56 protein-coding genes and 1 tRNA gene (1 of these 57 cut by a window edge) are annotated in these 55564 nt (G+C 66.1%); 25 read left to right on the top strand and 32 right to left on the bottom strand.

Annotation, left to right across the window (positions count from 1 at the left end; translation table 11 throughout):
* From ACED67_RS14645 to gabT, 5 genes are all read right to left on the bottom strand, one after another.
* On the bottom strand, positions 1-128 hold a 128-nt coding region (locus ACED67_RS14645), incomplete at its 3' end, for a 3-hydroxyacyl-CoA dehydrogenase NAD-binding domain-containing protein (RefSeq protein WP_395542686.1).
* Complete coding sequence (locus ACED67_RS14650) at positions 125-1042, bottom strand: phosphate acyltransferase (RefSeq protein WP_395542456.1); 918 nt, start codon at positions 1040-1042, stop codon at positions 125-127. The genes ACED67_RS14645 and ACED67_RS14650, both read right to left, overlap by 4 nt.
* A complete protein-coding gene (gene buk / locus ACED67_RS14655) occupies positions 1036-2145 on the bottom strand; it encodes a butyrate kinase (RefSeq protein WP_395542457.1) in 1110 nt (369 codons plus the stop codon). The genes ACED67_RS14650 and buk overlap by 7 nt, the downstream gene beginning before the upstream one ends.
* Before the next feature lie 3 nt (positions 2146-2148).
* Positions 2149-3588: an aldehyde dehydrogenase family protein gene (locus ACED67_RS14660; protein WP_395542458.1), complete on the bottom strand. Its 1440-nt coding sequence runs from the start codon at positions 3586-3588 to the stop codon at positions 2149-2151.
* A gap of 79 nt (positions 3589-3667) precedes the next feature.
* A complete protein-coding gene (gene gabT, locus ACED67_RS14665; protein ID WP_395542459.1) occupies positions 3668-4963 on the bottom strand; it encodes a 4-aminobutyrate--2-oxoglutarate transaminase in 1296 nt (431 codons plus the stop codon).
* Between the two features lie 148 nt (positions 4964-5111).
* On the opposite strand from gabT, the gene ACED67_RS14670 reads away from it, so the two are divergent.
* Positions 5112-5690 carry a cupin domain-containing protein gene (locus ACED67_RS14670; protein ID WP_395542687.1) on the top strand — a complete coding sequence of 193 codons (579 nt, stop codon included), beginning with the start codon at positions 5112-5114 and terminating at the stop codon, positions 5688-5690.
* A gap of 37 nt (positions 5691-5727) precedes the next feature.
* Here the strand turns inward: ACED67_RS14670 and ACED67_RS14675 are convergent, their stop codons facing one another.
* The 7 genes from ACED67_RS14675 to capB all read right to left on the bottom strand — a co-directional run bounded on the left by ACED67_RS14675 (position 5728) and on the right by capB (position 14314).
* Positions 5728-6906 carry an ABC transporter substrate-binding protein gene (locus ACED67_RS14675; RefSeq protein ID WP_395542460.1) on the bottom strand — a complete coding sequence of 393 codons (1179 nt, stop codon included), beginning with the start codon at positions 6904-6906 and terminating at the stop codon, positions 5728-5730.
* Between the two features lie 32 nt (positions 6907-6938).
* Positions 6939-7991: a branched-chain amino acid ABC transporter permease gene (locus ACED67_RS14680; RefSeq protein ID WP_395542461.1), complete on the bottom strand. Its 1053-nt coding sequence runs from the start codon at positions 7989-7991 to the stop codon at positions 6939-6941.
* Positions 7992-7994: 3 nt separating this feature from the next.
* Positions 7995-8903 (bottom strand): branched-chain amino acid ABC transporter permease, encoded by a 909-nt coding sequence (locus tag ACED67_RS14685; RefSeq protein ID WP_395542462.1) that lies wholly within the window; start codon positions 8901-8903, stop codon positions 7995-7997.
* Complete coding sequence (locus ACED67_RS14690; protein WP_395542463.1) at positions 8900-9619, bottom strand: ABC transporter ATP-binding protein; 720 nt, start codon at positions 9617-9619, stop codon at positions 8900-8902. Before ACED67_RS14690 ends, ACED67_RS14685 begins: the two co-directional genes overlap by 4 nt.
* Positions 9619-10344 carry an ABC transporter ATP-binding protein gene (locus ACED67_RS14695; protein WP_395542464.1) on the bottom strand — a complete coding sequence of 242 codons (726 nt, stop codon included), beginning with the start codon at positions 10342-10344 and terminating at the stop codon, positions 9619-9621. Before ACED67_RS14695 ends, ACED67_RS14690 begins: the two co-directional genes overlap by 1 nt.
* Before the next feature lies 1 nt (position 10345).
* Positions 10346-12469, bottom strand: a complete 2124-nt coding sequence (gene capA / locus ACED67_RS14700) for a caprolactamase subunit alpha (RefSeq protein WP_395542465.1) — start codon at positions 12467-12469, stop codon at positions 10346-10348.
* A 96-nt stretch (positions 12470-12565) separates the two neighbouring features.
* Entirely contained in the window at positions 12566-14314 is a 1749-nt protein-coding gene (capB, locus tag ACED67_RS14705; protein ID WP_395542466.1) for a caprolactamase subunit beta, read from the bottom strand.
* A gap of 210 nt (positions 14315-14524) precedes the next feature.
* Here capB and ACED67_RS14710 point away from each other — a divergent pair, with 210 nt between their 5' ends.
* Complete coding sequence (locus ACED67_RS14710; RefSeq protein WP_395542467.1) at positions 14525-15589, top strand: AraC-like ligand-binding domain-containing protein; 1065 nt, start codon at positions 14525-14527, stop codon at positions 15587-15589.
* A 135-nt stretch (positions 15590-15724) separates the two neighbouring features.
* Here the strand turns inward: ACED67_RS14710 and rnk are convergent, their stop codons facing one another.
* From rnk to ACED67_RS14730, 4 genes are all read right to left on the bottom strand, one after another.
* Positions 15725-16144 carry a nucleoside diphosphate kinase regulator gene (gene rnk, locus ACED67_RS14715; RefSeq protein WP_395542468.1) on the bottom strand — a complete coding sequence of 140 codons (420 nt, stop codon included), beginning with the start codon at positions 16142-16144 and terminating at the stop codon, positions 15725-15727.
* A gap of 50 nt (positions 16145-16194) precedes the next feature.
* The gene (locus tag ACED67_RS14720) at positions 16195-16653 is read right to left on the bottom strand and encodes a hypothetical protein (protein ID WP_395542469.1); all 459 of its coding nucleotides are present in this window, start codon (positions 16651-16653) and stop codon (positions 16195-16197) included.
* 173 nt (positions 16654-16826) lie between these two features.
* Complete coding sequence (locus ACED67_RS14725) at positions 16827-17009, bottom strand: hypothetical protein (protein ID WP_395542470.1); 183 nt, start codon at positions 17007-17009, stop codon at positions 16827-16829.
* 77 nt (positions 17010-17086) lie between these two features.
* Positions 17087-17392 carry a DUF1127 domain-containing protein gene (locus ACED67_RS14730; protein WP_395542471.1) on the bottom strand — a complete coding sequence of 102 codons (306 nt, stop codon included), beginning with the start codon at positions 17390-17392 and terminating at the stop codon, positions 17087-17089.
* A 535-nt stretch (positions 17393-17927) separates the two neighbouring features.
* Here ACED67_RS14730 and ACED67_RS14735 point away from each other — a divergent pair.
* The 3 genes from ACED67_RS14735 (at position 17928) to ACED67_RS14745 (ending at position 20053) form a co-directional block, all read left to right on the top strand.
* Positions 17928-18383: a hypothetical protein gene (locus ACED67_RS14735; protein WP_395542472.1), complete on the top strand. Its 456-nt coding sequence runs from the start codon at positions 17928-17930 to the stop codon at positions 18381-18383.
* A 48-nt stretch (positions 18384-18431) separates the two neighbouring features.
* A complete protein-coding gene (locus ACED67_RS14740; protein WP_395542473.1) occupies positions 18432-19184 on the top strand; it encodes a sulfite exporter TauE/SafE family protein in 753 nt (250 codons plus the stop codon).
* Positions 19185-19354: 170 nt separating this feature from the next.
* Positions 19355-20053: a spermine/spermidine synthase domain-containing protein gene (locus ACED67_RS14745; RefSeq protein ID WP_395542474.1), complete on the top strand. Its 699-nt coding sequence runs from the start codon at positions 19355-19357 to the stop codon at positions 20051-20053.
* Positions 20054-20206: 153 nt separating this feature from the next.
* Here ACED67_RS14745 and ACED67_RS14750 read toward each other — a convergent pair whose 3' ends face one another.
* The 5 genes from ACED67_RS14750 to ACED67_RS14770 form a co-directional block, all read right to left on the bottom strand.
* A complete protein-coding gene (locus tag ACED67_RS14750) occupies positions 20207-21115 on the bottom strand; it encodes an ABC transporter ATP-binding protein (protein WP_508436222.1) in 909 nt (302 codons plus the stop codon).
* A 337-nt stretch (positions 21116-21452) separates the two neighbouring features.
* Positions 21453-21528: transfer RNA gene (locus tag ACED67_RS14755), tRNA-Thr, on the bottom strand.
* A gap of 90 nt (positions 21529-21618) precedes the next feature.
* Positions 21619-23139, bottom strand: coding sequence for a heme biosynthesis protein HemY (locus ACED67_RS14760; protein ID WP_395542475.1), 1521 nt, complete (start codon positions 23137-23139; stop codon positions 21619-21621).
* 10 nt (positions 23140-23149) lie between these two features.
* Positions 23150-24274, bottom strand: a complete 1125-nt coding sequence (locus ACED67_RS14765; RefSeq protein WP_395542476.1) for a COG4223 family protein — start codon at positions 24272-24274, stop codon at positions 23150-23152.
* A 51-nt stretch (positions 24275-24325) separates the two neighbouring features.
* Complete coding sequence (locus tag ACED67_RS14770) at positions 24326-25030, bottom strand: uroporphyrinogen-III synthase (RefSeq protein ID WP_395542477.1); 705 nt, start codon at positions 25028-25030, stop codon at positions 24326-24328.
* Positions 25031-25111: 81 nt separating this feature from the next.
* Between ACED67_RS14770 and tsaD the strand changes: the two genes are divergently transcribed.
* From tsaD to ACED67_RS14795, 5 genes are all read left to right on the top strand, one after another.
* Positions 25112-26194: a tRNA (adenosine(37)-N6)-threonylcarbamoyltransferase complex transferase subunit TsaD gene (gene tsaD / locus ACED67_RS14775; RefSeq protein ID WP_395542478.1), complete on the top strand. Its 1083-nt coding sequence runs from the start codon at positions 25112-25114 to the stop codon at positions 26192-26194.
* Positions 26191-27144 carry an NAD(P)H-dependent glycerol-3-phosphate dehydrogenase gene (locus tag ACED67_RS14780; protein ID WP_395542479.1) on the top strand — a complete coding sequence of 318 codons (954 nt, stop codon included), beginning with the start codon at positions 26191-26193 and terminating at the stop codon, positions 27142-27144. Before tsaD ends, ACED67_RS14780 begins: the two co-directional genes overlap by 4 nt.
* A gap of 3 nt (positions 27145-27147) precedes the next feature.
* Positions 27148-27420, top strand: a complete 273-nt coding sequence (locus tag ACED67_RS14785; RefSeq protein ID WP_395542480.1) for a YciI family protein — start codon at positions 27148-27150, stop codon at positions 27418-27420.
* Positions 27417-27836 carry an EVE domain-containing protein gene (locus ACED67_RS14790; protein WP_395542688.1) on the top strand — a complete coding sequence of 140 codons (420 nt, stop codon included), beginning with the start codon at positions 27417-27419 and terminating at the stop codon, positions 27834-27836. The genes ACED67_RS14785 and ACED67_RS14790 overlap by 4 nt, the downstream gene beginning before the upstream one ends.
* A 136-nt stretch (positions 27837-27972) precedes the next feature.
* The gene (locus tag ACED67_RS14795; RefSeq protein WP_395542481.1) at positions 27973-28368 is read left to right on the top strand and encodes a DUF1761 domain-containing protein; all 396 of its coding nucleotides are present in this window, start codon (positions 27973-27975) and stop codon (positions 28366-28368) included.
* A gap of 11 nt (positions 28369-28379) precedes the next feature.
* Here the strand turns inward: ACED67_RS14795 and pip are convergent, their stop codons facing one another.
* Positions 28380-29324, bottom strand: a complete 945-nt coding sequence (gene pip, locus ACED67_RS14800; RefSeq protein WP_395542482.1) for a prolyl aminopeptidase — start codon at positions 29322-29324, stop codon at positions 28380-28382.
* A 385-nt stretch (positions 29325-29709) separates the two neighbouring features.
* Here pip and ACED67_RS14805 point away from each other — a divergent pair, with 385 nt between their 5' ends.
* Together ACED67_RS14805 and cydB are read left to right on the top strand one after the other, a co-directional pair.
* Positions 29710-31110, top strand: coding sequence for a cytochrome ubiquinol oxidase subunit I (locus ACED67_RS14805; RefSeq protein WP_395542483.1), 1401 nt, complete (start codon positions 29710-29712; stop codon positions 31108-31110).
* Positions 31103-32104: a cytochrome d ubiquinol oxidase subunit II gene (gene cydB, locus ACED67_RS14810; RefSeq protein ID WP_395542484.1), complete on the top strand. Its 1002-nt coding sequence runs from the start codon at positions 31103-31105 to the stop codon at positions 32102-32104. Before ACED67_RS14805 ends, cydB begins: the two co-directional genes overlap by 8 nt.
* A 4-nt stretch (positions 32105-32108) precedes the next feature.
* Here cydB and ACED67_RS14815 read toward each other — a convergent pair whose 3' ends face one another.
* The 4 genes from ACED67_RS14815 to ACED67_RS14830 form a co-directional block, all read right to left on the bottom strand.
* The gene (locus tag ACED67_RS14815; RefSeq protein WP_395542485.1) at positions 32109-33305 is read right to left on the bottom strand and encodes an MFS transporter; all 1197 of its coding nucleotides are present in this window, start codon (positions 33303-33305) and stop codon (positions 32109-32111) included.
* A 120-nt stretch (positions 33306-33425) separates the two neighbouring features.
* Complete coding sequence (locus tag ACED67_RS14820; RefSeq protein WP_395542486.1) at positions 33426-33767, bottom strand: DUF2853 family protein; 342 nt, start codon at positions 33765-33767, stop codon at positions 33426-33428.
* A 160-nt stretch (positions 33768-33927) separates the two neighbouring features.
* Positions 33928-35325, bottom strand: coding sequence for an adenosylhomocysteinase (ahcY, locus tag ACED67_RS14825; RefSeq protein WP_395542487.1), 1398 nt, complete (start codon positions 35323-35325; stop codon positions 33928-33930).
* Positions 35326-35414: 89 nt separating this feature from the next.
* A complete protein-coding gene (locus ACED67_RS14830; RefSeq protein ID WP_395542488.1) occupies positions 35415-35846 on the bottom strand; it encodes a hypothetical protein in 432 nt (143 codons plus the stop codon).
* Between the two features lie 168 nt (positions 35847-36014).
* On the opposite strand from ACED67_RS14830, the gene ACED67_RS14835 reads away from it, so the two are divergent.
* Positions 36015-36608 carry an HD domain-containing protein gene (locus ACED67_RS14835; protein WP_395542489.1) on the top strand — a complete coding sequence of 198 codons (594 nt, stop codon included), beginning with the start codon at positions 36015-36017 and terminating at the stop codon, positions 36606-36608.
* 14 nt (positions 36609-36622) lie between these two features.
* Here ACED67_RS14835 and ACED67_RS14840 read toward each other — a convergent pair whose 3' ends face one another.
* On the bottom strand, positions 36623-36766 hold the full coding sequence (locus ACED67_RS14840; RefSeq protein ID WP_395542490.1) for a hypothetical protein: 144 nt from the start codon (positions 36764-36766) through the stop codon (positions 36623-36625).
* Positions 36767-36866: 100 nt separating this feature from the next.
* On the opposite strand from ACED67_RS14840, the gene ACED67_RS14845 reads away from it, so the two are divergent.
* Positions 36867-37739 (top strand): LysR family transcriptional regulator, encoded by an 873-nt coding sequence (locus ACED67_RS14845; protein WP_395542491.1) that lies wholly within the window; start codon positions 36867-36869, stop codon positions 37737-37739.
* Between the two features lie 28 nt (positions 37740-37767).
* Here ACED67_RS14845 and ACED67_RS14850 read toward each other — a convergent pair whose 3' ends face one another.
* From ACED67_RS14850 to ACED67_RS14860, 3 genes are all read right to left on the bottom strand, one after another.
* Positions 37768-38085, bottom strand: coding sequence for an H-NS histone family protein (locus tag ACED67_RS14850; protein ID WP_395542689.1), 318 nt, complete (start codon positions 38083-38085; stop codon positions 37768-37770).
* A gap of 69 nt (positions 38086-38154) precedes the next feature.
* Positions 38155-38709 carry an ActR/PrrA/RegA family redox response regulator transcription factor gene (locus ACED67_RS14855; RefSeq protein WP_395542492.1) on the bottom strand — a complete coding sequence of 185 codons (555 nt, stop codon included), beginning with the start codon at positions 38707-38709 and terminating at the stop codon, positions 38155-38157.
* Between the two features lie 54 nt (positions 38710-38763).
* Positions 38764-39402, bottom strand: coding sequence for an SCO family protein (locus tag ACED67_RS14860; protein ID WP_395542493.1), 639 nt, complete (start codon positions 39400-39402; stop codon positions 38764-38766).
* 91 nt (positions 39403-39493) lie between these two features.
* On the opposite strand from ACED67_RS14860, the gene regB reads away from it, so the two are divergent.
* The 8 genes from regB to trxA all read left to right on the top strand — a co-directional run bounded on the left by regB (position 39494) and on the right by trxA (position 51332).
* On the top strand, positions 39494-40897 hold the full coding sequence (gene regB, locus ACED67_RS14865) for a sensor histidine kinase RegB (protein WP_395542494.1): 1404 nt from the start codon (positions 39494-39496) through the stop codon (positions 40895-40897).
* Positions 40898-40984: 87 nt separating this feature from the next.
* Positions 40985-42556 carry a PAS-domain containing protein gene (locus tag ACED67_RS14870; protein ID WP_395542495.1) on the top strand — a complete coding sequence of 524 codons (1572 nt, stop codon included), beginning with the start codon at positions 40985-40987 and terminating at the stop codon, positions 42554-42556.
* 52 nt (positions 42557-42608) lie between these two features.
* A complete protein-coding gene (gene tsaE, locus ACED67_RS14875; protein ID WP_395542496.1) occupies positions 42609-43064 on the top strand; it encodes a tRNA (adenosine(37)-N6)-threonylcarbamoyltransferase complex ATPase subunit type 1 TsaE in 456 nt (151 codons plus the stop codon).
* A gap of 14 nt (positions 43065-43078) precedes the next feature.
* Complete coding sequence (locus ACED67_RS14880) at positions 43079-44056, top strand: aminoglycoside phosphotransferase family protein (protein ID WP_395542497.1); 978 nt, start codon at positions 43079-43081, stop codon at positions 44054-44056.
* Entirely contained in the window at positions 44032-44730 is a 699-nt protein-coding gene (locus ACED67_RS14885; RefSeq protein ID WP_395542498.1) for a nucleotidyltransferase family protein, read from the top strand. Before ACED67_RS14880 ends, ACED67_RS14885 begins: the two co-directional genes overlap by 25 nt.
* Positions 44727-47639, top strand: coding sequence for a double-strand break repair protein AddB (addB, locus tag ACED67_RS14890; RefSeq protein WP_395542499.1), 2913 nt, complete (start codon positions 44727-44729; stop codon positions 47637-47639). Before ACED67_RS14885 ends, addB begins: the two co-directional genes overlap by 4 nt.
* Positions 47636-50947, top strand: a complete 3312-nt coding sequence (gene addA, locus ACED67_RS14895; RefSeq protein WP_395542500.1) for a double-strand break repair helicase AddA — start codon at positions 47636-47638, stop codon at positions 50945-50947. The genes addB and addA overlap by 4 nt, the downstream gene beginning before the upstream one ends.
* A 58-nt stretch (positions 50948-51005) precedes the next feature.
* The gene (gene trxA, locus ACED67_RS14900) at positions 51006-51332 is read left to right on the top strand and encodes a thioredoxin (protein WP_395542501.1); all 327 of its coding nucleotides are present in this window, start codon (positions 51006-51008) and stop codon (positions 51330-51332) included.
* Positions 51333-51381: 49 nt separating this feature from the next.
* Here the strand turns inward: trxA and ACED67_RS14905 are convergent, their stop codons facing one another.
* Positions 51382-52212 carry a hypothetical protein gene (locus ACED67_RS14905; RefSeq protein WP_395542502.1) on the bottom strand — a complete coding sequence of 277 codons (831 nt, stop codon included), beginning with the start codon at positions 52210-52212 and terminating at the stop codon, positions 51382-51384.
* Positions 52213-52315: 103 nt separating this feature from the next.
* On the opposite strand from ACED67_RS14905, the gene hslV reads away from it, so the two are divergent.
* Both hslV and ACED67_RS14915 read left to right on the top strand, forming a co-directional pair.
* Positions 52316-52876: an ATP-dependent protease subunit HslV gene (gene hslV, locus ACED67_RS14910; RefSeq protein WP_395542503.1), complete on the top strand. Its 561-nt coding sequence runs from the start codon at positions 52316-52318 to the stop codon at positions 52874-52876.
* 60 nt (positions 52877-52936) lie between these two features.
* Entirely contained in the window at positions 52937-53989 is a 1053-nt protein-coding gene (locus ACED67_RS14915) for a hypothetical protein (protein WP_395542504.1), read from the top strand.
* A 20-nt stretch (positions 53990-54009) separates the two neighbouring features.
* Here ACED67_RS14915 and ACED67_RS14920 read toward each other — a convergent pair whose 3' ends face one another.
* Entirely contained in the window at positions 54010-54510 is a 501-nt protein-coding gene (locus tag ACED67_RS14920) for a pyridoxamine 5'-phosphate oxidase family protein (RefSeq protein ID WP_395542505.1), read from the bottom strand.
* A gap of 83 nt (positions 54511-54593) precedes the next feature.
* Here ACED67_RS14920 and hslU point away from each other — a divergent pair, with 83 nt between their 5' ends.
* Positions 54594-55564 carry the 5' portion of an ATP-dependent protease ATPase subunit HslU gene (gene hslU / locus ACED67_RS14925; RefSeq protein ID WP_395542506.1) on the top strand. Its footprint extends 334 nt past the window's final position, so 971 of the gene's 1305 nt are visible here — the first part of the coding sequence; it begins with the start codon at positions 54594-54596; its stop codon lies beyond the right edge, outside the window.

Raw genomic sequence — 55564 nt, forward strand, 5'->3', positions numbered from 1 at the left:
AGCGCCTTGTCCAGGCTTTCGGGGTTGATGTCGTTCAGCAGCACATCATAGCCCGCCAGCGCGAAGACATGGGCAATCCCATTGCCCATCTGGCCCGCCCCCACGATCCCCACGCTTTGCACGGTCATGCGCCTCCCTCCTGCCCAGCCCGCACGGCTGCGGCCAGGAGCAGGCCAAGGCGACGCTGTTCGGCGCCGTCGGCGCGCGAATTCAAGAGCACCGGCACCCGGGCGCCCAGCACGATGCTGGCGGTGCGGGCCTGGCCGTGCAGTTTCCAGGCCTTGACCGTGGCATTGCCCGCCTCGATCGACGGGAACAAGATCAGATCCGCCTGCCCCGCCACCGGCGAGGCGGCAAAGCCCTTTTTGGCGGCTGCGGCGGGCGACAGAGCGACATCATAGCCGAAGGGACCATCGACCAGCAGCGTGCTGTCGCCTGCCGCCGCCTCATCGCGCAGGGCGGCGGCATCGGTGGTGGCCGGCTGGCCCGGATGCAGCTTTTCCGATGCCGCAATGGCCGCGACGCGCAGGGGCTGCACCCCGAGGCCCCGGAACAGCGGCACGGCATTGGCCAGGATGGCGCGCTTCTGCGCCAGCGTGGGCAGGACGACGATGCCGTTATCCGTCGCCCCGATCAGGCGCGGCACCGAGGGCATTTCCGCCAGCGTGACATTCGACAGGACGTCAGAGGCGCGCAGGCCGGTTTCGCGGGCGACCACGGCACGCAGATAGGCGGCGCTGTCGACGCTGCCCTTGACCAGCACATCCGCCGCGCCCGCGCGGATCGCGGCAACGGCCCCAGCGGCAGCCTCGGCGGCGGTCGCGGCCGGGTGCAGGCTGACATGCGGTGCCAAGGCGGGCGGCAGAAGGGCGGCGATCCGGTCGGCATCGCCCGCAAGGATCGCCCCGCGGATAAGCCCCTGGGCCAGCGCTTCGGCCAGAGCCTCAAGCGTGGCGGCATCATCGGCACCGGCCACGGCGGGGCAAAGGGGCGGGCTGGCCTTCAGCGCGGCGGCCAGCGCGGCGAAGCTGCGGATCACCATGGCATCGGCTCCACTTCGGGTGTTAGCGGCCAGGACCGGGCGATCTCTTCCCCGGCGAGCACCCGGGCGGCCCCGGCGGCCAGCGCCTCGCTTTCGTGGCTGCCCGCAAAGCAATGGACCGGCGCGAAGGTGCCGATCCGGTTGGACAGGGCCTGGGTCAGCCGGGGGGAATGGGCCATGCCGCCGGTCAGGATGATGCCATCGGGCCGGAAGTCCAGCACCGCTGCCATGCTGCCGATCGCCTTGCCGATCTGATAGACCATCGCCTCCCAGACCAGAGCGGCCTTGGCGTCGCCTGCGGCGATCATCGCTTCGACCCGGCGCATGTCCTTGGTGCCGAGATAGGCAAAGACGCCGCCCTGACCGTAAAGCCGCCGCTTCAGCGCGTCCTTGGCGAAGCGGCCCGAATAGCACAGGTCGATCAGCGGCATGGGGGGCAGACCCCCGGCGCGCTCGGGCGAGAAGGGCGCGTTTTCCATCCGGTTCGTGCTGTCGATGATCCGGCCCTTGCCGATCGCGGCCACGGAAATGCCGGCGCCAAGATGGGCGACCACGGCGTCGAGCTGGTTGAAAGGCTTGCCCAGATGCGCGGCCAGACGGCGGCCGCAGGCGCGGATGTTCAGGGCGTGGACGAAGGAAAAGCGCGGGATGTCGGGGCAGCCCGAGACGCGGGCGACCGGCGGCAGCTCATCGACCGAGACGGGATCGACCACGAAGGCCGGGCAGCCCGCCGCCCGGGCGATGCGCTGCGCCAGCGGTGCGCCCAGGTTCGAGGCATGGTGATGGACCGGGCGGTGCAGCGCGAAATCGACCAGCGCGTCATCCACCGCGATCACCCCCGCCGGAACCGGCGACAGCATTCCGCCCCGTCCGGCCACGGCAGCCAGCCGCACCCCACCGGGAATGGCATCGAGAAAGGCCTGCACCGCGCTGGCACGGAACGGCAATTGGCTGGCGATGCTGTCGAAACCCGCCATGTTTTTCTCGTCATGCTCGATGGTTTCATCCAGCACCGGCCGCACCTCGGCGCCCTGGCGCTGGAACAGGCCGATGCGCGTGGTTGTGGTGCCCGGATTGATGGTCAGGATCAGCGGCATCGGCATGGCTCATCCCCCGAAACTGTAGGCGGTTTTCATGGTGGTGAAGAACTCGGCGGCGTGGCGGCCCTGTTCGCGGGGACCAAGCGAGCTGCCCTTGGTGCCGCCGAAGGGCACATGGAAATCGACGCCCGCCGTCGGCAGGTTGACCATGACCATGCCGACCCGCGCGCCCTGCCGGAAGGCGCGGGCATGTTTCAGCGAGGCGGTGCAGATGCCCGCCGACAGGCCGAAGGGCGTGTCATTGGCGACGGAAAGCGCCTCGTCGAAATCGGCGACCTTGATCACGGCGGCGCAGGGGCCGAAGATTTCCTCGCGCGCGACGCGCATGTCGTTTTGCGCGCCCAGGAACAGGGCGGGGCGCTGGAAATAGCCCTCGGTCGGGCCGTTCAGCGCCTCGCCGCCGATCACCGTGCAGCCTTCGGCGCGCGCGAGGTCGACATAGTCCAGATTGCCGCGCAGCTGCATGGCTGAGACGACCGGCCCGATCTGGCTGTCTTCGGCCAGGGCCGGGCCGACGCGCAGCGCCAGCATCGCCTCGGTCAGCCGGGCGACAAAGGCATCATGGACGCCCGCCTGCACGATCAGCCGCGACGAGGCGGTGCAGCGTTGTCCGGTTGAGAAGAAGGCCCCGTTCAGGCAGGCCGCGACGGCAAGGTCAAGATCGGCATCGTCCAGCACGACCATGGGGTTCTTGCCCCCCATCTCGAGCTGGAGCTTCTTCATCGTGGCGGCACCGGCAAGCGCGATGGCCCGTCCGGTGGGCACCGAGCCGGTGAAGGACAGCCCGGCAATCAGCGGATGGTCCACCATGGCGCGGCCGACGACCGAGCCCGGCCCCATGACCAGGTTGAAGATGCCAGGCGGGCAGCCTTCTTCATGGATGATGCGGGCCAGGTGATGCGCCGTGCCGGGCACCAGTTCGGCGGGCTTCAGGATGACCGCATTGCCATAGGCCAGCGCGGGCGCGACCTTCCAGGCCGGGATCGCCGCCGGAAAGTTCCAGGGCGTGATCAGCCCGACAACGCCCAGCGGCTCTCGGGTGATGGTGACATCGACGCCCGGCCGGACCGAGGCCAGCGCCTCGCCCGCGATGCGCAGCGCCTCGCCGCCGTAAAAGCGGAAGATCTGCGCGGCGCGGCGGACCTCGGCGATCGCTTCGGGCAGGATCTTGCCTTCCTCGCGCGCCAGCATCCGGCCGATGACCTCGGCCTCGGCGTCGACGCGGCGGGCGATCCGGTCCAGCAGCTCGGCCCGCGCCAAGGGGCCCTTGGCCTGCCAGGCGGGCAGCGCCGCAGCGGCGGCCCGGGCGGCGCGGTCCACATCCGCGGCGGTTGCGGCGGCATATCGACCGATCAGATCCGACAGGTCCGACGGGTTGCGGTTTTCGGTCAGATGATCGCCCGGAACCCAGGTGCCGTCGATCAGGTTCAGATGAACATCGGTCATGGCGGCGCTCCTTCGGCCAGCACGGGACAATCCCCTGCCCGGTGGCGGGCAGGGAAAGGACAGGAGGTCGGGAAGGGGATCAGGCGGCCTGTCGCATCACCGCGGCCTCGATCGAGGCTTCCAGGATATCCAGCGCCTCGTGCAACTGGTTCATCGGGATGGTCAAAGGCGGCAGCAGGCGGATGACGTTGTAGCGGGTGCCGCAGGACAGAAGGATCAGGCCCCGCGCCTCGGCCTCGGCCACGACGGCGGCGGTCAGCGCCGCATCGGGCGCATTGCTGCCGCGATCAATGACCAGTTCGAAGGCGTTCATCGCGCCCAACCCGCGCACATCGCCGATGCAATCCATACCCTGCTGCGCAGCGATCTGGGTCAGGCGCGCGCGGATCACCTCGCCAATTTCGGCGGCGCGGGCGCAGAGGTCCTCGTCCTTGATCACATCCAGCACCGCATGGGCCGCCGCAACGGCCAGCGGGTTGCCGGCATAGGTGCCGCCCACCCCGCCCGGGTTCGGCGCATCGACGATATCGGCGCGGCCGGTCACCGCCGACAGCGGGAAGCCACCCGCCAGACCCTTGGCCATGGTCACAAGATCGGGCACCACGCCGGAATGGTCGAAGCCGAACATTCGCCCGGTGCGGGCCATGCCGGCCTGCACCTCGTCGGCGATCAGCACGATGCCGTGGCGGTCGCAGATCTCGCGCAGGGCGCGCAGGAAACCGACCGGAGCGATGTTGAAGCCGCCCTCGCCTTGCACCGGTTCGATGATGATCGCCGCGATGCGCTCGGGGTCGACGGAAGAGGCGAAGAGCCGCTCCAACTGGCCCAGCGCCTCGGCCTCGGTCACGCCGTGGAAGGCGTTCGGGAAGGGGGCGTGGACGATTTCGGGCGGCATGGCGCCAAAGCCCTTCTTGTAGGGCGCGACCTTGCCGGTCAGCGCCATGCCCAGAAGCGTGCGGCCGTGGAAGGCGCCCGAAAAGGCGATGACGCCCGACCGGCCGGTAAAGGCGCGGGCCATCTTGATCGCGTTCTCCACCGCCTCGGCGCCGGTGGTGACCAGCATGGTCTTCTTGTCAAAATGGCCCGGCGTCGCGGCGTTCAGCCGTTCGGCCAGCGCGATATAGCCTTCATAGGGGGCGACGTGGAAACAGGTATGGGTGAAGGCCTGGGCCTGGTCGGCGACGGCGGCCATCACACGGGGGTGGCGGTGGCCGGTGTTGTTCACTGCGATCCCGGCGGCAAAGTCGATGAAGCGGCGGCCTTCGGCATCCCAAAGCTCGGCATTCTCGGCGCGGGTGGCATAGATGCCACGCGTCGAGACCCCCCGGGCGACTGCGGCGGATTTGCGGGCGGAAAGCCGGGCGGATTCGGTCATGGCGGTGCTCCCTGGAACTCTGGTGGACAAGCGGTAGCAATGGTCAAAATATTGCGCAACATGTTTTGAATTACTGCGCGCCAATCGACAAAAGATTGTGCGCCCTGCGACCAAGCCCTATGCTTTGAAAAAGGGCAGAGTGACGGATATGGAAAACTTCAATGTCGGCGAAAGACTAAGGCAATTGCGCCAAGGCGCCGGGCTTTCGCAGCGGCAACTGGCCGAAGCCTCGGGCGTGCCGCACGGCCAGATCTCGATGATCGAGACCAACAGATCCAGTCCGTCAGTTGCATCACTGCGCAGGATTCTAGGCGGACTTTCGGTCACGATGTCGGAATTCTTCGAGCCAGATGCGCCGATCAGCCAAGCGGTCTTTTTCAAGCCGCAGGATCTGCGCGACCTGACGACGCGGCTGTACACAACCCTGGACGACCCGCGCGGGAAGATGACATTGCAACAGGTCGGCGACGCCAAGGCGCATAATCTGCAAATCCTCTACGAACGCTACGAACCCGGGGCCGATACCGGCGGGCAGATGCTGGAACATGTCTCGCATGAGGGCGGCGTGGTCATCGCGGGCGAGATCGAGGTGACGGTGGGCGAGCAATGCGCTGTGCTGAAGGCCGGAGACAGCTATCTGTTCGACTCCACCCAGCCGCACCGCTTCCGCAACATCGGCGACCGCGAGGCGGTGGTCGTATCGGCCTGCACACCGCCCTATCTGTAAGGGGAAGGCGCGGTCCCTTGCGAGCCGCGCCCAGACGTCACTTGTTCATCAGCACATCCAGCGGGACGGGCTGCGAGATGCGCCATTCGTCCACCCGCGCGGGCTTGCCGTTGGTGATCTCGACGATCTGCATCAGGGCGGTGGTCTGGTGGTGCACTTCGGCGCTGAAGCTGCGCGGGCCGAAGGCGGTGGGTTCGTCGCGCATCTTTTCCAGTTCCGCCGTGACGGCCGCGCCATCGACAGTGCCCGCGCGTTCAACCGCCTTGGCCCAGAGGTCGATCAGCACATATCCCGGATAGGCATATTGGCTGGCCGGGCGGCTGCCGGTCTTGGCCTCATAGGCCTTGTTGAAAGCCTCGACCTCGGGGCGCGGATCGTCGCCATAGATCGAGCCCTGCACCGGGACGACAAAGCCCGACAGGTCCGGGGTCGCGTCAAGCCAGTAGGACCCATCCACCGCAGAGCCGTTCAGGATCAGCGAGGTGATCCCCGCCGCGCGCAACTGGCGCACCGCCGCCGCCGCCCCCGGCATGACCGAGCACAGCATGATCACATCGGGCTGTTCCGGCAGTTCCTTGATCCGGGTGATCTGGCTGGCGATCGAGGCATCGTCGTTCTTGAACGTGTCGCTGCCGACGATCTGCGCGCCTTCAAGCTGCGGGAACATCCAGTTGAACCCAGTGCAGATGCCCTTGTTATATTCGATGAACGTGTCTTCCAGCACATAGGCGCTGCGCGCCTCGCGTTTGGCATGGGCCCATTCGGCCATCGTCGCCCCCTGGACCGCCGCCAGGACCGAGGCCGAGAAGCTGTTCGGGCCGACGCCCTGGATACCGGCTTTCACGTCTTCGGCGCAGAGGAAGAAGCTGTTCATCCCCTCGCCTTCGGCCACCAGAGCCGCCGGGGCGCCAAAGTCATAGTCGCAGGAGACGACCATCATCTCGGCACCCTGATCCAGCACGGCGAGACCCGCCTTGGCGCTTTCGGCGCGGTCGGTGCGGGTGTCGGCCTCGACCACCTTGATCTGGCGGCCCAGCAGGCCACCCGCCGCATTGATCTCGTCGATGCGGATCATCGCGGCGGTGGCGGCGGGGCTGTCATAGGCCTCCATCCAGCCGGATTTCGCGATGGCGAAACCGATGGTCAGATCGTCCTCCGCCAGCACGGGCTGGGCAAGCAGGGTCAGTGCCAGGGCATGGCAGGCTAGTCTTTTCATTTTCTTTCTCTCTCTCCTGTTGGTCGGGTCTTTCAGGGCGCGTCAGGGGCCCGGCCCGCGACCCAGCGGGCAGGCAGCATGACCTCGCGTCCGGCCATCAGGCCTGCGGGACGGAAGATCAGGATCAGGATCATGGCGACGGCGAGGATGATCTCCTGGCTGCCAAGGGGCAGGGCGAAGGTCGCGGCGCCGATGGAAAAGCCCTTTTCCAGCCGGACCAGTCCCTCGACCGCGATGGACAGGGCCAGCACCCCCACCACCGCGCCCGACAGCGAACCGATGCCGCCGATCACCAGCATGGCGAGCATCAGGAAGGTCAGGCTCAGATAGAAGCCGTCCGGGTTGATGACGCCGATGAAATGCCCCATCAGCGCGCCCCCTGAACCACAGAAGAAAGCCGAGAGCGTGTAGGCCAGCAGCCGATGGCGGTAGCGGTCGATGCCGGACGCGGCGGCCGCCACCTCGTCTTCGCGCGTCGCGCGCAGCGCCAGGCCCGAGGATGAGGCGGCATGGAGCGCCGCCACCAGAATGGCCGCCACCGCCCAGCCCAGGGCGACCCAGGGCGAGACATAGCGGTCAAGACCCACGACCGAGGATGTCCCCCCGGTCACCGGCGTCCAATTCGCCCAGATGGTGTTGACCATGGCGAGAAAGGCGAAAGTGGCGATCGAGGCCGCGATGCCCGACAGGCGCAGGATCGCCGCGCCGCTGAGCAGGGCGACCAGCGCCGCCACGGCGCCCGCCATCAGCGCTGCGGGAAGAACATGCCAATTGGCGGCGGCGATCATCTCGGGCAGGCCGGGCAGCAGCGTGGCTTTCATCTCGGGTCTCAGGGTCAGCCAGGCCGACACATAGGCGCCGATGCAGGCAAAGGCGGCATGGCCAAAGCTGACGACGCCCGAGTTGCCGACAAAGACCCAGAACCCCACCACCAAGGTGACGCGGATCAGCGTCTCGGCGGCCATGCGGGCGATGGAGCGGTCGCCCAGCCCCAGGGCCAGCAGCACGAAGACCAGCAGAAGAAGCGACAGAACCACCGGCGTTGTGGCCGCCATGCGACGGCGCAGCATATGTTGACTGGTCATGGATCAGACCCTCGGCTTGGCCCCGACCGGGGCGAATAGGCCCTGCGGCCGGAACAGAAGGACAAGAATGACGCCGCCATAGAGAAAGGCGTCGCGGAAGGGTCGGGCCTCGGCGGGCAGACCGGCCTGCAAAAGCGCCGAAGCCGCGCCGATGCCCAGGCCGGCGGCCACCGCGCCGGTCAAGCTGCCCATGCCGCCGACCACCGTGGCAATGAAGGCCACCAGCATGATCTGCCCGCCCATGCGCACATCGGCCACGCCGGTCTGCGCCACCATCACCAGCGCCACCACGGCGGCCAGCGCGCCCGACAGGGCGAAGGCACAGGAAATCACCCGGTTCGACTTGACGCCCAGCATCCGCGCCATGGTGAAATCCTCGGCCGCGGCCCGCATTTCCAGCCCGACCCGCGTCTTGCGCAGGATCACGGCCAACCCGGCCAGGATCGCCACCACCGCCGCGATGACGATTAGTTGCAAAAGCGGCACCGAGGCGCTGGCCACCTGCACCGGCTGGCCCAACTCGGCCCAGAGGCTGACCGCCTTGGGCCGCCCGCCATAGAGCACGAGAAGCAGGTTCTGAAGCGCCACGCCAAGCGCGAAACTGCCGACCATCAGCGCCACGGGCGAGGCATTGCGCATCGGCCGGAAGACCAGAGCCTCGGCCGCAACCGCCAGCCCGGCGCCGATCAGCAGGATCGCCGGAACGAGCAGCGGCGTTGGCAGGGCACCCAGCCCCAGCACCGCAAAGGCATCGGTCGAAGGCAGGATCAGCGCGAAGACGGCGCAGGCAATGAACTGGCCATGCGCGAAATTTACCAGCCGCATCACCCCGAAGATCAGGGCGATGCCCAGCGCAGCGATGGCATAGATGCCCCCCAGCGCCAGGGCATCGAACAAAAGTTGCAGGCTCATGCCGCTCCTCCGAAATAGGCCTCGGTCAACAAGTTGCGGGCGGCAAACTCTTTGGCATCGCCATCCGCGACGATCCGTCCGCCGCGCATCAGAAGCATCCGCCCGCCGACGCGGGCCGCGCGGGCCGAGGATTGCTCGACGATCACCAGCGTCAGACCGCGCAACTGCTGCAATTGGCAAAGCCGGTCATAGACCTCGTCCACCACCTTTGGAGCCAGGCCCAGGGACGGCTCGTCCACCAGCATCAGCTTGGGGTTGGTCATCAGCGCCCGGGCAATGGCCAGCATCTGCTGCTGCCCCCCCGACAGCGCGCCCGCATTCCCCCGCGCCCGGTCCCGCAGGATCGGAAATGCGGTGAAGACGGTTTCCACATCATCCTCGACCGCGGCCCGGTCAGGGCGCATTCCGGTGCCGACCAGCAGGTTTTCCAGCACCGTCAGGCCCGGAAAGATCCGCCGTCCTTCCGGCACCATCGACAGGCCGCGCCGGGCAATGGATTCCGGTCCGAGTCCCGACAGGATTTCCCCGTCCATCTCGATCCGGCCATGCGCCGCGCGGACGGCCCCGGCGATGGCGGACAGAAGCGAGGACTTCCCCGCCCCGTTCGGCCCCGAGATGAAGACCCGCTCGCCCTCGGTCACGGCAAAGGACAGATCGGACAGCGCGGTCAGCTTGCCATAGCGGACAGCAAGGTCGAAGACGCCCAGCTTTGCCATCACGCGGCCTCCGCATGAACGCCAAGATAGGCTTCGCGCACGGCGCTTGAGCCCAGGATGGCCCGCCGGTCGCCCCGTTCGATGACACGCCCGCCATCCAGCACGACGACATCGGAACAGACCGTCAGAACCAGGCCCACGTTATGTTCGATCAACAGGCAGCCCGTGCCGCGATCGGCGGCGATGCGCCGGATCAGGGCGGCAAGATCGGCGGCCTCGGCCTCGGACATGCCGGCGGCGGGTTCGTCGAGCAGCAGATAGGCGGGATTGCCCATCAGCGCACGGGCAATCGCCACGCGCCGCTCGTCGGTATAGGGCAGGCCCGCGGCAGGGCGGCTTTCCAGCGCGGAAATGCCCATCCATTGCAGCAGCGCGCTGGCCTGATGCTCGGCCTCGGACCGGCGCAGGCCCAGGCCGACGCCGGTGCAGGCCAGATTGTCCAGCACGTCCAGACCGCCGAACAGACGCCCGGCCTGGAAGGTACGCGCCACGCCGGCCCGGCGCAGCCGGTGGGCGGACAGGGCGGACACGTCGCGCCCGTCCAGACGCACCTTGCCGCTGGTCGGGCGCTGGAACCCCGTCAGGACATTGACGCAGGTCGTCTTGCCTGCACCGTTCGGGCCGATCAGGCCGACGATCTGCCCCGGCGCGACCGCAAGCGACACCTCGGTCAGCGCCCGGAAGCCGCCAAAGGCGACCCCCACCTGGTCCAGCGCCAGCGCCATCTCAGGCCACCTCGGTGGCGCGGGCGGCGGGGTGAGGGGCTGCTGACTCGGTCACCGGGACCAGGACATAGCAGGCCGAAGCGTCCAGCTCGGCCGTCCAGCCCGGCTCGATCACGATCGTGGTGGTCACTTCCTGGATGACCGCCGGTCCGATGATGCGGTCGCCCGCACCCAGCAGCGTGCCGTCATAGACCGGCGTGTCATGCGCCACACCATCGGCGTTGAAGACCATCTCGCGCGTGCCCTTCAGGGCGGCATGTGCGCCTTTGCCGGGGGCCGAGGCCATGCGTCCGGGCTTGTCCACCGCGCCGGTGATGGCGCTTTCGACATTCACCACCTCAACCGCGCTTTGCGGCTCGGAATAGGTGTAAAGCTCTTCGTGGCGGGCGTGGAAGGCGGCCTTCAGACGCTCCAGCGCGGCTTCGGTGATCTCGAAAGGCTCGATATCGACCGTGCATTCATGCACCTGCCCGACATAGCGCATGTCCAGGCTGCGGCGCACCGCGATGCGGTCTTCGGTAAAGCCGTCGGACATAAGGTCCTTACGCCCGCGCGCCTCAAGCTCGCCGAACAGCTTGTTCAGCCGGGCGGCGGATTCGGCGCCTTCCAGACGGGCGGCGACCGGGGCCATGTAGTTGTATTTCACATCCGACAGGATCTGCCCGAAGGCGCAAAGCCCCGAGGCCAGTTTGGAGATCAGCACCTTGCGCGTGCCCATTTCCCGCGCCAGCGCCGTGATATGCGCCGCCGTCGCCCCGCCCGCGCAGTTCAGCACGAAGTCGCGCGGATCATAGCCGCGTTCGACCGACACGCGGCGGATCGCGTTGACCATGTTGTTGTTCACGATGGTGAACATGCCATAGGCGGCCTTCTCGACGCTGATGCCCAGCGGATCGGCCAGATGCGTCTTGATCGCGCGGCGGGCCTTTTCGACGTTCAGCGGCAGGCGGCCGCCGACCAGCCCATCGGGGTTGAGATAGCCCAGCACCAGATTCGCGTCGGTGGTGGTCGGCTTCTCGCCGCCCTGGTCATAGCAGGCGGGCCCCGGCTCGGACCCGGCCGATTGCGGGCCCATCTGCATCAGGCCCATGCTGTCGATCCAGCCGATCGACCCGCCCCCCGCGCCCAGTGTTTCCACCTGGATCATCGGAATGCCGATGCGGTAGCGCAGGAAGTCGATGTTCTTCGACACATTCGCCCGCCCGTCGCGAGTCAGCGTGATGTCGAAGGACGTGCCGCCCATATCGACGGTGATGATGTCCTTCATCCCCCAGGGCTCGCCCAGCCACAGCGCGGCCTGCGGGGCCGAGGCGGGGCCAGAGTTGATGGCGTAGACCGACTGGTCGCTGACCACATGGCCCAGCGCCAGACCGCCGTTCGACTGGAAGTAGCGCACCGGATGCCGCGCGCCCAGCGACTGGAAATAGGCGTCCACCGCCTCGACATAGCGTTGCAGGATCGGGGCCAGATAGGCGTTCACGATCGCGGTCGATGTGCGGGTATATTCGCGGACCTGCGGATAAAGCTGGCAGCCCACGGTCAGGCGGACATGCGGCATCATCTCGCGCACGATCTCGGCGGCGCGGACCTCGTGTTCGGGATGGAGGACCGACCAGACGAAGCTGATCGCCACCGATTCCACGCCTTCGCGCAGGAAGTGGCGGCAGGCGTCGCGCACATCTTCGTCGTTCAGGGGCGTGTGAACCTTGCCATTGGACAGGACCCGTTCCGCCACACCACAGCGCAGGTAGCGCGGCACCAGCATGGTCGCGGGCGGATATTCGGGATCGTAGCGGTAGCCGTCTTCCTTGTGACCCAGCCGGATCTCGATGCTGTCTTCATGGCCGCGCGTGGCAATCAGGCCGGTCCGGGCACCGTTATGGGTGATCAGCGCGTTCAGCCCGACCGTGGTGCCGTTGATGCAGAGATCCGCGTTCGAGACGATCGTCTGCGGGCTGAGGCCGGTTTCCTCCTGGATCAGCGCCAGGCCGTTGCGGATGGCGGCGGTCGGGTCGTTCGGGGTGGACAGCGCCTTGAAGATGCGAACGCCCCCCTTGCGATCGGCGAGGATGAAGTCGGTGAAGGTGCCGCCCGCGTCGATGCCAAGGCGATATTGGTTCTGCATGGGAAGGGTCCTTTGCGGATGGCCGGGATCGGGCGGAGGCCAACGCCCCCGCAACCGGATGCCGGGTGAGTCAGAGACAAATGCAGGTGCGAAAGGTCAGGCGGCGCGCAGCTTCGCGGTGGCGGCCTGATCCACGGTCAGGCTGTCGCGATCGGTGATGACCACGCCATAGTCCAGCCGGGCACCGTCAAGGCTGACCAGTCCGTTGCGCACATCCTCGACCACCTTCTGCACGTCGCGTTCGAAGGGATTGCCGTATCCGCCGCCGCCCGGATTCTTGTTGGCCGCGCGTTCGCCGGGCTGGATCGTCTCGATCACATTGTCGGTGACGATCTGGGTCTGGCCGTTGCGGGTGATCTCAAGCCGCCCCACCTTCTTGTCGACCAGGGCCGATTTCGCGCCCGCCGCGCCCATCGCCGGGATGCGCCGCCCTTCGCCGAAGGTGATCAGCGTCATCGGGCTGTCCAGCGGCTCGACTTCCCAGCAGGTGCCGGAGCCGCCCCTGTTCTTGCCCGCACCGCCGCTGTCTTCCATCAGGCCATAGCGGTGGATGATGATCGGATAGCTGTGTTCCAGCATCTCGATATCGCCGCTGGTCAGCGCGCCGAAACAGCATTCAGGGCCCACCGCGTGCCAGCCATCGGCCTGCGCCGTCGCCCCTGCCCCCGAGATGATCGAGGCCAGGACCATCGTCACATATTCCTCGTCATGCCGCTTGTCCCAGCCGGCGATGTTGCAGCCATTGGCATGGCCCCAGCTGGCCGAGACCTTGTGCGGCGCCGCCTGTTCGAAGGCCAGGCGCACGGCGTCGGTCAGCGTTTCCATCGGCGTCGTGGTGCAGTTCATGTGCGGCGCCGGAGACTTGGCGTTGCACAGGGTGCCCTTCGGTCCCATGTCGGTGCTGACGCAGCGATACAGGCCCTCGTTATAGGGCGGCGGCAATTGGGCGAACATCATCAGGCCCAGATAGACGCCGGAATGGCTGTTCCCCTCATAGCTGTTGATGAAATAGGGGATCTGGGGCGGCGACTGGATGGCAATATGGCAGCCGTCGCCCTTGATCGTGACAGTTGCCGTGATTTCGAAATCGCCATAGCCATGGCCCGCATCTTCCAGAATCGCGGTGCCGCTATAGGTGCCGTCCGGCACTTCGGAGATCAGCTGGCGCATATGCGCTTCGGCCATGTCCAGAAGTTCGGCGATGCAGTCCTGCACCACGTCCTTCCCGTATTTCTTCATCAAGTTGATCAGATTGCGCGCGCCCACCTGGCAGGCCCCGATCAGGGCGTTGAAATCGCCCTCCTGGTCGCGGCGGGCGCGCATGTTGGTCAGGAGCAGATTCATCACGTCCTTGCGCGGATGGCCGCGATCCCACAGTTTCACCGGCGGGATGCGCAGCCCCTCGGCAAAGATCTCGGTGGCATTCGGGTTGTAGCCCGCCGGAACCGGACCGCCGATATCGGTCAGGTGGCCCTTGCAGACCGTCCAGAACACCAGCTCGCCCTCATAGAACACCGGCATATACATGCAGGTGTCGATGATGTGGCTGCCGCCATAGGCCGGATCGTTGTGAAGGATCAGATCGCCTTCGTGAATGTCGCCTTCGAAATACCCCGCGACCGATTTCATCGCCGGGATCAGGCTGCCCAGATGGATCGGGATATCCTGTCCTTGCAGGATCATCTCGGGCGTATGGTTGAACAGCGCGGTCGAATAGTCGTGCGCCAGATTGAAGACAGACGACCGCGCCGTCTGTTCCAGCGTCAGCGTCATCTCGCGCTGGGTGGTCTCCAGCACCCCTCTCACCACCGACAGTGTGATCGGGTCCACGTTGCGTTTGGTCATGCCTATCCTCCCCGGATGGGAAAACCGCTCGGCGCGCAGTCGGGATGACCGTCGTGTTTCCCTCCCCCTCTCGCGGCCGGGCTGTTTTCCAGCCTCTCGTCATTGAAAAAGACTGGCCGAAATCGCCGCCGGTTTCTTGCAGCCCAGAGCATGATCTTTTGCATCTGGGGGAAGGTCGGGCGCAGCTTTTGTCTGTCAGCGCAGCTTGGCTTGACGCTGGGCGCACAGCCGCGCCCCAAAGATACGATAAGGCTTGATCCCCTGCGCTTTCGAGCCTACCGATTCCCGATCAGCGCTTTGGGGAGAGGGCGCATGGAGGTCGTTGCACATAGCACCGCGCAGATCCTGCCAAACCAGCGCTCTGCGCACTGGAGCCGGGTGATTGCCGATACCTACTTTCCCCTTCAACTTACCTTCCGCGATCCGTCCGCCTTCGCCGGAACGCTGGAGCGGCGGCAGATGGGAAGCGTATCGCTCTCGCGGCTTGCGACCGAACCGCTGCAATACGAGCGGCGGCCCACGCATATCTCGCATACAAGCGAAGAAGAGTATCTGATCACCGTCCCGCGCCTTAGCCCGGTCGAGTTCAAGCAGATGGAGCGCGAAGTGCGCTGCGACCCGGGCGGCTTCATTCTGGAGCGCGGCGACGAGCCGTACCGCTTTTCATATGATGCGGCCAACGAGTTGAGCGTGCTGAAGATAAACAAGCGGTCGCTCGCCGAGAAGGTGCGCGACCCCGACAGGCTCTGCGCCCGCACGATCGATGCGCGCAGCGGACTGCCCGCTCTCTTCACCTCGATGATGCACCAGCTTCATTCGCTGCCTCCCTGCGCGGATCGGGCCTCGGAGGTTCTGGGCCGACAGATGGTCGAAGTGCTGGCCCTGGCCCTGGATGCATCGGTGGGCGACGATCATCACGTGCGCACATCGGTGCGCTCGGGCCATCTGAGACGCGCCGAGCATGTCATCCGCAAGAACCTGTCGAGCCCCTCGCTTTCGCCCGATTTCGTGGCCGAGGCCTGCGGCATATCCAAGCGCTACCTGCATGAACTTTTCGGCGATACGAACCAGACGGTGTCGCAATTCATCCGGGACGAACGCCTGATTGCGGCAAGAGACCTGATCGCTTCGTCACCGACACTTTCGATGGCCGAAATCGCCTATCGGTTCGGGTTCTGCGATCAGGCGCAGTTCTCGCGGCTGTTCAAGGCCAAGTTCGATCAGGCCCCCTCCGAGTGGCGCAAGCACGGCTCTGCCGCAAATGCGGGCTCCTGACTGAGACGTGATGCCGGGCCGCGCCAGAGGTGGCTCGGGCTCCCGCGCCTGGTTTTCAGCCCGGAAAGCTCGCCCGCCATGGCGATGGCAGACGGCGATGCCGATCGCGGCAAGGATCGGCATCGGCAGGGTGGCTCATTCCGTACCTGGCGGCTTGACCGCCAGAACCTCAAGATGCCGCTTCTCGTCCTCGCGCGTATTCCAGAAGATCGTCGCCCCCGGAGAAAGGCCGAGCAGAGCCACACCGACCGGAGTGAGGACCGAGATTCGGCCCTGGTCGATATCCGCGTCTTCTGGATAGACCACAGTGACGGTATGCAAGCGGGCCATCCCGAGATCGCGATAGGTGACTTCGCTGCCGATCGTCACGACATCCCCGCGCATCTTGTCTGGCGCGACGAGCTTGGCGCGTGCGATCTCGTCGATCAAACGCTCGCCAACATCTGGCGAGCGCCGCATCACGGAAGCGGCCAGAGCCTCGAGGCGGCCGACAAGCGACTTGTCGAGATGGATCTTCGGCAGCCGTGCCGAGATGGAGAGGGGGGTGGTCGTCATATTCACTTCTTTCTTGATTGTCAGGAAAAGGGAGCCCCGCAGATCCGGGGTTAGGCGTAGCGGGAACCAACGCTGATCAGGTGCACGCGGCGACAAGTTCCGTCCGGCTGAAGAAGCGGACCATGTGTGCCCGCCTTCATGCCGATCAATGTCGCACCCAGCAGCGACCCGACATGGATGCCGCAGTCTTCGACGGCAAATTCGTCATAGTGGAACAGTCGACCCGACTGTGGCGCCCTCTCATCGATGGCATAGATGACGCGCGAGCCGCCGGCTGCGCATTTGGTGTCGATTTTGCCATCGTCCAGTACGGACGCATACAGCAGCTTGAGTCCCAGCAATCTTGCGGCCATCGCAAGGGCGCCAGCTCCGACCATCTCGGCCCGGCGAATGTGATCGACCAGGGCCCGACGGTCGGTTTTCGTCAGCACACTGCTGACGGCGTGCTGGCAAAGAAGGGCAAAACCGATTGAATCGCAGGCAACGCGCTGCTGTCCGGGCATCGACATATTTGTTCCTCAGGCGGTGCGGCCGCCATGCTCTCGCAGATGATTGGGGTGGAGGTGAGGGACCCGGAGCCGCCGCAACGCTGACGCGTTTTCAGCCCGCCCCGGGCAAGGGGCGGGTTTGCGCATGAACCCGGAAGAGGGTTGGAAGCATGGTCATTTCATCGTCCTGAAAATCATCGCCCGAGGCGCTGGTTTTTGGCGTCCAGCCTCGTCGCCGGGGCCGGCTGGTGGAGCTTGCCGAGAGGCACAGCCTTGCCTTGGTCCGCGTGCGGCGCAGGCGGCAGATCCGGCCCGGGCGCGGCGGGGCCGAACAGGTCGGGAAACAGGTCTTCGAAATCTGCGTCGCACAGCATCATGGCGGCATTCCTCGGGTCAAATCGATGGTGTCGCGCTGCCCCCTTGCCGGTCACGCAGCGTAACTTGAAGGCGCGCCCTAGGCGGCGCGGCGCAGATCGGCACAAGAGGCGGGCTGCGGTTCTGGTGCGGCTTGGCGCGCAATCGGCGCCATCCTCAGTTCTGCGCAGCTGAGGCTGTCGACAAAATCCTCGATTCCGCCGCGCCACAGGCCGATATCCTGAAGCGCCCGGTCATCCAACCCGGCCAGGGCGGCGATCATCTTTCGCCTTTTCCAGCGCCGGACGGCGTGGTTCCAGCATCGCTGGATGAGACGCAGCCACGGCGCCTTTGCGGGCGCGATGATCGCGCTCTGCCGGGATTGGGGTTTGAGGCTGAGAGACATTGCTTTCTCCAATTCGGAAAACTGCTGAATTCCTCTGAACGCGCAGCGGCTGGCCCCTAAGGACCCCGGCCTTGTTCTGATCGTTCAGAGAGGTCGGATTGGAAAACCCCGAGGCGTCGGCAAGCGCACAGGCTTGTGCCGCCCGGGGCTACCGGCGATTCAGCAGGTTGCCTGCAAAGCGCAGGCACCTCATATGGACACTGAACAACGTCATGGCCTGAACATGGCCCTTTGCCCTGTCGCTTTCAATCCGTCGGCGCAGCAAACTGTCATGGCCTGGGCGCAAATGCGCCGATGGGGTCGCATCCGCGCAACATATCCGTTCGGTCCGCGGCATCCACCGGCTGCGCGGTTGACTTGCCAATAGCCGCTCCCTAGCCTGCCCGCATGGTATCACATGAAAACCACTGCCGGTTTCATCTGCTGAACCGCCTGCATCCCCGGGCGGTCTAGGCGCAGGCGCGCCGACTGAACCTCCCGGGGCCTCCTCGCATTCCCGCAAATCGTGCGACGACACGCCGTCCGAGGAGACGTCATGGCCAGCTACAGCACCAACCAAGCCACTGCCTTGCAACCTGCCCCGGGCGCCAGAACAAGGCGGCGCGTCGAGACAGCCCTGCCTGCATCGGACTATGCCCATCTTCTGGAACACCTGGAAAACTGCGAGCGGGACCGGGACAGGTCCTGGACTTTGCTGGCCTATGTTCTGCGCAACAAGATCGTGCATACCGAGCCGTCGCAAGGACTGGTCGAGCGGGATGTCGTGGTCGGCGGCAGCCAGGTTTCATATACGGCGGGCGGCGGCCAAGTCACATCTGGCGTGCTGCTGCATCAGGCAAGACCCGGATCGCAGCAAGCAGGCATCATTCCGGTCTCGTCCCTGCTCGGGGCCACGCTTATCGGCATGCGCATCGGCCAGCGCGCGCCGCTTCTGTGCGAAGACGGTTCGGTCAAGTCCCTTGTCATCGTCGATACGGTGCCCCCAACCTGAAGCCGTGTCCGGGCGTTTTTGAATTTACGCGAAGGGAAGACTGTCGTGATGGAGTTTCTGGTCTTGATCGCCGCCGCCTTTGGCGCGGGCGTGCTGAATACGGTTGCAGGCGGGGGAACCTTCCTGACCTTTCCAGCGCTGGTCTTTACCGGAATGCCGCCCGTGATGGCCAATGCCACCAGCACGGTCGCCGTCTTTCCGGGCTATCTGGGCGGCGCGCTGGGATTTCGGCAAGAGCTGGCCGATTTTGACAAGCGGCGGCTGCTGCGGCTGGCATTGATCACCCTGGCCGGCGGCCTGGTCGGGTCAAGCTTGTTGCTGGTGTCTTCGAACGAGGCCTTCGCCATCGTGGTGCCCTTCCTGCTTCTGGCTGCAACCCTGGCGTTTCTGTTCGGGGACCGGGTCCGGCGATGGGCCGCAGCAAGGGCGCGGGATGTATCGCCCGAGGGCGCTCTGGGCCTGTTCGCGGTGGCGCTTTACGGCGGCTACTTCAACGGCGGGCTTGGGATCATCCTCCTGGCGCTGTTCTCGCTGTGGGGCATGACCAACCTCGACCGCATGAACGCCCTGAAATCGGGGTTGAGCTTTCTGCTATCGGCCATCTCGGTGGCGGTGTTTGCCGCCGCAGGGCTGGTGGCCTGGCCGCAGGCCGTGGTCATGATGCTGGCCGCGACGGCGGGCGGCTATGCCGGTGCCCCCCTGGCGCGCGCTCTGCCGAAACCTGTGGTCCGGGGGGTGATCGCGACCGTGGGCTTCGGGATGAGCGCGATCTTCTTCTGGCGGCTGGTCGGTCCGGGCTGATGGCTTTGCTTTTCAACATTTCGGCCGTCTTCCCCCTCTTGTCCGGGTTCAGTTCAAACAATGTCTGAGGGTTGCCTGACCGCCTGAGGCGAAGGGCAACCCCGGAAACCGATGAACCCTTGATCGCCCCCGCACGCCTGCGAGGGGTCTCTTTCATCACAGGACAAGACATGACCACCTGGACCACCCTCGCCCGCGCCGGGACGGCGGCGGGAGACGACATTCTTTTGCGCCAGCGCGGCGCGCTGTTCGAGATCCGCTACAATGGCATCGAGCTGATGTCGAACCTGAACCATCAATCCGAAGACCAGCTTGCGCTGCGGTCCATGCGCCGGATGAACTTTGACGCGCGCCGCATTCTGATCGGCGGTCTTGGCCTTGGATTCACGCTGCGCGCCGTGCTTGATCTTGCCGCGCCCGATGCCGAGGTGACAGTCTGCGAGCTGATCCCGGAAGTCGCGGAATGGAACCGGGGCCCGCTGGCGCATCTGGCCGACCATGCGCTGGACGATCCCCGGACCAGCCTGCTGATCTGCGATGTGCAGGCACATCTGGCAAGCGTCGACATCGACTATGACCTGATCCTGCTGGATACCGATAACGGGCCGGATTTCCTGGTCCGCGCGGCGAACAACGGCCTGTATCAGGATTGCGGTCTGGGTGCGGTGGCCAGATCGCTCGGCCCCAAGGGGGTGGCTGCCTTCTGGTCCGCCACGGCGTCGCAGGCCTTCGAGCGCAGGTTGTCGGCCCAGCCATGGTTCTGGCAGAGGGACGACATCCCGCTGATTCCGGGCCGCGTCGACGCGATGCATTACATGTACAGTTGCAGCCACAGCGCCGCCGCGCTTGGGCAACGCAAGGCCGCCTGAAACCTTGCGATTCAGGTGATAACGCGCTTGCAACCGATCGGACGTCGCTAGCGGCGCCCGATCGGGAAGGCACCGACCGAGCGCGAGGTCGCGTCGCCCGGAACGGCCCCCGGTTCCGACGACCGACAGGTTAGTCTCCGAACACAGGATGTATCACGTCGTCAGGTGACAGGCGGCGAACCGGCCGGGACCGATCTCCTTGAGCTGCGGCACGCTGGCCGCGCATTCCGCAACGGCCCGCGGACAGCGGGTGCGGAAGACACAGCCGGAGGGCGGATTGATCGGGCTGGGAATGTCCCCCGTCAGAATGACGCGCTTGCGCTTGTGGCCGGGCTTGGGGATCGGCACGGCAGACAAGAGCGCCTCCGTATAGGGATGGTTCGGACCGGAATACAGATCGGCCGACGGCGCGATCTCCATGATCCGGCCCAGATACATCACCACCACGCGGTCGCAGATATGTTCGACCACCGCCAGATCGTGGGCGATGAACAGCATGGCCAGGTTGAAGCTGTCCATCAGGTCATCCAGCAGGTTGATGACCTGCGCCTGGATCGACACGTCCAGTGCCGAGACCGGCTCGTCGGCCACCAGGAAATCCGGGTTCACCGCCAACGCCCGCGCGATACCGATCCGCTGGCGCTGGCCGCCAGAAAACTCACGCGGGAAGCGGTCCAGATAATCCGCCGACAGGCCGACCTGTTCCAAGAGTTCGACACAACGGTCCTCACGCGAGGCCGGATCGCCGATCTGATGCGGGTTCAAGGCGTGGCGCAGGGTCGAGCGGATCTTTTCACGCGGGTTCAGGCTGGCATAGGGGTCCTGAAAGATGATCAGCATCCGCTTGCGCTGACGGCGCATCTGGTCACGCGACGGGGACATGATGTCGGTGCCGTCAAACCGCACCGCGCCCGAGGTCGCCTCTTCCAGCCGCAGCATCAGCCGCCCGACCGTCATCCGGCCCCAGCCGCTTTCGCCGACCAGACCCAGCACCTCGCCCTTGCGGATCTTGAAGGATACCCCCCCAACCGCCTTGACGTGGTTCACGACCCGGTTCAGCACGCCCCCCGGATGGGGAAGTGCTTTATCAGGTTCTCGACCTGCACGAGATCCTGGGTCATGCTGGGGTCCTTTCCGCGAAATCAAGTTCTGCCCAGGGCAGGCATCGCACCTCACGCCCGGGCAACACCGGGTCAAGCTGAGCATGACCGTGGCGCATTCCGGATGGGCATGGGCGCAACGGGTTGGCGAACCCCGCCGCCTTCAGGATTTGTCCGGCGCAGAAGAAGCCATGCGCGACCACGTCACGGCCCGACTTGTGGATAGACTTTAAAAGCTGCTGCCACTCGGAGGCGGTAAGAAGGTGCGCACCACCAGCCGCTTCATCTCGAGGGGCTGGTGGTGCCGGTGAAGGGACTCGAACCCCCGACCCCATCATTACGAATGACGTGCTCTACCAGCTGAGCTACACCGGCATCCTTCTCGACCGGCGCCTTTGGCCCGCAAGGGCGGTCAGGCGTCTGTCCGGGCAGGCTATTAGCACCCACCCGGCGGACTGTGTAGCCCTAATTTGCGCGGCGGAGAATCTCGTCGGGCGGCAGGATTGGCGCTTCCGGTTCGGACGGAGGCGGGGTCGCTTCCGGCTCCTCCATCACTGACGGGTCCTCGGGCGGATCGGCAAGCTCGACCTCGTCGGACTGGGGCGGCTCGGGCTCGGCCAGAAGGGGTTTCAGCACCATCTCCGAGGCCGGACGGGCCTGCACCTGGGCCGGTGGCTCGCGCCAGCTCAGCGTGTCGAAGCCGTCGCAGACCGGGCAGATCGGCTGCCAGTCTTCCTGCACCGACTGGCATTTGTCGCAGCACCATTGCGGCCCGCGCGAGGCGGCCAGCGCCCGTGTCAGGATCGCCCGGACCTTGGCATCCTCGGCCCCCTGCCCCCGTTCGATGGCGGCAAGAAGCGCCAGCGAGCGCTGCGTCGGGTGATCTTCCGCGAGACTGCCGAGCGCCTTGCGGGCAGCGGCGAAATCTTCGGCGGCAATCTGCAACTCGGCCTCGGTCAGCCGGGATTCCTCGTCTTGGGCGCGGGCGCCAAACAGCGCTTTGAACCGCTTGATGCGCGCCAGCGGGCTTTCCTCGGGTTCGATGGCGGCAAAGGCGGCAGCGAGATCAGGGTGCGGTTGCGCCTCCCAGGCTTTTTTCAGCACGCGTGTCGCGCCCTTGCGGTCCCCCTTGTCGACCAAGGCCCGCGCGGCGATCACCGCGGCGGGGATCAGGTCGGGCGACAGCTTGTTGGCCTCGATGGCAGCTTCTCGGGCCTCAAGGCTGCTGCCTTCGTCCAGCACGACCTGGGCCTCTTTCAGCGCCAGAAGCGCATCACGCCGACGATAGACACTGCGCGGCAGTTCACCGGTCCGCAGTTTTTCCGAAAGCGTGTTGCGCGCGCCTTTCCAGTCGGAATTGCCAGCCTGAAGCTTCAGCAGGATATCCTGCGTCTCGCCATGGCGCGGCTTGAGCGCGAAGGCCCGTTCGGCCAGTTTCAGCGCCGTGCCGGTATCGCCCTCCGCCAGCTTCTGGCGCAGAAGCCCGCGCACGGCGACAAAACGCGTGCCTTCATTGGCCAGAAGCGCCTTATAGGCGGCCAGCGCGGTCTTGCCATCGCCCGCCGCCTCGGCCGCCTGGGCGGTGAGAAGCGTGGTCAGTTCCGGCTTGCCCAAAAGCCGCTCGGCGGTGCGGGCGCGGGCCAGGGCCAGGGTCGCCTCGCCCGAGGCCAGCGCCACCATGCCTTCGGACAGGGCGGCATAGCCGCGGCGTTCGCGGTTGCGGTCGAAATAGCGGCTGATCGCGGTTTCATCGCCATTCAGGAAGCGGAAGACCGCGAAGGTGAAGGCGATCAGGCGGATCGTCAGCCAGATCACCAGGATCAGGATCAAAGCGGCGATCAGGCTCTGCAACGGCCCCAGCGTGAATTCCATTCCGCCGACCCAGATCCGCAGCTGCTGGCCGCTGTCCGAGACGAAAGAGGCCAGAACAGCCAGGGCCGCGATGGCGAGCAGAAAGAAGACGACCTTTGTCAACGACCAGAGCAACGCGCTCTCCTTACGGGTTGGCGGCTTGAGACAGCGCGGCGAGCGCTGCCTGGAAAGTGATGTGGTCCCTGGCAAGGGCCTGCCAATCGGCCAACTCGGACTGGGCTTCGGGCGGCAGGGCCGCGACCTCGTCCAGCGCCTTTTGCGCATCGCCCTGCGCCACCGCCGCCTCGGCCCGCGACAGGATGGCGTCGGGATCGCCGCCCTCTTGTGGGGTCAACGACCGCGCGCCGGTCTGGATCTTGAGGAAGGAAAGGAAACGGTCGCCGATGCCCTGCCCCGGCGCAAGGCGCAAAGCGGTTTCAAGCGCGCGACGGGCGCCCTCGGCAAAGCCGGTGTTCAGCGGCGGCAGACCGGATTCGGCATATTTCGAGACGATTTCCGGCACATCAGCACCCAAGGCAGGCAGCGCAGGCGCAAAGGACGCGCCGGTGGCAGCGGCCTGTTGCAACTCGGACAGGGCGGTGGCGCGGGCGGCAGCTTCCTCGGCGGCGGTGGTCTCAGCCCTTAGCCTGTCGCTGGCGGATTTTTCCCAAGCGGCCAATTCCTCGCCCACGATCGCGCGCACGGAGGGATCATCGAGGCCGGCTTTCAGACCGGCGATCTGGCTGCGCAGGCTCTCGACGCTCGAGGACAGGGTGGCAAGTTGGGCCGGGCTCAGCGCGCCATCGGCGGGCAGGCTGGACAGGCCCGCCATCTCGGCTTCCAGCTTGGCCAGACGGTCGGTCAGATCGCTCAGCGCGGCCGGGTCGCCGACCGGCGTCTCGGCGATCTGGGTGGCCAGCGTCTGGATCCTGCGGTCGGTATCGCCCGTGAGGGTGGAGAGGCCCTGAGCCAGCTTGTCGGTCTGCGCCTCAAGCGCGCGCAGGGCCGAATCGTCAGGCGCCGGGCGCAAGCCAAGAAGGTCAAAATGCGAAACCCCAAAACCCAGGGCAAGCATCATCCCACCACCAAGCACCGCGCCGGCAAAGCCCGTGCCGTTGCGGGGCTTTGAGGGCGGCGGCAGCGGCGCGTCGGGCCTGATTTCGGGTTTGGGCGAGGCACGCTCGACCGCAGGCTCCGAAAGCACCGGCGCGGGCAGAGGGGCTTCGAGATCGGGCACGCCCGGGTCTTGGCTTGGGTCTTGGCTGGTCATTCGCAGGTTCCGCAGGTCCACCCTCAACCTAATCCCTTGGGGCGCAGAGCATCAAGGCGCGAGGGCGGCGATGGTTCCGACAATCGCGCGGATCATTGCCACGGCCTCGGGCGCAGCGGCGACACTTCCGCGTGATTGCAGCGATTCCGGCAGACAAGCCAGCGCCCTGGGGCTGATTGCCACAGGAAGCAGATCGGCAGCGGCATCCGGCGGCAGCACAGCGGCAAGAAGACGCGCTGAACGGGGCGAGAAGACCGGCAGGATCAGCGGGCCGGGGCTGGAGAGTGCCGCCAGCGCCTGCGGCGGAAGCGGCAGGGCGCGCTGGCGATAGACGGGCACCCCGTTGCAGCGGCGCCCATTGGCCGCCAGCGCGGCGGGGAAGTCGAACGCAATGTCCTCGCCATGCAGCCAGAGAAAGTCGCGCTCGGGACGCGACAGGATCAGCGCCAGAAGATCTTCGGCGGCCCCCTGCGCAGAAAGCGTATCAAACCCCGCCCGCGCCGCCATCCGCGCGGTGCGGTCACCGACGCAAAGGGCAAGGTTTGGCAGGGATAGAGACTTTTTCGCAAGTTTCCCTGCCACCTCGGCCCCGGTTTCCGAGGTCAGGATCAACGCCTGCCAAGGGCCTTGCGGCAAGGCCACGGGCAGGTATTCCACCTCCATCATCGGAGCAAGAATTGGGCGGGCCTGCGGGCATTCCGCGCCCAGCTGCACGGCAAAGCGGGCAGCCTGCGCGGCGGGTCTTGTGATCAGCACCGGGACCCCGGCGGGATTTGCGCATTGTCCTGACATGGGGGCAATGTTACCTGCGAGGAGAAGCGGGCCACAAGCGGGACCATGGGCAAGACGCTGACCTTCCTTGGCATCGAATCGAGCTGCGACGATACCGCCGCAGCTGTGGTGCGGCTTTCGAGCGGCGGCCGCGGCGAGGTTCTGGCCTCGGTGGTCGAAGGGCAAGAGGCGCTCCATGCCGGTTTTGGCGGCGTGGTGCCGGAAATCGCCGCCCGCGCCCATGCCGAAAAGCTGGATCTTGCGGTCGAAGCGGCGCTGGCCTCGGCCCATGTGGCGTTGGCCGATCTGGATGGAATCGCTGTGACGGCAGGGCCAGGGTTGATCGGCGGCGTGCTGTCGGGCGTGATGCTGGCAAAGGGCCTGTCGGCGGCGACCGGCCTGCCGCTGGTCGGGGTGAACCACCTGGCGGGCCATGCGCTGACGCCGCGGCTGACCGATGGCATCGCCTATCCCTATCTGATGCTGCTGGTTTCGGGCGGCCATTGCCAGTTTCTTAGGGTCGAGGGACCCGAAACCTTCCGCCGCCTGGGCAGCACGATCGACGATGCACCGGGCGAGGCCTTTGACAAGGTGGCCAAGCTTCTGGCCCTGCCGCAGCCCGGTGGGCCCCAGGTCGAGGCGGCAGCCAATGCGGGTGATGCGAAACGCTTCCGCTTTCCAAGGCCGCTCTTGGACCGCGAGGGCTGTGATCTGTCGTTCAGCGGGCTGAAAACGGCGGTCTTGCGGGCCCGCGACGAGGTGATCGCCGAAAGAGGCGGACTGACCTTGCAGGACCGCGCCGATCTTTGCGCTGGCTTCCAGGCGGCGGTGGCCGATGTGCTGGCGGAAAAGACCCGCAGGGCGCTGGTTGCATTTCCGGCACCCGTATTGGCCGTGGCGGGCGGCGTGGCGGCGAACAGCCTGCTTCGGGCCAGATTAGAGACTGTTGCGGCTGCGGCAGGGGCGCAATTCCTTGCCCCTCCGCTGAGGTTTTGCACCGACAATGGCGCGATGATCGCCTGGGCGGGTATCGAGCGTTTCCTGGCGGGCGGTCGGGACGGAATGGATCTGTCGGCGCGATCACGTTGGCCGCTGGATCAGGCGGCGGCCCCGATGCTGGGCAGCGGCAAGCGGGGGGCGAAGGCATGACGGGCGCCGCGATCGGTGTGGCCGGAGCCGGCGCCTTCGGTGTGGCGCTGGCCGTGGCGCTGGCGCGCGATGGCACGACCGTTCGGCTTTGGGGCCGCGAGGCCGGGCTTGCGGCGCGGCGCGAGAGCCTGCGCCTGCCCGGGGTCCGGCTGCCCGAGGCGGTTGAAGTGGCGGAGAACGTCTCTGCGCTGGCGGAAAGCGGGCCGATCCTTTTGGCAATGCCGATGCAAGCGCTGCGCGGGTTTCTGGCGGCCGAGGGCCGAGATTTGCTGGCAAGCGATCTGGTCGCCTGCTGCAAGGGGATAGACTTGGAAACCCTGGTCGGCCCGGCCGAGGTGATGCAGGCGGCGGGGGCCAGGGGCGCGGTGGCGGTGCTGACCGGGCCAAGCTTTGCCGCCGATATCGCGCGCGGCCTGCCCACGGCGCTGACGCTGGCCTGCGCCGGACCACAGGGCAAGGCGCTGCAACATGCGCTCTCGACGGCCGCGCTGCGGCTCTACCGGACCGAGGATGTGATCGGCGCCGAGTTGGGTGGGGCCCTGAAGAATGTGATCGCCATCGCGGCAGGCGTGGTGGCGGGGGCAGGTCTTGGCGAAAGCGCCCGGGCGGCGCTGGTGACGCGCGGCTATGCCGAGATGGCGCGGCTGGCCGAGGCGATGGGAGCAAGGCCCGAAACGCTGGCGGGCCTGTCGGGTCTGGGCGATCTGATCCTGACCTGCACCTCGCCGCAATCACGCAACTTTGCCCATGGCGCGGCACTTGGCGCGGGCCGGGTGCCGGTGGCGGCGACGGTCGAGGGCGTGGCGACCGCGCGAGCAGCGGTGCGGCTGGCGGCAGCGAAGAAGATCGAGGTTCCGGTCGCGGCCATGGTGGCGCGGCTGGTAGAAGCGGAAATTGGCGTGGGCGAGGCTGTGACGGCGCTGATGTCCCGCCCATTGAAACAGGAGTAAGACATGCGCGTGGCAGTGATCTGTAGCGACAAGGCGGGACATCTTGAGGTCCGCAAGGCCAATCGCGAGGCGCATCTGGCCTATCTGAAAGAAACCGGCGTGGTCGAGATGGCGGGACCGTTCCTGGATGCCGAAGGCGGGATGAACGGCTCGCTTCTGGTGCTGGACGTGGCCGATCTCAAGGCCGCACAGGACTGGGCGGCGGGCGATCCCTATGCCAAAGCGGGGCTGTTCCAAAGCGTCGAGATCCGCGAATGGAAAAAGGTGATTGGATGAACTTCTGGCTGTTCAAATCCGAACCCGATGTCTGGGGCTGGGACCACCAGGTCGCCAAGGGGGACGAGGGCGAGGAATGGCATGGCGTCCGCAACTATCAGGCCCGCAACAACATGCGGGCCATGAAGATCGGCGACCGGGGCTTCTTCTACCACTCCAATGTGGGCAAGGAGATCGTGGGCATCGTCGAGGTCTGCCGGGAAAGCAGCCCGGACAGCACGACCGACGACCCGCGCTGGGACTGCGTCTGGATCAAGGCGGTCAAACCCTTCGGCCGGGCGATCACGCTGGATGAATGCAAGGTGACGCCGGGGCTGGAAAAGATGGTCCTGGTCAACAACACCCGGCTGTCGGTGCAGCCCGTCAGCCCCGAAGAATGGGCGATCCTGTGCCGCATGGGCGGGGTGGAGCCGTGATGTCCCACGGTGGGACAGACTGTCCTGCCGTGTATTTTCAAGGGCTTGACCCTGCGGCATTCAGAAATTCTTAAGGATTCCCCGAAGCCCTGCGCCGGTGCATGATGGCTGTGATCATCATCTCGCGGAGGAGAACATGGAACTTCTGAACGTTCTGGCTGCGGCGCTCGCGGCCTTTGCCTTTGGCGCGGTGTGGTACATGTCGATGTCGAAGGCCTGGATCGCGGCGGCAGGGATTCCGGTCGATGACAGGGGTCGGCCGCAGGGCAATGGCAGCCCGATGCCCTTTGTGGTGGGCTTTGTCGCCATGGTGCTGGTCGCCGGAATGATGAGGCACATCTTCGCCATGGCGGGGGTCGCCTCGCTGGGCGGCGGACTGGTGGCCGGGGCCGGGATCGGCGCATTCCTGATCACGCCCTGGGTCGCGATGAACTATGCCTTTGCCATGCGCAAACCGGCGCTGACCCTGATCGACGGGGTCAACAGCGTGGTGGGCTGCGCGGTGATGGGCGCAGTGCTGAATCTGTTCTAAGGGGCCGCCTGTCAGGCGAAGCGGTCAGTGGCGCGGATCAACTGGTCGCGGATGCCGGGCTCCATGGCGGAGTGGCCAGCCCCGTCGATCAGATGAAAGCTCGCCTCTGGCCAGGCTTTGTGCAGATCAAAGGCGGTGCGGGCCGGACAGGGCATGTCATAGCGGCCATGGACGATGGCACCGGGGATACCGCGCAGGCGCGATGCGTCCCGCAGCAACTGACCCGGTTCTAGCCAGCAGTCGTGGTAGAAATAGTGATTCTCCAGCCGGGCGAAGGCCTCGGCAAAGCGATCCTGCCCGAATTGCTCGACGAGCTGGGGTTGCGGTAAAAGCGTGATGGTGCTGCCTTCCCAGACCGACCAGGCGCGGGCCGCGGTCTGGCGGGTGGCCCGATCGTCCGAGGTCAGGCGTTTGCGATAGGCGGCGATCAGGTCGTCATGCTCATCGGGGGGGATCGGGGCCAGGAAATCCTCCCAGGCATCGGGAAACATCTCGGAGACGCCGAAGCGGTAATACCAGTCGATCTCGGCCCGGGTGACGGTGTAGATGCCCCGCACGATCAGTGCGCTGACCCGTTGCGGATGGGTTTCGGCATAGGCCAAGGCCAGCGTCGACCCCCAGGATCCGCCGAAGACCAGCCATTTGTCGACCCCAGCCAGGGCACGCAGCCGTTCGATATCGGCGACCAGGTGCCAGGTGGTGTTCGCCTCAAGCCCAGCATGGGGTGTGGACCGGCCGCAGCCGCGCTGGTCGAACAGCAGAACATCGTAGCGGGCAGGGTCGAAGAAGCGGCGATGGTTCGGCTCGATCCCGCCGCCGGGCCCGCCATGCAGAAAGACGGCGGGCGTGGCGCCGGGGGTGCCAACGCGCTCGTAATAGACGGCGTGGCCGTCGCCAACCTCAAGCATGCCAGTGGCATAGGGTTCGGTGAGGGGATAGAGGTCGCGGAGCGTCATGGCGGGCCTTTCTCTGACGGCCCGATGCTGCATGAGCCCGGTGCGCCCGGCAAGGGGTGGCCAGAGACGAGATGTCGGGAGAAAAAACGAATGGAGGGCTCCACACCCCTGCGGAACCCTCCATCCACCCCATACGCTCCCCTAGCACCGCGCATGATCTGAAAAGGGTTCCGGGCCGTTCTGCCCTGCCTTGCCAGCATGAATAGCGGAACGGGCCGGTTCTGGCAAAGCCGACGCCCGTAGAATTTGAGCTGATTTTTCGGCGCCGCCGCGGAGGGGCGGAGATGCCGCAGGTGCAGCGGGTTGACCCGGACCGTCAAAGGGCGCTTGCTTGGCACCAAGAGGGCCGCACCCAACGCGGACAGGACAGGAGGCAAATCAAGCCATGTTCGAGACCTTTTCCGCCCTTGATCTGGCCCGGTTCCAATTTGCCTTCACCATCTCGGCCCATATCATCTTTCCGGCCTTCACCATCGGTTTGGCCAGTTTTCTGGCCGTGCTGAATGCGCTGTGGCTGTGGAAGGGCGACCCGGTCTATCTGCGGCTTTTCGACTATTGGAAGACCATCTTCGCCGTCGTCTTCGGCATGGGCGTCGTGTCGGGGATCGTGATGTCCTATCAGTTCGGCACCAATTGGTCTGTCTTTTCCGACAAGGCGGGGCCGATCATCGGACCCTTGATGGGCTATGAGGTGCTGTCGGCCTTTTTCCTTGAGGCCGGGTTCCTGGGCGTGATGCTGTTCGGGCGCCAAAGGGTGGGCGAAGGGGTGCATATGGCGGCCACGGCAATCGTGGCCATCGGCACGCTGTTTTCCGCCTTCTGGATCCTGAGCGTGAACAGCTGGATGCAGACACCGACGGGCCATGGGGTGAACGCGGCGGGCCAATTCGTGCCCGAAGACTGGTGGGCAGTGGTCTTCAACCCGTCCTTTCCCTATCGCCTGGTCCATATGGTACTGGCGGCCTATCTGACGACGGCATTCATGGTGGGCGGCGTCGGCGCTTGGCACCTGATCCGCAGCCCCGACAGCCGCGGCGCCGCAATCATGTTCTCGATGGCGATGTGGATGGCGCTTGCGGTGACGCCCCTGCAGATCGTGGCGGGTGATGCACATGGCTTGAACACACTGGAACACCAGCCCGCCAAAATCGCCGCGATGGAGGGGCATTTCGAAGGCTTTCCGCAGGGCGGCGCACCGCTGATCCTGTTCGGCCTGCCCGATGACCAGGCCGAAGTGACGCGCTGGAAGGTGGAAATCCCCTCTCTCGGCTCGTTGATCCTGACGCATAGCCTGGATGCGCCCCTGAAGGGGCTGAAGGATTTCCCGCCGGAAGACCGGCCGAAATCGGCGCTGATCTTCTGGACCTTCCGCATCATGGTGGCGGTGGGCTTCGCCATGCTGGGGATCGGGCTTTGGGCGGCCTGGGCGCGGTTCCGCAAACGGCTCTATACCGCGCGCTGGCTGCATCTGGCCGCGGTGGCGATGGCGCCTTCGGGCTTTCTGGCAGTGCTGTGCGGCTGGATCACCACCGAGGTCGGGCGCCAGCCCTTTACCGTCTATGGCCTGCTGCGCACGGCGGACAGCGCCTCGCCCCTGCAGGCGGGGGCGGTGGGGGCCTCGCTCGTGGCGTTCGTTCTGGTGTATTTCGTCGTCTTCGGGGTGGGCACGCTGTATGTCTTGCGCCTGATGTCGCTTCGCCCCCGCGATCGGATCGAGACCGAGGAGATCGGACCCACGCGGACTGCGGCACCGGGGCCGGTGGCCGGGGAGGGACGGAATGACTGATCTCGCGGAAATATGGGCGGCGATCATCGCCTTCGCAGTTCTGGCCTATGTGGTGCTGGACGGGTTTGATCTGGGGATCGGCATCCTGTTTCCGGTGTTGAAGGACCGGCAGGAGCGGCATCTGGCGATGAACACGATCGCCCCGGTCTGGGATGGCAACGAGACCTGGCTGGTGCTGGGCGGCGGCGGGCTGTTTGCCGTCTTTCCGCTGGCCTATGCGGTGGTGATGCCGGCGCTGTATCCGCTGATCATTGCCATGCTGCTGGGTCTGGTGTTTCGCGGCGTGGCCTTCGAGTTCATCCATCGCAGCGCACGCCGCAAAGGCTTCTGGGAGGCGGGCTTCTTTGGCGGATCGGTTGTCGCCGCGCTGGCGCAGGGCATGGCGCTGGGGGCATTGGTGCAGGGGATCGCCGTCGAGGGGCGCGCCTATGCCGGCGGCCCCTGGGACTGGCTGACCCCCTTTTCGGCGCTGACCGCGCTGGCGCTGCTGGTGGGCTATGCGCTTCTGGGCGCGGGCTGGCTGATCTGGAAGACCGGCGGCGAGACACAGGCCCGCGCGCGGCGCTTCGCGCGGCCCTTGACCCTGGCGATGCTGGCGCTGATCGGGGCCGTCAGCCTGGCCACGCCTTTCCTGCGGCCGGAATATCTCGCGCGCTGGTTCGGCTGGCCTTCGGGCATCTGGAGCGCGGTCATGCCCCTGCTGATGGCGCTGGCCGGGTGGCAGTTGTGGCGCGGCCTGCGCGACCAGGACGACCGGCGGCCCTTCCTGGCGACGGTCGCGATCTTCGTGCTGTGCTATGTGGGGCTTGGGGTCAGCTTTTACCCCAATATCGTGCCACCAAGCCTGAGCATCGCCGATGCTGCCGCACCTGAAGCCTCACTGCGCTTCCTGCTGGTGGGCGCGGCTGTCCTGGTGCCGGTGATCCTGGCCTACACCTCATGGTCCTATTGGGTCTTTCGCGGCAAGATCGGGCCGGAAGACGGCTATCACTAAGGGATCAGTGCCGGACCTCGGGCAGCAGGAAGGCGAAGAGGCCCAGCAAGGGAAGGAAAGCGCAAATCTGGTAGACGGTCACGATTCCCCATTGATCGGCCAGCATGCCCAACCCCGCCGCGCCAAAGGCGGCGATCCCGAACGCCAGGCCGAAGAGAAGCCCGGCCACCATGCCGGTATGCTGCGGCATCAGATCCTGGGCATAAACGACCATGGCGGGAAAGGCCGATGCCAGCATCATTCCCGCCACCGCGGCGACGATGACATTGGGGATCAGCGGCAGCCAGGGCAGCGCGATGGTCAGCGGCAGGATGCCCAGGATCGACCACAGGATCACCCGGCGCCGTCCGATGCGGTCGCCGATCGGGCCGCCGATGATCGTGCCGGCGGCGACTGCGGCCAGGAAGATGAACAGGCAGTTGAGCGCCTGCTGTTCGGTCAGGTCGAAACGCTCGATCAAATAGAAGGCGTAATAGTTCGAGAAGCTGACGGAATAGAGGAATTTCGACAGCATCAGGACGATCAGGATGAACATGCCGAAGCGCACGACGGCAGCCCCGAGCGTATTGCCCGTACGCGCGCGTGACTTGCGCGCCAGAGCGCGGGCTGCGCCCGTCGTCACATACCAGCGACCGACCAGCGTCAGCACGATCATCCCGACCATCGCCACTCCCGCGAACCATTCGATGGAAATCTGGCCGCGTTCCAGCACGATCCAGCCCGCCGCCAGCGGGCCCAAGGCCGTGCCTGCATTGCCGCCGACCTGAAACACCGATTGCGCGAAACCGGGGCGCATCCCGGCCGCAAGCCGGGCGATGCGCGACGCCTCGGGATGGAAGATCGAGGAGCCAAGCCCGATCAGTGCCACCGCGATCAGGATCATCGCCAGCGTGGTCGCATGGGCCAGCAGCACCAGCCCGACCCCAGTCGAGGCCATGCCGGCAGCCAGGGCATAGGGCATGGGGCGGCGGTCAGTATAAAGGCCGACCAGCGGTTGCAGGATCGAGGCCGTGCCCTGGAAGACAAAGGTGATCAGGCCGATCTCGGTGAAGGTCAGCCCGAGGCTGGACTTCAACAAAGGATAAGAGGCCGGGATCAGCGACTGCATCAGGTCATTCAGGAAATGACCCGTGGCGACCGCAAAGATGATCGGGACAACCGTCGATTCGACAGCGGCGGCAGGTTGAGGCTGAGAGGTCATGGCATTTCGCAAGGACTGACGGCGCGGACCATGCCGCGCCGCCCCGGAAAGTTCAATCACCCATTCGCCTTTGCAGGTCGGTTATGGTGGCAGCGCAGGGGTCGCAGACGCGCGCGCCGTTCAGGCGTAGACCGACTCTTTGCCGAAATGCTTGACCAGCATGTAATAGAAGGGTGCGCGATACTTGTTGCGCTCGGATTTGCCATAGGTTTCCACGGCGGCCAGGATGCCTTCCATAAGGGCCGGCCCATCCTTGAGGCCAAGCTTCTTGATCAGGAAATTCGCCTTGATGCGTTCCAGCTCGTCCTTGTCGCTGGCCGCGACGGTCTGGGCGTCATTGTCATAGATGGCCGGGCCACAGCCGATGGTCACCTTGGTGAGCAGCGCCATGTCCGGCACCATATTGCACTTGGTCTTCAGATCCTCGGCATATTTCGCGATCAGCTCGTCCCGCTTGCCCATTTTGCCCTCGTTCCTGTGATGAATCCTACGCTCCTGCGCTGCAGGAGAGGGGCAAAGTCTAGGCCATCGAACCTGTCAGGCAATGGGGAAAAAATCGAGCGCCGCCGCAGATTTGCTGCGGCGGCGCCCGGAAATGTCAGGAAAGACGGTTCAGTAGCGTTCAGTAGCGGTAGTGATCGGCCTTGAACGGGCCGTCGACCGCGACGCCGATATAGGCCGCTTGTTCGGGCTTCAGCTCGGTCAACTTGACGCCGATCTTCTTCAGATGCAGGCGGGCGACCTTTTCATCCAGCGACTTGGGCAGGATGTAGACGCCGGGCGCATAGTCCTTGCCCTTGGTCCAAAGCTCGATCTGCGCCAGCACCTGATTGGTGAAGGAAGCCGACATGACAAAGGACGGGTGGCCAGTGGCGTTGCCCAGGTTCAGCAGCCGGCCCTCGGACAGAAGGATGATCTGGTTGCCCGACGGCATCTCGATCATGTCCACCTGGTCCTTGATATTGGTCCATTTGTGGTTCCTGAGCGCGGCCACCTGAATTTCATTGTCGAAATGGCCGATATTGCCAACGATCGCCATGTTCTTCATCTCGCGCATATGCTCGAGACGGATCACATCCTTGTTGCCGGTGGTGGTGATGAAGATGTCCGCGCTGGCGACCTCGTCTTCCAGAAGCGTGACCTCATAGCCGTCCATTGCGGCTTGCAGGGCGCAGATCGGGTCAACCTCGGTCACCTTGACCCGCGCACCAGCGCCGCGGAGCGAGGCGGCCGAGCCCTTGCCGACATCGCCATAGCCGCAAACCACGGCGACCTTGCCCGCCATCATCGTGTCGGTGGCGCGGCGAATGCCGTCGACCAGCGATTCCTTGCAGCCATATTTGTTGTCGAATTTCGATTTGGTGACCGAGTCATTGACGTTGATCGCCGGGAAGGGCAGCAGGCCCTTCTTGTGCAGATCATACAGGCGATGGACGCCGGTGGTGGTTTCCTCCGACACGCCCTGGATCGCGACGCGTTGCTTGGTGAACCAGCCGGGCGAGGCGACGAGACGCTTTTTGATCTGGTTGAACAGGCAGACCTCTTCGTCGCTGGTCGGCACGGCGATCAGGTCGGTTTCGCCGGCTTCGACGCGGGCGCCAAGCAGGATGTAGAGCGTGGCATCGCCGCCATCGTCGAGGATCATGTTGCAGGTGCCGCCCGCGCCGCCGAACTGGAAGATGCGGTCGGTATAGTCCCAGTATTCCTCAAGGCTTTCGCCCTTGATCGCGAAGACCGGAGTGCCCGCCTCGGCAATGGCGGCGGCCGCATGATCCTGGGTCGAGAAGATGTTGCACGAGGCCCAGCGAACATCGGCGCCCAGCGCCTTGAGCGTCTCGATCAGCACGCCGGTCTGAATCGTCATATGCAGCGACCCGGCAATGCGCGCGCCTTTCAGCGGCTGCGACGCGCCGAATTCCTCGCGGCAGGCCATCAGGCCCGGCATCTCGGTCTCGGCGATGGTCAGTTCCTTGCGGCCGAAATTGGCCAGCGCAATGTCTTTGACGATATAATCGGCCATGGTGCCGCTGCTCCGGGATTGCTGCTTTGGCAGGGCCATAGCATCATAAGATCACGGCGGCAACGCGGGCGGATTTCAACTTCTACGGGTCAGCTCGCGACATTCGACTGTTCGAGAACCTGGTCCGGCGTGGCGGTATCGGTCCAGCCGATGCCCGAAGTGACGACGCAGGAGATGCCGTCATCGCCCTTGTGCACCAGCGTCCAGGTGCCCATCAGGGTCGAGGCGTAAAGCTCCATCACCAGCCCATCGGCCTGAAGGCTGGTATCGACCAGCGTCTCGGCGAAGTCATGGTCGAGCGATGCGACCATGGTCGCGCTGTCCTGGCAGACCGGGCGGTCGAAGGCATCGTCGGGCGTCACACCCGGCATATCATAGATCGAAAGTTGGTCAGTGCCGGCATAGGCGGGATAGGCGACGATCTGGGCGGGCTCGGCCGCGACGCGGGCGGTAATATCCGACGAAAAGGCGGCATAGCCGGACGCGATCAGGCCAAGGGCAAGGAAGGGGATCGGGTTCATGGGCGCGGACCTCGTATCTTCTTGCAGAGCAGGCGCCGGATTGCGCCTTGACGTTCACGTCATCAACGCGAGGACGGCAGGAAGGTTCCATCTCCGGCCCGGAAGGCCCGCTTTACAGCGCGGCAGGCCCTGCGCTATCCGCTGGAGAAACGGCGAAAGGGGCGGATCATGGCGCGGCAGGCGCGGGCGTGGCAGCGAATGCTATCGGGGCGGCGGCTGGACCTTCTGGATCCCACTCCGGTCGATATCGAAGTCGAGGATATCGCCCATGGCCTGGCCTTCGTGGCGCGCTGGAACGGTCAGACGCGGGGCGACTGGCCCTATTCGGTGGCCGAACATTCCCTGCTGGTGGAAGAGATCTTCGCCCGCGCCAATCCGGGCATCGCGCCGCGCTGGCGGCTGGCCGCCCTGCTGCATGACGCGCCGGAATATGTGATCGGCGACATGATCAGCCCGGTCAAGGCCGCGGTCGGGCCGGCCTATGGCGCGCTGGATGAAAGGCTGACGGCGGCGGTGCATCTGCGCTTTGGTCTTCCCGCCGTTCTGCCCGGCGAAGTCAAGCGGCAGATCAAGGCGGCGGACCGGATCAGCGCCTGGCTGGAAGCGCGGCAGATCGCCGGTTTCTCCGAAGCGGAATCAGATAAATTGTTCGGCCGGCCTGACACGGCGCTGATGCGCGGTCTGGCCATCCAGCTGCGTCCGCCCGCAACGGTGCGGGCGGAGTTTGTGTCGCGACACACCCAGTTGCTGGCCGCCTGCTAGAAGCGCGCGGCCTCTCACGCGCGCAAACCGGCCAGCGAGAACCAGCGACGGCGGCGGGCATGGTCTTCGCCCGGAACGGGCCGACGACGGCCATGATCGGTATGGCGCGGCTCCATCCGCGTCGCGATCAGCAGCGCATCGGCAAATATATTCAACATTTCCTTTCTCCTTCTGACTGGCTTGATGCCGATATTTCTGCCAGAAATCGGCTGTATCTCCGAGTCAGCAATCTTTTCAAACTGTAAGTTGAACTGACATATGCCCATCGCTTGGAACCGCCTTCCGCCGCTGACCTCGCTGCGCGCCTTTCAGGCCGTGGCCGAGATGCAGGGCCTCAGCGCCGCCGCGCGCGCGCTGAACGTGACCCATGCCGCCGTCGCGCAGCAGGTGCGGGCGCTCGAGACGCATCTGGGCGTGGCGCTGGTGCATCGCGCCGGGCGCGGCATGGCGCTGACCGCCGAAGGGGCGATGCTCGCGCGCGCCTTGGATGAGGGGTTCGGCACGATCCAGTCGGGCCTCGAGGCCCTGCGTGGAGGGGCAGATCGGCCGGTGACGCTGACCCTGACACCCACATTCGCCACGCAGTGGTTGATGCCAAGGCTCAAGGATTTCTGGGCGCGACACCCCGAGATCGGCCTGTCGCTGAACCCGGATCCGCGCGTTCTGGATCTGCGCCGCGCCGGGATGGATCTGGCGATCCGCTATGGCAATGGCCAGTGGCCCGGCGTCGAGTCAAAATTCTTGACCTCGGCCCGGATGGCGGTCGCGGCAGCGCCCGCGCTTTTGGCAGGTCGCAAGGCGTTGAGCGCTGCCGAAATGCAGGCGGAAGACTGGATCCTGACCAATGACTGGCCCGAGCGAAACAACACGCTGCGGGCTCTGGGCCTGAACCCCGACAAGCTGGAGCGCACCGAATTCCCGGATGAAGCGCTGTCGCTGGCGGCGGCGCGTCAGGGTCTGGGCATCGTGATGGAAAGCCTGGCCCTGCTGGAAGACGATCTGCGGGCGGGGCGGCTGGTCTTGCTGCATGACAGCCGGGATCGTCTGCCAGCCTACTTCCTGGTGACGCCGCCCGGTCCGCAAAGAGCTGCGGTCCGGGCGTTCGCGAAATGGCTGTCGCAGGTGGCGTGAACTCCCCAGTCCGCCGCCTGCGGCCAGATCAGATCATCATATCTTCCGGCGATTTGCCGGCTTTCAGTGCATCGGCATACCAGCGCGGTTTGCGACCCCGACCGGTCCAGGTATCGTCGGCATTGGCGGGATTGCGATACTTGGCTGCCGAGGCCGAACGTTTGCGCCCAACCGGAGCCAGCCCGGTCAGTTCCGAAAGCGAAAAGCCCAGATCGCGGGCCTTTTCCTCAAGCGCAGCCAAGGCTTCCTTCTTTTTGCGGTCCTCATAGCCGGAAATGGCTTTTCCGACCTGCCCGTGGAGGTCCTTCAACTCTTTAAGCGACAAGCTGCTTAGATCAATGTTCATCGCGGTTCCTTTCAGCTTCCCCTTCATTTTGGATAGAGAGGTGCCGCTTAAACCGCAATCTGGAAGTTTCTATTTCGGACTGCGCTTGGCCAGAATACGCTGAAGCGTACGGCGATGCATGTTCAAGCGGCGCGCTGTTTCGGAAACATTGCGGTCGCACATCTCATAGACGCGCTGGATGTGTTCCCAGCGCACCCGATCGGCCGACATCGGGTTTTCGGGTGGCGCGGGCATACCATCGCCCCGTGCAAGAAGCGCATTCATCACGTCGTTGGCATCGGCGGGTTTGGACAGGTAATCGATCGCACCCACCTTTACCGCCGCAACGGCGGTGGCAATGGCGCCATATCCCGTCAGCACCACGATCCGGCAATCGGGCCGCCGGTCCCGCAGGGTTTCCACCACATCCAGCCCGTTGCCATCTTCAAGCCGCAGGTCGACCACGGCATAGGCCGGGGGGCGGCTTTGGGCGATCAGCTTGCCCGCTGCAACGCTTTCCGCGGTCTCAGGCTCGAATCCGCGCTTCTCCATCGCCTTGGCCAAGCGTTTGACGAAGGGCTCGTCGTCATCGACCAGCAGAAGGCTGCGGTCGGGGCCAAGATCGGGCGTCACGTCATCGGCCATTGGCGCGCTCCTGTCCTATCGGTCGGGCAAACCTAAGATCAATCCAGGATATGGTCAATTTGCCCCCGCTGCAGCATCGAGGAAGCAGCCCGCGCCGCGCGCCACGTCATCGGCGGTGGCATCATGCTTGTAGAAATCGGCAAAGCCGTGGCCGGGCAGCATGAGATAGGTGAAGGCGGAATGATCCATCAGATAATAGTTGGGATCTTCGCCCTCCTGCTTCTTGAAGTAGACCCGATAGGCCTTGGCCGCCGCGGCGATCTGGTCCGGGCTGCCCGAAAGACCAGTGGCGCGCGGGTGGATATTGGCGGCAAAGTCACCGACGACTTTCGGCGTGTCGCGATCCGGGTCGATGGTGATGAAGAGCAGATTGACGTCCTGACCCTGCTCTTCAAGAATATCCGCGGCTTCCGCATTGCGCGACATGTCCATCGGGCAGACATCGGGGCAGAAGGTATAGCCGAAATAGACCAGCGTCGGCTTCGTCAGCATATCCTTGTCGGTGACGGTCTTGCCGTCCTTGTCGACCAGAGTGAAAGGCCCGCCGATATCGGCACCGCCGGTCTGGCCCTGGCGGCATTGCGCGAAGATATCGGCTGGCGCCTGCGTGGATTTCCAAGCGACATAGCCGCCCGTGGCCGCGAGACCCAGCGCCACGACCGCAGCCGCCGCCGATGCGTAGAATTTCAACATGGCTTGCCTCCTGCCGTCTTGCCCGGTTGCCTTGATCGCCCGGATCGCGGCCCGTAACAATGCCGAAAGCATGAATCTGACGTGGGGGACAATGCGACAAGACGGCAGTCAGGCGCCGGGCCAGGTTTTCTGGGCGGCCGAGGCGGGCGGCAAGTGGATGCGGCTGCGCACGCTCATCTTCCTGCGCTGGATGGCGGTCTTCGGCCAATTGGCCGCGATCACCGTGGGCGAGCGCTGGCTGCACTTGCAGCTGCCGATCGGCCTTTGCTACCTTGCCGTCGGCGTGTCGATCATCGCCAATCTCGTCTCGGTCTTCGTCTTCCCGGAAAACCGCCGGCTGACCGAATTCGAGGCGTTGCTGACGCTGCTCTTCGACCTTGCGCAGCTTTCTTTTCTGATCTTCGCCACCGGGGGGCTGACAAATCCCTTCGCGCTGCTGCTTCTGGCGCCGGTCACCATCTCGGCCCTGGCGCTGAGCCTGCGCGCGACCCTGGTGATCTCAACCACCGCCATCGCGCTGGTCAGCGCCTTTACCGTCTTCAACATTCCGATCCGGCTGGCAGACGGCACCGAACTGACCGTGCCGCCGCTGTTCGAATTCGGTTTCTGGCTGGCGATCGTGGTCGGGATCGCCTTCATCGGTCTCTATTCCCGCCGGATCGCCACAGAAATGCGCGCCATGGCGGATGCGCTGCTGGCCACGCAGATGGCGCTGGCGCGCGAGCAGAAGCTGACCGATCTGGGCGGGGTGGTGGCCGCGGCGGCGCATGAGCTGGGCACGCCCCTGGCGACGATCAAGCTGGTCTCGACCGAGCTGATGGCGGAGCTGGAAGACAAGCCGGATCTGCATGACGATGCCAAGCTGATCCGCGATCAGGCCGACCGCTGCCGCGATATCCTGCGCGGCATGGGGCGGGCCGGGAAGGACGACCTGCAATTGCGCCAGGCGCCGCTGGGCACGGTGCTGCGCGAAGCGGCCGAGCCGCATATGCAGCGCGGCAAGGAGGTGCTGTTCGATCTTGGCCCCGGACCGGGCGGCACCGAGCGCGAACCGATCATCCGGCGCAGCCCCGAGGTGATCCACGGCTTGCGCAATCTGGTGCAAAACGCCGTCGATTTCGCCCGCAGCACGGTCTGGATCGATGGCGAATGGACCGACAGCGCCATCATCCTGCGCATCGTCGATGACGGCGAGGGCTATCCGCCCCATGTCATTGGCCGCATCGGCGACCCTTTCGTGCGCTCGCGCCGGTCGGAACAGGATCTGACGCGCCGCCCGGAATATGAAGGTATGGGGCTGGGTCTGTTCATCGCAAAGACGCTTCTGGAACGCGCCGGGGCGCAGCTCAGTTTCGCCAATGCCGCCGATCCGTTCCTGACGCCCGAGGAACGCCCCGAACGGTGCGGTGCGGTGGTCGAGGTGGTCTGGCCCCTGCAACGGCTGATCGCGCCGGAAGGGGCGACCGGGGCGCAGAACCAGCCCTTCGAGGCCTGACCGAAGCCAGGACCCAGCCCACTCAGTTTAACTATTTGTTAACTGAGGTCTTCCTACTCTGGCCTCTGGCGAAGCGGGAGAGCGAAGATGGGCTGGTCTCTGGCGGCTGGGCTTGTTGTCACGGCGGGGTTGGTCGCCCTTGCCTCGCTTCTGGCGCTGTCGCTGATTCCCGGACGCCCGGGCAGTCCGCGCAGGACGATCTTTGCCGAGGCGACCCCCGCGACAGTGCTGCTGTTCGATGGCGAGACGCTGGTCGATGCCACGCCGTCGGGCAGGGCGATGCTGGCAGGCGGCATCGAGGGACCGGGCGCCGCCTGGATCAAAGCGCTGTCCAAGCTGGAGCCGCTTTTTCCCGGCCTCGCGGCGCGGATCGAGGGGTTGCAGCGCGAGGGGCGGTTCGTCCTTTGCTCGCGTGAGGATGTGAAACCGCCGCTGGTGCTCCGGGCGGAGCATCTGGGCGGGCTGACGCGGCTGACTTTGGTCGACAGCGACGGCGAGGCGCAGCTTCCGCAATTCGATGGCGCCGCCGAAACGGCGATGCGCGACGAGACGCGCGGTCTGCGCGAGACGCTGACTCACGCGCCGCTGTTGATCTGGCGGGAAAGCGCCGAGGGCGAAGTGGTCTGGGCGAATGCGGCCTATCTGAAAACCGCCGCCGCGCTGATCGAACCGGAGCGAGAGCTGTCCTGGCCGCTGCCGGCGATTTTCCCCGCCGCCGAAGGCATGGCCGCCGCAACCGGGCGGCGGGTGCTGCGGGTTGAGGGCGCGGTGCATTGGTTCGAGCTGACTTCCATGCCGAGCCAGGGCGAGACACTGCATTACGCCCAGCCCGCGGACCGGCTGGTGCAGGCCGAGGCCAGCCTGCGCGACTTCATGCAGACCCTGACCAAGACCTTCGCCCATCTGCCGATCGGTCTGGCGATTTTCGACGCCCAGCGCGTGCTGCAATTGTTCAATCCGGCGCTGATCGACCTGACAGGGATGCCCGCCGAATTCCTGATCGCGCGCCCGACCCTGCCCATGCTGCTGGACGCGATGCGCGAAAAGGCGATGATCCCCGAGCCGAAGGACTACCGAAGCTGGCGCAAGCAGATCGTCGAGCTGGAAGAAGCCGCAGCCTCGGGTCTGTTCGAGGATACCTGGACACTGCCATCGGGACAGACCTACCGCGTCATCGGCCGCCCTCATCCGAACGGCGCGCTGGCCTTCATGTTCGAGGACATCTCGACCGAAATGATGCGCACCCGTCGCTATCGCGCCGATCTGGAACTGGGCCAGGCGGTGATCGACGCGATGGAGGATGCGGTCGTCGTCTTCACCCAGGATGGCAGTGTCGCCATGTCGAACCGCGCCGCCGCCGAATTGTGGACGGGCATGGATCAGGCCATGGTGCCGGTGACGGGCGAAAGCTCGGTTCTGACCCTATGGCGCGAATTGGCGGCGCCCACGCTGCTGTGGAACGACCTGGCCGAGTATATCGGTACCTTCGGCCCGCGCGAGGCCTGGGAGGGCGACCTGCGGCTCAAGGACGGGCGACCGCTGCATTGCCGTGTCTCGCCCATGCCGCATGGCGCGACGCTGGTGTCGTTCCGGCTGGTGCTGGCGCGCGGCGCGCAGGGCCAGGGTCAGGACAGCGGCATGGCGGTGATGATCGCCTGAGCCGGAGGGAGGGCGGCTTGCGCTTGGCCGGGGCGGCGCTAGACTCGCAGCCATGCAGGCCGAAACCGCTTTGATCTTGCCCGATGAATCCGCTGCCAGCGCCTTTGGCGCGCGGCTGGGGAAATGCCTGCGTCCAGGGATGGTAATCCTGCTGGAAGGGCCGCTTGGCGCGGGCAAGACTCATCTGGCGCGGGCCGCGATTCGGGCGATCTGCGGGGCCTCGACCGAGGTGCCTTCGCCCAGCTTCACGCTTGTCCAGACCTATGACGGGCCGGAATGCGAAATCTGGCATGCCGATCTATATCGGCTGACCCATCTGTCCGAGGTGGATGAACTGGGGCTTGATGCCGCCATGGGCCGCGAGATCGTGCTGGTCGAATGGCCCGATCGCCTTGGCGCCGCCCCGCAAGGCGCGGTGACGCTGCGCCTGTCACCCGAAGGCGAGGGGCGGCGGCTGGAGATTTCGGGCGCGACAGCGGGTCTCCTTGCCTGCCTTGGCCTGCAATGACGGATCGCCCCGACATGCGGGCCGCCTTCCTGCGGGCCGCGGGCTGGGCGGGGGCCCGCGCCGCGCATCTGGCGGGCGACGCCTCGGCCCGCAGCTATGAGCGGCTTTGGCAAGGCTCCGACAGCGCGGTCCTGATGGATGCCGCAGGAGCCGAGGCAGAGACGCGGGATTTCCTGAAGATCGCGGCGCATCTTGCCGCCCTGGGCCTGTCGCCGCCGCAGGTTCTGGCTGCCGATCCGGCGGCGGGCTTTGTGCTGCTTGAGGATCTGGGCGACGATCTTTACACCAGCGTTATCGCGCGTGATCCGGCGCTTGAGATCCCGCTGTGCGAGGCCGCGGCCGAGGTGCTTTTGCACCTGCAACAGGCCGCCCCACCGCCGGACTTGCCCGAGTTTTCGGCGGCGGATTGGGCCGATCAGGCACTGTTGGTGACGGAATTCTACGCCGGGATCGACGGCGGCGATCTGGCGCAGACGCTTCGGGACGCGCTGTGCGCCTTGGCTGACGGGCAGCGCATTCTGCTTCTGCGCGATTTCCATGCCGGGAACCTGTTGTGGTTGCCCCGACGCAAAGGCCATGCCCGGGTCGGCTTGCTGGATTTCCAGCAGGCGCAGCTGGGCCAGCCGGCCTATGACCTTGTCTCTTTGTTGCAGGATGCCCGGCGCGACGTGCAGCCTGCATCGGAAGAGGCGGCTCTGGCGGTCTTCGCGCAGGGGCTGGGCGTGTCACGCGCCGATCTCGCCCCCGGTTATGCCGTTCTTGGCGCCCTGAGGGCGCTGCGCATTCTGGGCATCTTCGCCCGGCTCTGCCTGCGCGATGGCAAGCCGGGCTATCTGATCCATTTGCCAAGGGTCTGGCGGCAATTGCAGGGCAATCTGGCCCATCCGGCGCTGGCGCGGCTGCGCGCGGTCTGCGACAGGCTTCTGCCCGCGCCGGACCCGGCCATGATCGAGGGACTAAGGGCGCGATGCGGCACGATCCCTTTCCGTTGATGCTTTTCGCCGCCGGTTTCGGCACGCGGATGGGTGCGCTGACCGCGACCCGGCCGAAGCCGCTGATCGCGGTGAACGGGGTCACGCTCCTGGACCGGGCGCTGGCGCTGGCAGAAGAGGCCGGGGCCGCGCCGGTGGTGGTGAACACCCACTATCTGGGCCAGCAGATCAAGGCGCATCTGGCCGGACGGGGCGTGGCCATCAGCGATGAGCCGGACGAGATTCTGGAAACCGGCGGCGGGTTGCGAAAGGCCCTGCCGCTGCTGGGCCAAGGCCCGGTGATGACGCTGAACCCGGATGCCGTATGGTCGGGGCCGAATCCGCTGCGCCTGCTGGCCCAGGTCTGGAATCCGGAGCGGATGGATGCCCTGCTTCTGGTGAAACCCGCCACACAGGTGCGCGGGCGCGGGGGCAAGGCCGATTTCCTCGTCGATCCCCAGGGGCGCATCCGCCGCGCCGAAGGGACCGAGGGCGTGCTTTATCTGGGCGCCCAGATCCTGAAAACCGACGGCATGTCCCATATTTCCGAACATGTATTCTCGTTGAACCTGCTCTGGAACCGGATGATCGCAGCCGACCGCGCCTATGCCCTGCCCTATCCGGGCGATTGGTGCGATGTCGGCAGCCCGGAAGGCCTGGCCGAAGCCGAAGCGATGCTGGGACCGGCGCGATGATCTTTCCCGAACCTGGCCCCCGCGTCTTTGCCCTGCCCCCCGGCGCCGATTTCCCGGCCCGATTGGCAAAGGGTCTGCGCGCGCGCATGGCGGGGCAGCCGCCCGAGGCGATGGCGGGGGTGACCGTCTTCCTGAACACGCAAAGGATGCGCCGCCGGGTTCTGGAAGCCCTGACCGCCGGGGGCGCGACGATCCTGCCCCGCCTGCGGCTGGTGACGGAACTGGGGGCCGACCTTCTTCTGGGCGGCGGGGCGGCGGTCACGCCCTTGGCCCGGCGGCTGGAGCTTGCGGTGCTGGTCGACCGGCTCTTGCAGGCGGAGCCAGGGCTTGCACCGCGCTCGGCCCTGTTCGACCTCGCCGACAGCCTGGCCGGGCTGATGGATGAGATGCGCGCCGAATCAGTGGCACCGGACCGGGTGATCGGGCTGGATGTCTCGGCCCATGCCGGACACTGGGCGCGGACCCAGCGTTTCGTCGGGCTGGTCATGGGCTTCTTCGGCCCCGGCGCCGAGCCCGATGCCGAAGCGCGACTGCGCGCCGCGACCGAGCGCCTGATCGCACGCTGGCAGGCGACCCCTCCGCAGGGGCCGGTGATCGTCGCGGGTTCGACCGGATCGCGCGGCACCACGGCGCTGCTGATGCGGGCGGTGGTGCGCCTGCCGCAGGGGGCGCTGCTGCTGCCGGGCTTCGATCTGGAACAGCCCGACGCGGTCTGGGACGGAATGGAAGACCCGATGGGCCATGAGGACCATCCGCAGTTCCGCTATCGGCGGCTGATGGACAGTTTGCAGATCGACCGAGCGAACATTCTGGACTGGGACGGGATGCCCGCTGCCGATCCCGCGCGCAACCGCCTCATCTCGCTGGCGCTGCGCCCCGCGCCCGTCACCGACCAATGGATCGCCGATGGGCCGGGGCTGGGCGACCTGGCCGGTGCGACGGCAAACCTGACCCTGATCGAGGCGCCCGGGCCCCGGCAAGAGGCGCTGGCCATCGCGCTTCGGCTGCGACAGGCGCTGAAAGATGGCCAAAGCGCTGCCTTGCTGACACCCGACCGCGAGTTGACACGGCGGGTCACGGCGGCGCTGGACCGCTGGCGCATCGCGCCCGACGATTCCGCCGGGGTGCCACTGCTTCACGCCCCGCCGGGGCGTTTGCTGCGGATGATCGCGCGCGGCATGGGGCGGCGGCTGGCGGTGGATGAGGTGCTGGCGCTTCTGAAACATCCGCTGGCCTTCACGGGCGGGGACCGTGGCAACCATCTGCGCCTGTCGCGCGATCTGGAACTGCATCTGCGCCGTCATGGTCCGGCCTTCCCGGATGGCGCTTTCCTCTCGGCATGGCCGAAGAAGGAGGAAGAGAAGCCCTGGGCCACGGCACTGGCGGCTGTGCTGGACGGCCTGTCTGAAACCGGCACCGCGCCCCTGGCGCTTCTGGCCCGCCGCCACCGGGCGCTGGCCGAGGCGCTGGCGGGCGGCGAGGCCGGTGGCAGCGGCGGGCTGTGGGACAAGGCAGCCGGGGCCGAGGCGATCGCGGCAATGGCAGAATTGGAGGCCGAGGCGCCGGAAGGCTTTGCCCTGACGCCGCAGGATTACGCCGCTTTGGCCGAGGCGGTGATTTCCCGCCGCCAGGTGCGCGAGGCTGTGGGGCAGGATCTGCGGCTGCAGATCCTTGGCCCGCAAGAGGCGCGGATCCAGGGCGCCGATCTGGTCATCCTTGCCGGGTTGAACGAGGGCGTCTGGCCCGGCAAGCCCGCGCCCGACCCCTGGCTGAACCGGCAGATGCGTGCCGAGGCCGGGCTTTTGCTGCCCGAACGCCGCATCGGCCTTTCGGCGCATGACTTCCAGATCGCCGCCGCAGCGCCGCAAGTGGTGTTGAGCCGCGCCCTGCGGGATGCCGAAGCCGAGACAGTCGCCTCGCGCTGGCTGAACCGGCTGACCAATCTGCTGGCCGGTCTACCGGATACCGGCGGGCCGGGCGCGCTGATGGCGATGAAGGCGCGGGGGGCCGAGCTGCTGACGCAGGCTGAGGGGCTGGATGCGCCCCTGCCCGCCCCGCCAGCCGGTCGCCCCGCGCCACGCCCGCCGCTGGATCTGCGGCCGGACCGGCTGTCTTTGACCGAGGTGGAAAAGCTGATCCGCGACCCCTACGCGATCTATGCCCGCCATGTCCTGCGCCTTCAGCCGCTCTCGCCGCTGCGCGCGTTGGCCGATGCGCGGCTGCGCGGCGAGGTGCTGCATCGCGTGCCGGAAGCCTTTCTCAAGGCCGGCGTGCCGGAAGATCCCGATCAGGCGGCCGCGCTGCTGATGCGGATCACCGACCGTGTGCTGGAGGAAGAGGTGCCCTGGCCCGGCATGCGCGCCGTCTGGCGGGCGCGGATGGCGGAAATCGCCCGGCCCTTTGTCGAAAGACTGCTGGCCGAGGGCGCAGCACCCGTGGTGCTGGAGCGCAAGTACCAGATCGAAATCCCCGGCCTTGGCTTTACCCTTGTGGGCAAGCCCGACCGGATCGACCGTGATGCCGAGGGCCGCGTGACGATCGTCGATTACAAGACCGGCACCCCGCCCAGCGTGCCGCAGCAGGACAAATTCGCCAAGCAGCTGGATCTTGCCGTCGTGATGGCGGCGCTGGGCGCCTTCCCCGAACTGGGGCCGGTCTCCGAAGCGCGCACCACCTATCTGGGGCTGAAGCCGGGCCTCAAGGAAGTGACGCGGCATCGCACTGAAGAAGACATCGCGCGGATTCTGGCAGAATTCACCGCCCTTGTTCTGGCCTATCGCGACCCGGATCAGGGTTACGCCGCACGCCGCGCCGTCTTTGACCTGCGCTCGGGCGGGGATTACGACGATCTGGCCCGCTATGGCGAATGGGACATGACCGCCGACCCCGCGCCGGAGGCTTTGCAATGACCTCGCTGGCGACTGAACACCAGAATGCGGCGGCCAATCCCGACAGCAATGTCTGGCTGGTGGCCAATGCCGGGTCGGGCAAGACCAAGGTGCTGACCGACCGGGTGGCGCGGCTTTTGCTGCGTGGGGTCGATCCTCAGAACATCCTCTGCCTGACCTATACCAAGGCGGCGGCGGCCGAGATGCAGAACCGGCTGTTCCAGCGGCTGGGGCAATGGGCGATGGCACCCGAGGCTGTGTTGTTGCGCAACCTGGCCGATCTGGGCGAAGGCGCGGCCCTGCCACCCGAGCGGCTGGCCCGGGCGCGGCAATTGTTCGCCCGCGCGATCGAGGCGCCGGGCGGCATCCGTATCCAGACCATCCATTCCTTCTGCGCCAGCCTCTTGCGGCGCTTTCCCTTGGAAGCGGGCGTCAGCCCGGCCTTCACCGAGATCGACGACCGCAGCGCCGCCCTGCTGCGGGCCGAGATCTTCGACCAGATGGCCGAGGGGCCGGAGGCGGGCCTGCTGAACGCCATACTGCCCGATGCGGGGGAAGAGACCGAGCGGCTGATCGACCAGATCATCGCCAACCGGGCAGCGCTGGCCCAGATGCCGTCGGATGCCGTCTTGCGCGACACGTTCGGGCTGGCGCCGGGCTTTGATGAAACGGCCCTGCTGGCGGGCGTGTTTCTGGGTGGCGAGGCGGCACTGCTGAACGCGATCCTGCCGGTGCTTCGGGCAGGAAAATCCACCGATGCCAAAGCCGCCGAGAAGCTGTCGGGTCTGGGCCGCGATCTGGCGTCGCTGGCGGTTCTGGAAGACGTGCTTCTGACAGGATCAGGCGCGAAAGAGCCGTTTTCCGCCAAGATAGGGACATTTCCCACCAAGGACATCCGCGCCGCGCTGGCCGCGCAGATGCCGCAGCTTGAAGCCTTGATGCAGCGGGTCGAGGCGGCACGGCCGCTGCGGCTGGGCCTTGCGGCGCTCCGCGCCTCGGAACGGCTGCACCGTTTCGCCAGCGCCTATCTCGCGCGCTATGAGACGGCCAAGGCCACGCGGGGCTGGCTGGATTTCGACGATCTGATCGTGCGGGCAACCGCCCTTCTGACCGATCCGGGCATCGCGCCCTGGGTGCTCTATCGGCTGGACGGGGCGATCGACCATGTGCTGGTGGACGAGGCGCAGGATACCAGCCCGGCGCAATGGCGGATCATCGCGGCGCTGACGGCGGAATTCACCGCAGGCGAAGGCGCGCGACGGGTTGCGCGGTCCCTGTTCGTGGTGGGTGACAAGAAGCAATCGATCTATTCCTTCCAGGGCGCCGATGTGGCGGGCTTCGACACCGTGAAGGGCGATTTCAAGGCGCGGTTTGAAGGCGCCGACCAGGCGCTGGTGGAACGCCCGCTGGTCTATTCCTTCCGCTCGTCCGAGGCCGTGCTGCAGCTGGTCGACCGCGCCTTTCCGGGGCCGATGACCGCGGCCCTGGGCGGGCTGTTCGAACACAAGCCCTTCCACGAGACCATGCCGGGACGGGTGGACCTTTGGCCGCCGGTGCCCAAGGCCGAAAAGCCCGAGCCGAAAGACTGGTTCGATCCGGTGGACCTGCCCTCTGACGAAGACGCGCCTGTGGTGCTGGCGCGGCGCATCGCCCATAAGATTGCAGGGATGCTGGAACGCGGCGAGCAGATCTTCGACCACCAGAAAAAGGCCTTCCGCCCCCTGCGCGCGGGCGACGTGCTGGTGCTGGTGCAGCGCCGCAAGGAACTGTTCCACGAGATCATCCGGGCCTGCAAGAAGCGCGGCCTGCCCATCGCGGGGGCCGACCGGCTGAAACTGGCCGAGGAGCTGGCGGTGCGCGACCTGCTGGCGCTGCTGGCTTTCGTCAACACCCCCGAAGATGACCTGGCGCTGGCGACCGCGCTGCGCTCTCCGCTGTTCGGCTGGAGCGAGCAGCAGCTTTTCACCTTGGCCCAGGGCCGCAAGGGGTTTCTCTGGGAAAGGCTGCGTGACACCGAGGACGAGACGACGCTGGCGGTCCTCCACGATCTTCGGGACCGGGCCGAGTTTCTGCGGCCCTACGAACTTCTCGACCGCATCCTGACCCGGCATGGCGGCCGGGCGCGGCTGCTGGGCCGCCTGGGTGAAGAGGCGGCGGATGCGATTGACGAGCTGGTCAGCCAGGCCCTGACCTATGAACGCGCCGAAGTGCCCAGCCTGACCGGGTTCCTGGTCTGGATGCAGGCGGGCGATGTCGAAGCAAAGCGCCAGGCCGAGAGCGAAGGCGCGATGATCCGGGTGATGACGGTGCATGGCTCGAAAGGGCTTGAGGCGCCGCTGGTGATCCTGCCGGAAACCCAGGATCGCGACCTGAAGGAACAGGACCGGCTGATCCCGCTGCAAGGCGGCGTGGTGGCCTGGAACGGCCGGGCCGAGGAAAACCCCGCCGGGCTGGCAGCGGAAAAGGCGGCGCGCAAAGCGGCGCGCGAGGCCGAGAACCTGCGGCTGTTATATGTTGCACTGACGCGCGCGCGCTGCTGGCTGATCGTGGCCGGGGCGGGAGAGTGTGGCCCGACATCCTGGCATGGCATCGTCGCGGCGGCGCTGGCGGGCTTGCCGACTGCCCCGTTGCAAGCAGGCGTGTTACGCTATCAATTCGGCCCCTGGCCAGAGCCCGAAACCGCGCCCGCAGAGACGAAATCGGCCCAACCCGCCCCGCCTGATTGGGCTGCGCAAGCCCCGCATCCGCCACCCACCCCGCGGCGAGTCTTCAGCCCCTCGCGCCTGGGCGGCGACAAGCTGGTGGCGCGGGCAGAGCCCGTCGAGATCACGGAAATCGCGCCCGAGGAAGATCGGCTGGAACGCGGCAGCCTGCTGCATCTACTGCTGGAACATTTGCCGGACAGCCCGCCGCAGGACTGGCCCGCCTTGGCCGAAACCTTGGGCGCAGGGCCGCAGGTTCTGGCCGAGGCCAGGGCGATCCTGTCCGACCCGGCGCTGGCCTGGATCTTCGCGCCCGGCACGCTGGCCGAAGTGCCGCTTTCAACGCCATGGAACCGCGATGTCCTGATCGGCGCGGCGGACCGGCTGATCGTGACGCCGGATGTGGTGACGGTGGTCGATTTCAAATCGAATGTCAGCCTGCCCGCCGGCCCGGACGCCATTCCCGAAGCCTATCTGCGTCAGCTTGGGGCCTATGCCCTGGCGCTGGAGGGCATCTATCCCGGCCGCCGGATCGACACTGCGATCCTCTGGACGCGCGGGCCGCAACTTATGGCGGTCAGTGCCGAGATCGTGAGGGCTGCCCTGTCCCGCGCCACCAGCCCTTGACCCGGGCGGGGGGCAACCCTAGGTTCTAAGGCCGACAGATTCCCTCAGGAGAGACGCCATGGGCGCTGCTACCGTTGCCGTCACCGATGCCACTTTTGACAGCGAAGTCCGCAAATCGGACATTCCGGTCGTGGTCGATTTCTGGGCCGAATGGTGCGGCCCCTGCCGGCAGATCGGCCCGGCGCTGGAAGAGCTTGCCACCGAATATGCCGGCAAGGTCAAGATCGTGAAAGTCAACGTGGACGAGAACCCCGACAGCCCGGCGCAGCTGGGCGTGCGCGGAATTCCGGCGCTGTTCATGTTCAAGGATGGCGAAGTCGTCTCGAACAAGGTGGGCGCAGCCCCCAAGGCGGCGCTGGCGAACTGGATTGCCTCGGCGATCTGAGCCTGCGCAATATCGCGATGCAACGGGCCCTGCGGGGCCCGTTTTGCATTCAGCGGCCGCGCTGCTGGCGTTCGAACAGCCAGACAAGGCCGGTGAAAATCACAGCGCCGATGGTGCCCAATATGCCCAACATCGTCAGCGTAATCGGCAGGATCATTTCGGACTCGCTTTTGCTTCCGGGCTGATTCAGCATCTGCCAGCCGATCAAGCCCAGAACGGGCAGGATCACGATAAGCGCAAGCCCCACACGGAACCGCCAGACCCAGCGCCGCGGCGCGACAATGATCTCGCCCGCCAGCGCCTTGCCGAAGAACGCGACCACGGCATTGGCGGCTTCGGGGTCGATCACCGGAATGCGCCACAGCCTGTCCAGCGGCGTGACACTGCTCCCTTCGCGGATGAAGCTGCGGGTCACGACGCCAAGGCACAGGACCGGCCCGCCGATCAGGCGCACCTCCTGCACCGATTGCAGCCCGGAGGTCGGCAGGGCCTGAAACCGGCTGCCCAGCACCATCAATTCCTGTCCGAAGATCACCTCGGCCCCGTCGCGCCGGTCGCGGCGGCTGGGGGTCCAGCCATTCGGGTCGGGGAAGCCCTTGTCCAGATCAAGGAACTGCGCCATCGCCTCGGGGCTGATCCGCCAGCGCCCGACGACGCCCTGCCCCGAAGCCAGCCGCGCCACCTGGCGATGCGCGACGCGGAAGTTCAGCACAAGGAACAGGCCGAAAAATGCGACAAGGCCGCCGATCACCAGCGCCAGCATATGCGCGCCGTTGATGTCGGACAGGCCGGGGCTGGCCAGGAAGAACCAGCCCAGCGCGCCAAGCCCGGCGAGCAGGATCAGGATCGAGATCAGGACATCGCGGCGTGTATTGGGCATGGGCGAAAGCCTGCGCGCGCGGCGGGTACGGGTCAACAGACTTGTCGCTCGGGGGCGGCCCGGCCATATAGGCGGGAGAGGGCACAAGGCGCAGGAGACCGGCATGGCCGAAGACAAATTCCCCGGCTGGCACGGCACGACGATCCTGGGCGTCCGGCGCGGCGGCGAGGTCGTGGTCGCGGGGGATGGCCAGGTGAGCCTGGGCCAGACCGTGATCAAGGGCACGGCGCGCAAGGTGCGCAGGCTCTCGCCGGGCGGGCGCGACGTGGTTTGCGGCTTTGCAGGTTCGACCGCCGATGCCTTCACCCTGCTGGAACGGCTGGAAAAGAAGCTTGAGGCCAGCCCCGGACAACTGGCGCGGGCCTGTGTCGATCTTGCCAAAGACTGGCGGATGGACAAATATCTCCGCAACCTCGAGGCCATGCTGATCGTCACCGACGGGGCCGATCTCTTCGTCATCACCGGCGCGGGCGATGTGCTGGAGCCGGAGCATGACGTCGCAGCCATCGGGTCGGGCGGGAATTTCGCGCTGGCGGCGGCACGCGGGCTGATGGAGGGCGATCTGGACGCCGAGGCGATCGCCCGCAAGGCCATGGCGATTGCCGCCGAGATCTGCGTCTATACCAACGGAAATTTGACCGTGGAGAAGATCCGCAAGGGATGAGGCGTATGCTGATCCCCGGGGATATTTAGAGACAGAACATAGGGAACGGAGCGCATTTCAATGACGCCTGAAGATCTGCGGGCCGCGGTGGCGGCTGGAATTCTGGACGAGGCGGCGGCGGCGCGGCTCAAGGCGCTGGTCGATGAGCGGGCGGGCAAGCGCAGTTCGATGCCGGTCGAGGATGAGCCTTTCGAGTTCTTCAGGGGGTTTTCCGAGATCTTCATCTCGATCGGTCTGGTGATCCTGCTGTCGGGCGTGGCCGCGATGCTCGCCTGGTTCGGCGGCTTTGGCCTACTGGTCGCGGTTCCGCTGATGACCTCGGCCATCGCCTGGTGGTGGGCGGGATATTTCACGCTGAAACGGCGGATGACGCTGCCATCGATGGTTCTGGCCACGGCCTATGGCGCGGGGGTGCTGATCTTTGCCTTCACGCTGCTGGTGCAGGGCAATCTGGATGACCGGATGGTGGCGGTGCTGTCCTTCGCTCTGGGCGCGGTCGCGATGGTGCTGTGGTATCGCCGCTTCCGCCTGCCCTTCTCAGCCTTCCTGACCGGGGGCATGGTGCTCGGCGCGATCTATGCCATGACCGCCTCGGCCGCCAATCTGGCCGGGTTGATGATGGATGGCAGCGGCTACAATGCGATCTTCGACCTCACCGAAAGCCCTGCCTTCGCCAGCGCCACGCTGATCTTCGGCATCGGCATGTTCCTGGTGGGAATGTGGTTCGACACCCGCGATCCGCACCGGCTGGGGCGCCATGCCGCAACCGCCTTCTGGTGTCATCTGATGGCGGCACCCGCGCTGGTGAACACCGTGGCGGTGACGCTTTTGAACAGCAAGGGCGGCGTCGGCCTGCTGGCCGTGGCGCTGCTGGCGATTACCCTTCTGGCACTTGTGATCGACCGGAGGTCTTTCCTGACCGCTGCGATCGCCTATATCGCGCTGGTGATTTCCTGGGTGATGGGCGGGGGCGACGGGACACAGTGGATCTTCATTCTCATCGTGCTGGGCGCGCTGATCACCGCCATCGGCACCTGGTGGGTACAGCTGCGCGCCGCCGTCATGCGGGCGTTGCCGAACTTTCCAGGCAAAGCAAGGCTGCCGCCCTGGTGAGCGGGCGGCAGCCCGCAGGATCAGGTCAGGCGGACCGAGGCGACATGGTCGCGATAGCTTTGCTTGGGGTCGATGCCGAGCAGCATCTTGACGCCCGCCAGCAGGCTGGAACCGTCATGCCAGATCTGCGCCTCTTCCGCGTCAAAGCGCAAAAGGGCCAGCTTAGGGTCGTTTTTCCCCTCGTACCAAGCTGCGATGAAGGGGTTCCACAGTCGCTCGATCACGTCGCGGTCGTCATCGCGCGACAGGCGGCCATGGACGCAGGCAAAGAGGTTGTGGCCCTTGTCGGCAAAGGTCGCCACGGCGCGGCTGTCGGATTTCACCTCGCGCACGATCTCGGTGTCGATCGAGGAGAAGAACCAGATCGGGCCATGGGCGGGGCCGCCCGCGCCGTCGTCATCCAGCATCGCTGTCATCGGGCGGGTATGCGCCTCGTCGACATGGGCGAGGCCCAGCATCATCGTGCGGTCGGATTTGACCGCTTTCCAGAATTTTTCCTTCAGCTCTTCGGGGGTGGACATGACTGTCGCTCCTTGGATGGATATGGGGGAACAACCGGCGGCGCGCGGACCGGTTCCTGCGCGCCGGACCAAGGGAGACCTGAATGACCGACCTGACCCCCCGCGAGATCGTGAGCGAGCTGGACCGTTTCATCATCGGCCAGCGCGAGGCCAAGCGTGCCGTCGCGGTGGCGCTGCGCAACCGCTGGCGGCGGAAGCGCCTGGCCGATGACCTGCGTGACGAGGTTTATCCCAAGAATATCCTGATGATCGGGCCGACCGGGGTGGGCAAGACGGAAATCTCGCGCCGCCTGGCACGGCTGGCCAAGGCACCCTTCCTCAAGGTCGAGGCGACCAAGTTCACTGAGGTCGGCTATGTCGGCCGCGATGTCGACAGCATCATCCGCGATCTGGTGGACGTGGCCATCGTCGACAGCCGCGCCCGGATGCGCGAGGAGGTGCGCGAAAAGGCCCGCCGCGCCGCCGAGGAACGCGTGATCGAAGCGATTGCCGGCAAGGATGCGCGCGAGCAGACGCGCGAGATGTTCCGCCGCAAGCTGCGCGCAGGCGAGCTGGACGACACGATGATCGAGATCGAAGTGGCCGAGGCCGGGCCGCAATTTCCAATGATGATGGGCGGCGGCATGCCCGGAATGGAAAGCCAGATGCAGGGCTTGCAGGACCTGTTCGGCAAGGCTTTTCAACGGCATACGAAAAAGCGCGTCACCGTTGCCGACAGCTATGAGCTGCTTCTGGGGCAGGAGGCGGACAAACTACTGGATGACGAGGCGGTCAAGGCCGAGGCGCTGGCGGCGGTGCAGGAAAACGGAATCGTCTTTCTGGACGAGATCGACAAGATCTGCGCCCGGGCCGAGGCGCGCGGTGCCGATGTCAGCCGCGAGGGCGTGCAGCGCGACCTGCTGCCGCTGATCGAAGGCACCACGGTTTCCACCAAATACGGGCCGGTGAAGACCGACCATATCCTCTTCATCGCCAGCGGCGCGTTTCATATCGCCAAGCCCTCGGACCTGCTGCCGGAATTGCAGGGGCGCCTGCCAATCCGCGTGGAATTGCA

The sequence above is a fragment of the Neotabrizicola paludis genome, assembly GCF_044142105.1.
GTDB lineage: Bacteria > Pseudomonadota > Alphaproteobacteria > Rhodobacterales > Rhodobacteraceae > Pseudogemmobacter.

Coding starts and splice junctions, on each gene's coding strand:
- ACED67_RS14650 (WP_395542456.1), bottom strand. CDS start 1,042: ATGGTGATCCGCAGCTTCGCCGCGCTGGCCGCCGCGCTGAAGGCCAGC.
- buk (WP_395542457.1), bottom strand. CDS start 2,145: ATGCCGATGCCGCTGATCCTGACCATCAATCCGGGCACCACAACCACG.
- ACED67_RS14660 (WP_395542458.1), bottom strand. CDS start 3,588: ATGACCGATGTTCATCTGAACCTGATCGACGGCACCTGGGTTCCGGGC.
- gabT (WP_395542459.1), bottom strand. CDS start 4,963: ATGACCGAATCCGCCCGGCTTTCCGCCCGCAAATCCGCCGCAGTCGCC.
- ACED67_RS14670 (WP_395542687.1), top strand. CDS start 5,112: ATGGAAAACTTCAATGTCGGCGAAAGACTAAGGCAATTGCGCCAAGGC.
- ACED67_RS14675 (WP_395542460.1), bottom strand. CDS start 6,906: ATGAAAAGACTAGCCTGCCATGCCCTGGCACTGACCCTGCTTGCCCAG.
- ACED67_RS14680 (WP_395542461.1), bottom strand. CDS start 7,991: ATGACCAGTCAACATATGCTGCGCCGTCGCATGGCGGCCACAACGCCG.
- ACED67_RS14685 (WP_395542462.1), bottom strand. CDS start 8,903: ATGAGCCTGCAACTTTTGTTCGATGCCCTGGCGCTGGGGGGCATCTAT.
- ACED67_RS14690 (WP_395542463.1), bottom strand. CDS start 9,619: ATGGCAAAGCTGGGCGTCTTCGACCTTGCTGTCCGCTATGGCAAGCTG.
- ACED67_RS14695 (WP_395542464.1), bottom strand. CDS start 10,344: ATGGCGCTGGCGCTGGACCAGGTGGGGGTCGCCTTTGGCGGCTTCCGG.
- capA (WP_395542465.1), bottom strand. CDS start 12,469: ATGCAGAACCAATATCGCCTTGGCATCGACGCGGGCGGCACCTTCACC.
- capB (WP_395542466.1), bottom strand. CDS start 14,314: ATGACCAAACGCAACGTGGACCCGATCACACTGTCGGTGGTGAGAGGG.
- rnk (WP_395542468.1), bottom strand. CDS start 16,144: ATGACGACCACCCCCCTCTCCATCTCGGCACGGCTGCCGAAGATCCAT.
- ACED67_RS14720 (WP_395542469.1), bottom strand. CDS start 16,653: ATGTCGATGCCCGGACAGCAGCGCGTTGCCTGCGATTCAATCGGTTTT.
- ACED67_RS14725 (WP_395542470.1), bottom strand. CDS start 17,009: ATGATGCTGTGCGACGCAGATTTCGAAGACCTGTTTCCCGACCTGTTC.
- ACED67_RS14730 (WP_395542471.1), bottom strand. CDS start 17,392: ATGTCTCTCAGCCTCAAACCCCAATCCCGGCAGAGCGCGATCATCGCG.
- ACED67_RS14735 (WP_395542472.1), top strand. CDS start 17,928: ATGGCCAGCTACAGCACCAACCAAGCCACTGCCTTGCAACCTGCCCCG.
- ACED67_RS14740 (WP_395542473.1), top strand. CDS start 18,432: ATGGAGTTTCTGGTCTTGATCGCCGCCGCCTTTGGCGCGGGCGTGCTG.
- ACED67_RS14745 (WP_395542474.1), top strand. CDS start 19,355: ATGACCACCTGGACCACCCTCGCCCGCGCCGGGACGGCGGCGGGAGAC.
- ACED67_RS14765 (WP_395542476.1), bottom strand. CDS start 24,274: ATGACCAGCCAAGACCCAAGCCAAGACCCGGGCGTGCCCGATCTCGAA.
- tsaD (WP_395542478.1), top strand. CDS start 25,112: ATGGGCAAGACGCTGACCTTCCTTGGCATCGAATCGAGCTGCGACGAT.
- ACED67_RS14780 (WP_395542479.1), top strand. CDS start 26,191: ATGACGGGCGCCGCGATCGGTGTGGCCGGAGCCGGCGCCTTCGGTGTG.
- ACED67_RS14785 (WP_395542480.1), top strand. CDS start 27,148: ATGCGCGTGGCAGTGATCTGTAGCGACAAGGCGGGACATCTTGAGGTC.
- ACED67_RS14790 (WP_395542688.1), top strand. CDS start 27,417: ATGAACTTCTGGCTGTTCAAATCCGAACCCGATGTCTGGGGCTGGGAC.
- ACED67_RS14795 (WP_395542481.1), top strand. CDS start 27,973: ATGGAACTTCTGAACGTTCTGGCTGCGGCGCTCGCGGCCTTTGCCTTT.
- pip (WP_395542482.1), bottom strand. CDS start 29,324: ATGACGCTCCGCGACCTCTATCCCCTCACCGAACCCTATGCCACTGGC.
- ACED67_RS14805 (WP_395542483.1), top strand. CDS start 29,710: ATGTTCGAGACCTTTTCCGCCCTTGATCTGGCCCGGTTCCAATTTGCC.
- cydB (WP_395542484.1), top strand. CDS start 31,103: ATGACTGATCTCGCGGAAATATGGGCGGCGATCATCGCCTTCGCAGTT.
- ACED67_RS14815 (WP_395542485.1), bottom strand. CDS start 33,305: ATGACCTCTCAGCCTCAACCTGCCGCCGCTGTCGAATCGACGGTTGTC.
- ACED67_RS14820 (WP_395542486.1), bottom strand. CDS start 33,767: ATGGGCAAGCGGGACGAGCTGATCGCGAAATATGCCGAGGATCTGAAG.
- ahcY (WP_395542487.1), bottom strand. CDS start 35,325: ATGGCCGATTATATCGTCAAAGACATTGCGCTGGCCAATTTCGGCCGC.
- ACED67_RS14830 (WP_395542488.1), bottom strand. CDS start 35,846: ATGAACCCGATCCCCTTCCTTGCCCTTGGCCTGATCGCGTCCGGCTAT.
- ACED67_RS14835 (WP_395542489.1), top strand. CDS start 36,015: ATGGCGCGGCAGGCGCGGGCGTGGCAGCGAATGCTATCGGGGCGGCGG.
- ACED67_RS14840 (WP_395542490.1), bottom strand. CDS start 36,766: ATGTTGAATATATTTGCCGATGCGCTGCTGATCGCGACGCGGATGGAG.
- ACED67_RS14845 (WP_395542491.1), top strand. CDS start 36,867: ATGCCCATCGCTTGGAACCGCCTTCCGCCGCTGACCTCGCTGCGCGCC.
- ACED67_RS14850 (WP_395542689.1), bottom strand. CDS start 38,085: ATGAACATTGATCTAAGCAGCTTGTCGCTTAAAGAGTTGAAGGACCTC.
- ACED67_RS14855 (WP_395542492.1), bottom strand. CDS start 38,709: ATGGCCGATGACGTGACGCCCGATCTTGGCCCCGACCGCAGCCTTCTG.
- ACED67_RS14860 (WP_395542493.1), bottom strand. CDS start 39,402: ATGTTGAAATTCTACGCATCGGCGGCGGCTGCGGTCGTGGCGCTGGGT.
- regB (WP_395542494.1), top strand. CDS start 39,494: ATGCGACAAGACGGCAGTCAGGCGCCGGGCCAGGTTTTCTGGGCGGCC.
- ACED67_RS14870 (WP_395542495.1), top strand. CDS start 40,985: ATGGGCTGGTCTCTGGCGGCTGGGCTTGTTGTCACGGCGGGGTTGGTC.
- tsaE (WP_395542496.1), top strand. CDS start 42,609: ATGCAGGCCGAAACCGCTTTGATCTTGCCCGATGAATCCGCTGCCAGC.
- ACED67_RS14880 (WP_395542497.1), top strand. CDS start 43,079: ATGCGGGCCGCCTTCCTGCGGGCCGCGGGCTGGGCGGGGGCCCGCGCC.
- ACED67_RS14885 (WP_395542498.1), top strand. CDS start 44,032: ATGCGGCACGATCCCTTTCCGTTGATGCTTTTCGCCGCCGGTTTCGGC.
- addB (WP_395542499.1), top strand. CDS start 44,727: ATGATCTTTCCCGAACCTGGCCCCCGCGTCTTTGCCCTGCCCCCCGGC.
- addA (WP_395542500.1), top strand. CDS start 47,636: ATGACCTCGCTGGCGACTGAACACCAGAATGCGGCGGCCAATCCCGAC.
- trxA (WP_395542501.1), top strand. CDS start 51,006: ATGGGCGCTGCTACCGTTGCCGTCACCGATGCCACTTTTGACAGCGAA.
- ACED67_RS14905 (WP_395542502.1), bottom strand. CDS start 52,212: ATGCCCAATACACGCCGCGATGTCCTGATCTCGATCCTGATCCTGCTC.
- hslV (WP_395542503.1), top strand. CDS start 52,316: ATGGCCGAAGACAAATTCCCCGGCTGGCACGGCACGACGATCCTGGGC.
- ACED67_RS14915 (WP_395542504.1), top strand. CDS start 52,937: ATGACGCCTGAAGATCTGCGGGCCGCGGTGGCGGCTGGAATTCTGGAC.
- ACED67_RS14920 (WP_395542505.1), bottom strand. CDS start 54,510: ATGTCCACCCCCGAAGAGCTGAAGGAAAAATTCTGGAAAGCGGTCAAA.